This window comes from Novosphingobium resinovorum (genome assembly GCF_027922145.1).
GTDB lineage: Bacteria > Pseudomonadota > Alphaproteobacteria > Sphingomonadales > Sphingomonadaceae > Novosphingobium > Novosphingobium resinovorum.
Map to the genome: position 1 here is coordinate 227,428 of NZ_BSFC01000024.1, position 55,275 is coordinate 282,702.

At 65.5% G+C, this 55,275-nt stretch carries 56 protein-coding genes and 2 riboswitches (2 of these 58 cut by a window edge); of the genes, 27 read left to right on the forward strand and 29 right to left on the reverse strand.

The window, feature by feature from the left end; translation table 11 throughout:
* The 3 genes in view from PKE80_RS16005 to PKE80_RS16015 are tightly spaced (at most 8 nt apart) and all read left to right on the forward strand, a layout consistent with a single transcriptional unit that may run on beyond the window.
* Positions 1 to 175 carry the 3' portion of an MFS transporter gene (locus PKE80_RS16005; RefSeq protein WP_271183349.1) on the forward strand. 1,112 nt of this gene lie to the left of the window's left edge, so the window shows 175 of its 1,287 coding nt (coding positions 1,113-1,287); the start codon falls outside the window, past its left edge; its stop codon occupies positions 173 to 175.
* Entirely contained in the window at positions 172 to 1,089 is a 918-nt protein-coding gene (gene cysK / locus PKE80_RS16010) for a cysteine synthase A (protein ID WP_008832783.1), read from the forward strand. The genes PKE80_RS16005 and cysK overlap by 4 nt, the downstream gene beginning before the upstream one ends.
* Positions 1,090 to 1,097: 8 nt before the next feature.
* On the forward strand, positions 1,098 to 1,808 hold the full coding sequence (locus PKE80_RS16015) for a dienelactone hydrolase family protein (RefSeq protein WP_271183350.1): 711 nt from the start codon (positions 1,098 to 1,100) through the stop codon (positions 1,806 to 1,808).
* Between the two features lie 554 nt (positions 1,809 to 2,362).
* Here PKE80_RS16015 and hisI read toward each other — a convergent pair.
* Together hisI and PKE80_RS16025 are read right to left on the reverse strand one after the other, a co-directional pair.
* Entirely contained in the window at positions 2,363 to 2,755 is a 393-nt protein-coding gene (gene hisI / locus PKE80_RS16020; protein WP_271183351.1) for a phosphoribosyl-AMP cyclohydrolase, read from the reverse strand.
* 362 nt (positions 2,756 to 3,117) lie between these two features.
* Positions 3,118 to 3,858 carry a ComF family protein gene (locus PKE80_RS16025; protein WP_271183352.1) on the reverse strand — a complete coding sequence of 247 codons (741 nt, stop codon included), beginning with the start codon at positions 3,856 to 3,858 and terminating at the stop codon, positions 3,118 to 3,120.
* Positions 3,859 to 3,944: 86 nt separating this feature from the next.
* Here PKE80_RS16025 and PKE80_RS16030 point away from each other — a divergent pair, with 86 nt between their 5' ends.
* Positions 3,945 to 4,703, forward strand: coding sequence for a methyltransferase domain-containing protein (locus PKE80_RS16030; RefSeq protein ID WP_271183353.1), 759 nt, complete (start codon positions 3,945 to 3,947; stop codon positions 4,701 to 4,703).
* 110 nt (positions 4,704 to 4,813) lie between these two features.
* Here PKE80_RS16030 and ppdK read toward each other — a convergent pair whose 3' ends face one another.
* The 3 genes from ppdK to PKE80_RS16045 are packed head-to-tail and all read right to left on the reverse strand — an operon-like array spanning position 4,814 to position 10,729.
* Positions 4,814 to 7,477 (reverse strand): pyruvate, phosphate dikinase, encoded by a 2,664-nt coding sequence (gene ppdK, locus PKE80_RS16035; RefSeq protein WP_271183354.1) that lies wholly within the window; start codon positions 7,475 to 7,477, stop codon positions 4,814 to 4,816.
* Between the two features lie 55 nt (positions 7,478 to 7,532).
* Positions 7,533 to 9,830, reverse strand: coding sequence for a glycine--tRNA ligase subunit beta (glyS, locus tag PKE80_RS16040; RefSeq protein ID WP_271183355.1), 2,298 nt, complete (start codon positions 9,828 to 9,830; stop codon positions 7,533 to 7,535).
* Positions 9,827 to 10,729 (reverse strand): glycine--tRNA ligase subunit alpha, encoded by a 903-nt coding sequence (locus tag PKE80_RS16045; RefSeq protein WP_008831867.1) that lies wholly within the window; start codon positions 10,727 to 10,729, stop codon positions 9,827 to 9,829. Before PKE80_RS16045 ends, glyS begins: the two co-directional genes overlap by 4 nt.
* Positions 10,730 to 10,916: 187 nt before the next feature.
* On the opposite strand from PKE80_RS16045, the gene PKE80_RS16050 reads away from it, so the two are divergent.
* From PKE80_RS16050 to PKE80_RS16085, 8 genes are all read left to right on the forward strand, one after another.
* Complete coding sequence (locus PKE80_RS16050) at positions 10,917 to 11,189, forward strand: hypothetical protein (RefSeq protein WP_271183356.1); 273 nt, start codon at positions 10,917 to 10,919, stop codon at positions 11,187 to 11,189.
* A gap of 2 nt (positions 11,190 to 11,191) precedes the next feature.
* Positions 11,192 to 11,389, forward strand: coding sequence for a helix-turn-helix transcriptional regulator (locus tag PKE80_RS16055; RefSeq protein WP_271183357.1), 198 nt, complete (start codon positions 11,192 to 11,194; stop codon positions 11,387 to 11,389).
* Entirely contained in the window at positions 11,373 to 12,029 is a 657-nt protein-coding gene (locus PKE80_RS16060) for a hypothetical protein (protein ID WP_271183358.1), read from the forward strand. The genes PKE80_RS16055 and PKE80_RS16060 overlap by 17 nt, the downstream gene beginning before the upstream one ends.
* Before the next feature lie 43 nt (positions 12,030 to 12,072).
* Positions 12,073 to 12,981: a TraB/GumN family protein gene (locus PKE80_RS16065; protein ID WP_271183359.1), complete on the forward strand. Its 909-nt coding sequence runs from the start codon at positions 12,073 to 12,075 to the stop codon at positions 12,979 to 12,981.
* Positions 12,982 to 13,836, forward strand: coding sequence for a TraB/GumN family protein (locus PKE80_RS16070; RefSeq protein WP_271183360.1), 855 nt, complete (start codon positions 12,982 to 12,984; stop codon positions 13,834 to 13,836).
* A gap of 269 nt (positions 13,837 to 14,105) precedes the next feature.
* Complete coding sequence (locus tag PKE80_RS16075) at positions 14,106 to 14,714, forward strand: 50S ribosomal protein L25/general stress protein Ctc (protein ID WP_271183361.1); 609 nt, start codon at positions 14,106 to 14,108, stop codon at positions 14,712 to 14,714.
* Positions 14,715 to 14,812: 98 nt separating this feature from the next.
* A complete protein-coding gene (pth, locus tag PKE80_RS16080) occupies positions 14,813 to 15,388 on the forward strand; it encodes an aminoacyl-tRNA hydrolase (RefSeq protein WP_271183362.1) in 576 nt (191 codons plus the stop codon).
* 132 nt (positions 15,389 to 15,520) lie between these two features.
* Positions 15,521 to 15,910 (forward strand): PEP-CTERM sorting domain-containing protein, encoded by a 390-nt coding sequence (locus PKE80_RS16085; protein WP_271183363.1) that lies wholly within the window; start codon positions 15,521 to 15,523, stop codon positions 15,908 to 15,910.
* Positions 15,911 to 15,941: 31 nt separating this feature from the next.
* Here PKE80_RS16085 and PKE80_RS16090 read toward each other — a convergent pair whose 3' ends face one another.
* Positions 15,942 to 17,552, reverse strand: a complete 1,611-nt coding sequence (locus PKE80_RS16090; RefSeq protein WP_271183364.1) for a tetratricopeptide repeat protein — start codon at positions 17,550 to 17,552, stop codon at positions 15,942 to 15,944.
* 119 nt (positions 17,553 to 17,671) lie between these two features.
* On the opposite strand from PKE80_RS16090, the gene ychF reads away from it, so the two are divergent.
* Positions 17,672 to 18,772: a redox-regulated ATPase YchF gene (ychF, locus tag PKE80_RS16095; protein WP_036523078.1), complete on the forward strand. Its 1,101-nt coding sequence runs from the start codon at positions 17,672 to 17,674 to the stop codon at positions 18,770 to 18,772.
* Positions 18,773 to 18,973: 201 nt separating this feature from the next.
* Here the strand turns inward: ychF and PKE80_RS16100 are convergent, their stop codons facing one another.
* The gene (locus PKE80_RS16100; protein WP_271183365.1) at positions 18,974 to 19,387 is read right to left on the reverse strand and encodes a MerR family transcriptional regulator; all 414 of its coding nucleotides are present in this window, start codon (positions 19,385 to 19,387) and stop codon (positions 18,974 to 18,976) included.
* Between the two features lie 40 nt (positions 19,388 to 19,427).
* Here PKE80_RS16100 and PKE80_RS16105 point away from each other — a divergent pair, with 40 nt between their 5' ends.
* Positions 19,428 to 20,189 (forward strand): MauE/DoxX family redox-associated membrane protein, encoded by a 762-nt coding sequence (locus PKE80_RS16105; RefSeq protein ID WP_271183366.1) that lies wholly within the window; start codon positions 19,428 to 19,430, stop codon positions 20,187 to 20,189.
* A gap of 6 nt (positions 20,190 to 20,195) precedes the next feature.
* Here the strand turns inward: PKE80_RS16105 and PKE80_RS16110 are convergent, their stop codons facing one another.
* Positions 20,196 to 20,708 (reverse strand): hypothetical protein, encoded by a 513-nt coding sequence (locus PKE80_RS16110; protein WP_271183367.1) that lies wholly within the window; start codon positions 20,706 to 20,708, stop codon positions 20,196 to 20,198.
* Positions 20,709 to 21,197: 489 nt separating this feature from the next.
* Positions 21,198 to 22,538 (reverse strand): hypothetical protein, encoded by a 1,341-nt coding sequence (locus PKE80_RS16115; protein ID WP_271183368.1) that lies wholly within the window; start codon positions 22,536 to 22,538, stop codon positions 21,198 to 21,200.
* Positions 22,539 to 22,836: 298 nt separating this feature from the next.
* Between PKE80_RS16115 and gyrA the strand changes: the two genes are divergently transcribed.
* A complete protein-coding gene (gene gyrA / locus PKE80_RS16120; protein WP_271183369.1) occupies positions 22,837 to 25,572 on the forward strand; it encodes a DNA gyrase subunit A in 2,736 nt (911 codons plus the stop codon).
* Positions 25,569 to 25,910, forward strand: a complete 342-nt coding sequence (locus tag PKE80_RS16125) for a DUF952 domain-containing protein (RefSeq protein WP_271183370.1) — start codon at positions 25,569 to 25,571, stop codon at positions 25,908 to 25,910. The genes gyrA and PKE80_RS16125 overlap by 4 nt, the downstream gene beginning before the upstream one ends.
* A gap of 621 nt (positions 25,911 to 26,531) precedes the next feature.
* On the opposite strand, the gene PKE80_RS16130 is transcribed toward PKE80_RS16125, so the two are convergent.
* Positions 26,532 to 27,182: a hypothetical protein gene (locus PKE80_RS16130; RefSeq protein WP_271183371.1), complete on the reverse strand. Its 651-nt coding sequence runs from the start codon at positions 27,180 to 27,182 to the stop codon at positions 26,532 to 26,534.
* Between the two features lie 81 nt (positions 27,183 to 27,263).
* Between PKE80_RS16130 and trmFO the strand changes: the two genes are divergently transcribed.
* Positions 27,264 to 28,607: a methylenetetrahydrofolate--tRNA-(uracil(54)-C(5))-methyltransferase (FADH(2)-oxidizing) TrmFO gene (trmFO, locus tag PKE80_RS16135; protein ID WP_271183372.1), complete on the forward strand. Its 1,344-nt coding sequence runs from the start codon at positions 27,264 to 27,266 to the stop codon at positions 28,605 to 28,607.
* Positions 28,608 to 28,756: 149 nt separating this feature from the next.
* Here trmFO and PKE80_RS16140 read toward each other — a convergent pair whose 3' ends face one another.
* From PKE80_RS16140 to PKE80_RS16160, 5 genes are all read right to left on the reverse strand, one after another.
* Positions 28,757 to 29,215, reverse strand: a complete 459-nt coding sequence (locus PKE80_RS16140) for an EF-hand domain-containing protein (RefSeq protein WP_271183373.1) — start codon at positions 29,213 to 29,215, stop codon at positions 28,757 to 28,759.
* 68 nt (positions 29,216 to 29,283) lie between these two features.
* The gene (locus PKE80_RS16145; RefSeq protein WP_271183374.1) at positions 29,284 to 29,973 is read right to left on the reverse strand and encodes a hypothetical protein; all 690 of its coding nucleotides are present in this window, start codon (positions 29,971 to 29,973) and stop codon (positions 29,284 to 29,286) included.
* A gap of 111 nt (positions 29,974 to 30,084) precedes the next feature.
* Entirely contained in the window at positions 30,085 to 31,461 is a 1,377-nt protein-coding gene (locus PKE80_RS16150; RefSeq protein ID WP_271183375.1) for a pyruvate dehydrogenase complex E1 component subunit beta, read from the reverse strand.
* Position 31,462: 1 nt separating this feature from the next.
* Complete coding sequence (gene pdhA / locus PKE80_RS16155) at positions 31,463 to 32,530, reverse strand: pyruvate dehydrogenase (acetyl-transferring) E1 component subunit alpha (protein ID WP_271183376.1); 1,068 nt, start codon at positions 32,528 to 32,530, stop codon at positions 31,463 to 31,465.
* Positions 32,531 to 32,704: 174 nt separating this feature from the next.
* Complete coding sequence (locus tag PKE80_RS16160) at positions 32,705 to 33,016, reverse strand: FtsB family cell division protein (protein ID WP_271183377.1); 312 nt, start codon at positions 33,014 to 33,016, stop codon at positions 32,705 to 32,707.
* 393 nt (positions 33,017 to 33,409) lie between these two features.
* On the opposite strand from PKE80_RS16160, the gene PKE80_RS16165 reads away from it, so the two are divergent.
* A complete protein-coding gene (locus tag PKE80_RS16165) occupies positions 33,410 to 35,293 on the forward strand; it encodes an ABC-F family ATP-binding cassette domain-containing protein (RefSeq protein WP_271183378.1) in 1,884 nt (627 codons plus the stop codon).
* Positions 35,290 to 35,751, forward strand: coding sequence for a GreA/GreB family elongation factor (locus tag PKE80_RS16170; RefSeq protein WP_271183379.1), 462 nt, complete (start codon positions 35,290 to 35,292; stop codon positions 35,749 to 35,751). The genes PKE80_RS16165 and PKE80_RS16170 overlap by 4 nt, the downstream gene beginning before the upstream one ends.
* A gap of 101 nt (positions 35,752 to 35,852) precedes the next feature.
* Here PKE80_RS16170 and serB read toward each other — a convergent pair whose 3' ends face one another.
* Positions 35,853 to 36,665 carry a phosphoserine phosphatase SerB gene (gene serB / locus PKE80_RS16175; RefSeq protein ID WP_271183380.1) on the reverse strand — a complete coding sequence of 271 codons (813 nt, stop codon included), beginning with the start codon at positions 36,663 to 36,665 and terminating at the stop codon, positions 35,853 to 35,855.
* A gap of 61 nt (positions 36,666 to 36,726) precedes the next feature.
* On the opposite strand from serB, the gene miaA reads away from it, so the two are divergent.
* From miaA to ilvC, 4 genes are all read left to right on the forward strand, one after another.
* Positions 36,727 to 37,707 carry a tRNA (adenosine(37)-N6)-dimethylallyltransferase MiaA gene (gene miaA, locus PKE80_RS16180; RefSeq protein ID WP_271183381.1) on the forward strand — a complete coding sequence of 327 codons (981 nt, stop codon included), beginning with the start codon at positions 36,727 to 36,729 and terminating at the stop codon, positions 37,705 to 37,707.
* 171 nt (positions 37,708 to 37,878) lie between these two features.
* Positions 37,879 to 39,621 (forward strand): biosynthetic-type acetolactate synthase large subunit, encoded by a 1,743-nt coding sequence (gene ilvB / locus PKE80_RS16185; protein ID WP_271183382.1) that lies wholly within the window; start codon positions 37,879 to 37,881, stop codon positions 39,619 to 39,621.
* Between the two features lie 16 nt (positions 39,622 to 39,637).
* On the forward strand, positions 39,638 to 40,156 hold the full coding sequence (ilvN, locus tag PKE80_RS16190; protein ID WP_271183383.1) for an acetolactate synthase small subunit: 519 nt from the start codon (positions 39,638 to 39,640) through the stop codon (positions 40,154 to 40,156).
* Between the two features lie 81 nt (positions 40,157 to 40,237).
* Positions 40,238 to 41,257 (forward strand): ketol-acid reductoisomerase, encoded by a 1,020-nt coding sequence (gene ilvC / locus PKE80_RS16195; RefSeq protein WP_008833476.1) that lies wholly within the window; start codon positions 40,238 to 40,240, stop codon positions 41,255 to 41,257.
* 63 nt (positions 41,258 to 41,320) lie between these two features.
* Here the strand turns inward: ilvC and PKE80_RS16200 are convergent, their stop codons facing one another.
* The gene (locus PKE80_RS16200; RefSeq protein ID WP_271183384.1) at positions 41,321 to 41,599 is read right to left on the reverse strand and encodes an HNH endonuclease; all 279 of its coding nucleotides are present in this window, start codon (positions 41,597 to 41,599) and stop codon (positions 41,321 to 41,323) included.
* A gap of 113 nt (positions 41,600 to 41,712) precedes the next feature.
* Between PKE80_RS16200 and PKE80_RS16205 the strand changes: the two genes are divergently transcribed.
* Positions 41,713 to 43,221 carry a TadA family conjugal transfer-associated ATPase gene (locus PKE80_RS16205; RefSeq protein ID WP_271183385.1) on the forward strand — a complete coding sequence of 503 codons (1,509 nt, stop codon included), beginning with the start codon at positions 41,713 to 41,715 and terminating at the stop codon, positions 43,219 to 43,221.
* Between the two features lie 65 nt (positions 43,222 to 43,286).
* Here PKE80_RS16205 and PKE80_RS16210 read toward each other — a convergent pair whose 3' ends face one another.
* From PKE80_RS16210 to PKE80_RS16220, 3 genes are all read right to left on the reverse strand, one after another.
* On the reverse strand, positions 43,287 to 43,661 hold the full coding sequence (locus PKE80_RS16210) for a hypothetical protein (protein WP_271183386.1): 375 nt from the start codon (positions 43,659 to 43,661) through the stop codon (positions 43,287 to 43,289).
* Between the two features lie 198 nt (positions 43,662 to 43,859).
* Positions 43,860 to 44,468 carry a YceI family protein gene (locus PKE80_RS16215; RefSeq protein ID WP_008833472.1) on the reverse strand — a complete coding sequence of 203 codons (609 nt, stop codon included), beginning with the start codon at positions 44,466 to 44,468 and terminating at the stop codon, positions 43,860 to 43,862.
* 127 nt (positions 44,469 to 44,595) lie between these two features.
* Positions 44,596 to 44,802: a hypothetical protein gene (locus tag PKE80_RS16220; RefSeq protein ID WP_008833471.1), complete on the reverse strand. Its 207-nt coding sequence runs from the start codon at positions 44,800 to 44,802 to the stop codon at positions 44,596 to 44,598.
* An 83-nt stretch (positions 44,803 to 44,885) separates the two neighbouring features.
* Here PKE80_RS16220 and PKE80_RS16225 point away from each other — a divergent pair, with 83 nt between their 5' ends.
* The 3 genes from PKE80_RS16225 to PKE80_RS16235 all read left to right on the forward strand — a co-directional run bounded on the left by PKE80_RS16225 (position 44,886) and on the right by PKE80_RS16235 (position 46,251).
* Positions 44,886 to 45,797, forward strand: a complete 912-nt coding sequence (locus PKE80_RS16225) for a DMT family transporter (protein ID WP_271183526.1) — start codon at positions 44,886 to 44,888, stop codon at positions 45,795 to 45,797.
* A gap of 70 nt (positions 45,798 to 45,867) precedes the next feature.
* Entirely contained in the window at positions 45,868 to 45,999 is a 132-nt protein-coding gene (locus tag PKE80_RS16230; RefSeq protein ID WP_008833469.1) for an entericidin A/B family lipoprotein, read from the forward strand.
* 120 nt (positions 46,000 to 46,119) lie between these two features.
* Complete coding sequence (locus PKE80_RS16235) at positions 46,120 to 46,251, forward strand: entericidin A/B family lipoprotein (protein WP_271183387.1); 132 nt, start codon at positions 46,120 to 46,122, stop codon at positions 46,249 to 46,251.
* A gap of 5 nt (positions 46,252 to 46,256) precedes the next feature.
* Here PKE80_RS16235 and PKE80_RS16240 read toward each other — a convergent pair whose 3' ends face one another.
* From PKE80_RS16240 to PKE80_RS16280, 9 genes are all read right to left on the reverse strand, one after another.
* Positions 46,257 to 46,784, reverse strand: coding sequence for a CcdC protein domain-containing protein (locus PKE80_RS16240; protein WP_271183388.1), 528 nt, complete (start codon positions 46,782 to 46,784; stop codon positions 46,257 to 46,259).
* Between the two features lie 5 nt (positions 46,785 to 46,789).
* Complete coding sequence (gene gcvPB, locus PKE80_RS16245; protein ID WP_271183389.1) at positions 46,790 to 48,388, reverse strand: aminomethyl-transferring glycine dehydrogenase subunit GcvPB; 1,599 nt, start codon at positions 48,386 to 48,388, stop codon at positions 46,790 to 46,792.
* Positions 48,385 to 49,755, reverse strand: a complete 1,371-nt coding sequence (gene gcvPA, locus PKE80_RS16250; RefSeq protein WP_271183390.1) for an aminomethyl-transferring glycine dehydrogenase subunit GcvPA — start codon at positions 49,753 to 49,755, stop codon at positions 48,385 to 48,387. The genes gcvPB and gcvPA overlap by 4 nt, the downstream gene beginning before the upstream one ends.
* A 148-nt stretch (positions 49,756 to 49,903) precedes the next feature.
* The gene (gene gcvH / locus PKE80_RS16255) at positions 49,904 to 50,275 is read right to left on the reverse strand and encodes a glycine cleavage system protein GcvH (protein WP_271183391.1); all 372 of its coding nucleotides are present in this window, start codon (positions 50,273 to 50,275) and stop codon (positions 49,904 to 49,906) included.
* 11 nt (positions 50,276 to 50,286) lie between these two features.
* A complete protein-coding gene (gcvT, locus tag PKE80_RS16260) occupies positions 50,287 to 51,441 on the reverse strand; it encodes a glycine cleavage system aminomethyltransferase GcvT (RefSeq protein ID WP_271183392.1) in 1,155 nt (384 codons plus the stop codon).
* Between the two features lie 36 nt (positions 51,442 to 51,477).
* A riboswitch (glycine riboswitch) is annotated at positions 51,478 to 51,597 on the reverse strand.
* Between the two features lies 1 nt (position 51,598).
* Positions 51,599 to 51,699, reverse strand: a riboswitch (glycine riboswitch).
* The gene (locus PKE80_RS16265) at positions 51,658 to 52,470 is read right to left on the reverse strand and encodes an NAD(P)H-binding protein (protein WP_271183393.1); all 813 of its coding nucleotides are present in this window, start codon (positions 52,468 to 52,470) and stop codon (positions 51,658 to 51,660) included. (Overlaps the previous riboswitch by 42 nt.)
* Before the next feature lie 9 nt (positions 52,471 to 52,479).
* A complete protein-coding gene (locus PKE80_RS16270; RefSeq protein ID WP_271183394.1) occupies positions 52,480 to 53,640 on the reverse strand; it encodes a deoxyguanosinetriphosphate triphosphohydrolase in 1,161 nt (386 codons plus the stop codon).
* A gap of 46 nt (positions 53,641 to 53,686) precedes the next feature.
* The gene (locus PKE80_RS16275; protein ID WP_271183395.1) at positions 53,687 to 54,004 is read right to left on the reverse strand and encodes a hypothetical protein; all 318 of its coding nucleotides are present in this window, start codon (positions 54,002 to 54,004) and stop codon (positions 53,687 to 53,689) included.
* 380 nt (positions 54,005 to 54,384) lie between these two features.
* Positions 54,385 to 55,275 carry the 3' portion of an NAD(P)(+) transhydrogenase (Re/Si-specific) subunit beta gene (locus PKE80_RS16280; RefSeq protein ID WP_271183396.1) on the reverse strand. It continues 537 nt past the right edge of the window, so only the last 891 of its 1,428 coding nucleotides appear in the window; its start codon lies off the right edge, out of view; the stop codon is at positions 54,385 to 54,387.

Consider the following 55,275-nt stretch of genomic DNA (forward strand, 5'->3'; position numbering starts at 1 on the left):
CTCGAACGAGCTGGGCGAGTTCCAGTCGGGCTTCGCCGCAGCCCTTCTCGGCGCTACCGGAGCAGTTGTCTTCGGCGGCAGCGCTGCCATAGTCATCACCCTTGCCTGGGCCTGGTTCTTCCCGGAACTGCGCCGCGCCCGTACCTTCGAAACCCGTTGGGAGCAGAAATCATGAAGGCCGACAGCATCCTCGCCACCATCGGCGATACCCCGCACATCCGCCTCTCCCGCCTGTTTCCGGACCATGAGGTCTGGGTGAAGGCGGAGCGCGCCAACCCTGGCGGCTCGATCAAGGACCGCATCGGCCTCGCCATGATCGAGGCGGCGGAAGCCGACGGCAGCCTCAAGCCCGGCGGCACCATCATCGAGCCGACTTCGGGCAATACCGGCATCGGCCTCGCCATGGCGGCAGCGGTCAAGGGCTACACCCTTGTCCTCGTCATGCCCGAATCGATGTCGGTCGAGCGTCGCCGCCTGATGCTGGCCTACGGCGCCAAGTTCGACCTCACTCCGCGCGAAAAGGGCATGAAGGGCGCGATCGAGCGCGCCAAGGAACTGATCGAGGCGACGCCTGGCGCCTGGATGCCCCAGCAGTTCGACAACCCCGCCAACGTCGACGTCCACGTGAAGACGACCGCGCAGGAAATCCTCAAGGACTTCGCCGATGAACCCATCGACGTGCTCGTCACCGGCGTCGGCACCGGCGGCCACCTCACCGGATGCGCCGAGACGCTGAAGGCCAGCTGGCCTTCGATGAAGGCCTATGCGGTCGAGCCGACGCTCTCGCCGGTGATCTCCGGCGGCCAGCCCGGCCCGCACCCGATCCAGGGTATCGGCGCCGGTTTCATCCCCGGCAACCTGCACACCCAGTCGATCGACGGGGCCATTCAGGTCGACCCCGCCGACGCCAAGGACTGGGCGCGTCGCTGCGCAACCGAGGAAGGCATGCTCGTGGGCATCAGCTCGGGCGCGACGCTTGCCGCCATCGCCCAGAAGCTGAAGGACCTGCCCGCAGGCAGCCGCGTCCTCGGCTTCAACTACGACACCGGCGAGCGCTATCTCTCGGTGCCCGACTTCCTGCCGGAGTGATATCCATCGTGACGACTACCCCCACCCTCGAGCCCGTTTCCTACGAACACGCCGGTGTCGCCCTCACCGGCTGGCTCGCCCGCCCCGAAGGCGCGGCCCGCGCGGCCGTCGCCCTGTTCCCGACGATCGCCAACGTCATCCCGCTGATGGAGGAGCGCGCCCGCAAGCTCGCCGCAGAGGGCTATCTGGTGATGATCACCGACTTCTACGGCGAGCCGATCGAGAGCTTCGAGGCTTCGTTCCCCGTCGCCGAGAAGCTGCGCGCCGACAACGCCTACTACCGCGCCCGCGTCATCGCCGGGATCGAGGCGCTGCGTGGTCTTGCAGATGGGCTGAAGCTCTTCGCCATCGGCCACTGCATGGGCGGTCAGGCCGTGCTCGAAGCCGCCCGCGCAGGTGAGGATCTGGCCGGCGTGGTCAGCTTCCACGGCACCCTGCCGACCACTGCCCCGGCCCAGCCCGGCGGCATCAAGCCCCGCATCCTCGTCTGCCACGGCGATGCCGACCCGCTCGTGCCCCGCACGGATGTCGTGGCGTTCTGGGAGGAAATGGATGCGGCCGGAGCCGACTGGCACTTCCACAGCTACGGCAACGTGAAGCACGGCTTCACCGACCCGCACAGCCCGGACAAGGGCATGGCTTTCCTCGACTACAACGTCAGCGCCGATCGCCAGTCGTGGGCCTCGATGCTGTCGTTCTTCGACGAAATCCTGGGCTGACCACCAGTTCGTCATTGCGAGCGCAGCGAAGCAATCCAGGGCGGTTTACGCGGCCCTGGATTGCTTCGCTGCGCTCGCAATGACGAACTTGGGGTTTGCAGATACGACAATACCCGCTGGCGAGTGCGGGCCATTACGCCGGGGAAAGTCAACGCAACCGAGGTGAACATCGGGTCGGCGTCGGGAGCGTCCAAGCTGGGACGCGGGGTTTTGTTTTCCGTGACGCTCTAGCGAGCGGCCGGGTAACTCACGGTGCAGCCCGGCTCGACCTGTATTTCATCGGAAAGTCCCATGTAGCCGTCGTTAGGGCTCGCAGCGTTATCGGCCGATGGTTGTCCGGCGGGGACATCCGGTGTCCTGACGTATATCTCAGGAACGGGCGGATGACGCTTTCCGGGAACTCAGGGACAGTCCGGGTCTTCGAACGGACGCGTGAGTTGCGTAGCTACGGCTTGGAACCGCATCCCGGCCCACGACGCCGACCCGATACACCGAAGCGACGTGTACGGCGCCGCTCCGGATGTTGCGGCATATAACCTATTTGGCGATAAATGTCAAGAATGCGGCGGATGATCCCCGGTGCGCTCCAGCACTTCGCCATCAAGCCGCCGATAGAAGCAGCTGCGCGCACCGGTGTGGCAGGCCGGACCTTCCGGCGTCACGCGCAGTTCCAGCGCGTCCTGATCGCAATCGACGCGAATTTCCTCGACGCGCAGGAAATGGCCCGAGGTCTCGCCCTTCAGCCACAGCTTGCCGCGCGACCGCGAATGGAAGTGCGCCAGCCCCGTTTCACGCGTCTTCGCCAGCGCCTCGGCATCCATGTAAGCTACCATCAGGATCTCGCGCGAGCGCGAATCGACGGCGATGGCGATAAGCAATCCCTGGGCGTCGAAGCGCGGCAGGAACGCTGTTCCCAGTTCACGCTCGGCGGCTATCACGTCTGTCATCCTCGGACTAATCCCTGTTCCCGCTAACAGCGGCATAATTGTTGCACCACAGCCACAGCAAGGGACCAAAATCCACGTCAGTCAGCGAAGTCTCTTTCCAAAAAAGACGATTCGATGAATTCTGGCTTTGCAGCTGGGGGGCTGCTTCTGACCCACAGGTCGCTCGCAGGCAAGTGTTCGGCAAGGAACACCGGTCTGAAACGGAAAGCGGGCCACGGTTCAGGGAATGCTTTGATGAGGGATCGGACCAGGCGGTATCAGGGGCACCGCTGAACTGCGCAAGCAGGGTTCAAACAGTTTCGTCACGAGGACGCCCGGAACTCACAAGGTTCCGGGCGTTTTCGTATTCAGGGCGAATCGCCTCAGGCCGCATCGAGCGCTTCATCCAGCACGCGGGCGAAGCAGGCGATCACTACCCGCTCCGCCCCTGCCCGCTTCAGCGCCGATACGCAGGCATCGCTGGTGGCACCGCTGGTCAGCACGTCATCGACGAGCACAACCTTCGCACCCTTCAGCGCCGCCTTTCGCTTCGGATGGACGGCAATCGCACCCGACAAGGCCCGCTTGCGCGCCAGCTTGCCCATGCCGCCAAGCGAGCGAGTCGCCTTGCGCCGCACCAGCGCATCGACCGCGAGGCCCGCGCCGCTGCACCGCCCGATCTGGCGGGCCAGCTCGGCCGCCTGGTTGTAACCGCGTTTCCACAACCGCCAGCGATGCAGCGGCACCGGCACCAGCAGCCAGTCGGCATCGACGAAAGGCAGCTTGGGCACCATCAGCCCGGCCATCATCGGTGCCAGCGCGATGCGATTCCCGTGCTTGAACGCCAGCACCAGCTTGCGCGAAGGTTCGTTGTAGAGCGTCGCGGCCGCGATCCCGGCATGGCGCGGCGGATCGGCAAGGCACGGGCCGCACGTGCCGCCCTCCGGCATCGTATCGCCGAAAGGCCGCTGGCAGGCCGCGCAGGCCGGATCGCCCGGGATCACCAGCGTACTCCAGCAATCCGCACAGAGGCCCGCCGCCGAACCGATCGCCGCCCCGCACAGCGGACACCGCGGCGGAAACACGAGATCGACGAGCGGTGAAAGTACGTGTCCCAGGCCCATGGCGCGATCCTATGCACGCCGTGTTGCACGACAAGCACGCCACGAGGGCATTGCAAGGTTTTCATCGACGCGGCAGGGGAGCATCCATGGCAACCAAGGCTCCCCCCCGCATCTTCTCCCCCGCCCGCCGCGCCGCCCTGCGCCGCCGGATGCTGCGCCTCCAGCAACAGCCGGATGCACCGCGCTACCTGATCGACGACATGGTGGAGGACGTGCTCGAACGCCTCTCCTTCCTGCGCTTCGAGCCGAAGACGGCGCTGGTTGTCGGCGATTACTCGAGGGCGCTTCCCGCGGCGCTACGGGCACAGGGCGTGGAAGTGACCGAGGTGGACCCGGCCATCGGCTTCGTTGAGGAACAGCCCTGGCCGTTCGACGGCTTCGACCTCATCGCCAGCCTCGGCACGCTGGACACCGTCAACGACCTTCCCGGCGCCTTCGTCCACGCACGCAAGGCGCTGGCGCCAGGCGGACTGCTGATCGCCAGCTTCCTCGGCTCCGGCAGCCTGCCGGTCATGCGCGAGGTCATGCTGGCGGCGGACGGCGAGCGCCCTGCCCCGCGCCTTCACCCCTCGGTGGACGTGCGTGCGGGAGCGCAACTGCTCCAGCGCACGCTCTATGCCGACCCGGTGGCGGACCATCGCCATCTGGACGTGGGGTTCCGCAGCCTCGAACGCCTCGTCGGCGACTTGCGCGCGCAGGGTCTCGCCAATGTGCTCGCTGATCCCGGTCCGCAGCTGGGCAAGGCGGCGCGGGCGCGGGCGCACGATGCGTTTGCGGCCGCCGGTGAGGGCGGCCGCACGGTAGAGCGGTTCGAGATCATGACGCTGTCCGGGTGGAAGCGCTGAACCCGTAAATCTCATCGTCATTGCGAGGACCGAAGGTCGGAAGCAATCCAGAGCGGCCCAAACCGCCCTGGATTGCTTCGCTTCGCTCGCAATGACGAACGCTGGCTTGCTTACGCCAGCGCGGCCTGAGCCGCCGCCAGACGCGCGATCGGCACGCGGTAGGGCGAGGCCGAGACGTAATCCAGACCCACCTTCTCGCAGAACGCGATCGAGGCCGGGTCGCCGCCGTGCTCGCCGCAGATGCCGAGCTTGAGGTCGGCATAAGTCGCACGGCCGCGCTCGGCGCCGAGCTGGACCAGCTGGCCCACGCCCTCGATGTCGAGGCTGACGAACGGATCGCGCGGGTAGATGCCCTTCTCAACGTAGGGGCTGAGGAAGCGCGCGGCATCGTCGCGCGAGACGCCCAGCGTGGTCTGCGTCAGGTCATTGGTGCCGAACGAGAAGAACTTCGCTTCTTCCGCGATCTCGCCCGCCATCAGGGCTGCGCGCGGCAGCTCGATCATGGTGCCCACGAGATAGTCGAGCGTCTTGCCCTTCTCCTCGAACACCTTGGCCGCGGCCTGATCGACGACCTTCTTGAGGATCGCCAGCTCGCGCTTGGTGGCGACGAGCGGGATCATCACTTCCGGCACGATCGCCTCACCCGATGCCGAGGCGACGTCGCAGGCTGCCTCGAAGATGGCGCGGGCCTGCATCTCGTAGATCTCCGGGAAGGTGATGCCGAGACGGCAACCGCGATGGCCGAGCATCGGGTTGAACTCGTGCAGTTCGTCCGCGCGGCGCTTGAGCGTATCCACGCCGATGCCGATCGCGTCCGACAGCTCCGCGAATTCCGCGTCGCTGTGCGGCAGGAATTCGTGCAGCGGCGGGTCGAGCAGGCGGATGGTGACGGGCAGGCCCGCCATCACCTCGAAGATCGCCTGGAAGTCGGCGCGCTGTTCGGGGAGCAGCTTGGCCAGCGCCTCGCGGCGGCCCTTCTCGTCCTCGGCCAGGATCATCTGGCGCACGGCGGAGATGCGGCCTGCGTCGAAGAACATGTGCTCGGTGCGGCACAGGCCGATGCCCTCGGCACCGAACTGGCGGGCCATCTTGCAGTCGGCGGGCGTTTCGGCGTTGGTGCGCACCTTCATGCGGCGGTGCTTGTCGGCCCACTCCATGAGCGTGCCGAAATCGCCTGCCAGTTCCGGCTCGATGGTGGCGACTTCGCCCGCCATGATCTCGCCGTTGGCGCCGTCGAGGGTGATGAGGTCGCCCTCCTTCAGCTCGCGGTTGCCGATGCGCAGGGTGCGGGTCTTCATGTCGATCGACAGCCCCGATGCGCCCGAGACGCAGGGACGGCCCATGCCGCGCGCCACGACCGCCGCGTGGCTGGTCATGCCGCCGCGTGCGGTGAGGATGCCCTTCGCCGCGTGCATGCCGTGGATGTCCTCAGGCGAGGTTTCCACGCGGACGAGGACGACCGCCTCGCCCATTTCCGCGCGCTTCTCGGCGGTGTCGGCGTCGAGCACGATCGCGCCCGAAGCCGCGCCCGGCGATGCGGGCAGGCCCTTGCCGAGAATGTCGCGCGGCGCCTTGGGGTCGAGCGTGGGGTGAAGCAGTTGATCGAGCGCCATCGGATCGACGCGCTTGATCGCGGTGGCTTCGTCGATCAGGCCTTCCTCGACCATGTCGACGGCCATCTTGAGCGCAGCCTTGGCAGTACGCTTGCCCGAGCGGGTCTGCAGCATCCACAGCTTGTTCTGCTGCACCGTGAACTCGATGTCCTGCATGTCGCGGTAGTGCTTTTCGAGCAGGTCGAACACCGCGGCGAGTTCGGCGTATGCCTCGGGCATCGCCTCTTCCATCGACAGTGGCTTGGCCCCGGCGCGCTCGCGGGCGGCCCTGGTCAGGTACTGCGGGGTGCGGATGCCGGCGACGACGTCCTCGCCCTGCGCGTTGACCAGCCATTCGCCGTAGTAGGCGCGCTCGCCGGTCGCCGGATCGCGGGTGAACGCGACGCCCGTTGCCGAGGTGTCGCCCATGTTGCCGAAGACCATGGCCTGCACGTTGACGGCGGTGCCCCAGTCACCGGGGATGTCGTTGAGGCGGCGGTAGACCTTGGCGCGGTCGGCGTCCCAGCTGTCGAACACGGCCTGGATCGCGCCCCACAGCTGCTCCTGCGGGTCCTGCGGGAACGGCTTGCCAAGTTCGCGCTCGACGATCGCGGTATACTGCTTGACCAGCCCCCGCCAGTCGTTCGCGGTCAGTTCGACGTCGTTGTCGTACCCGTTGTCTTCCTTGGCGATCTCCAGCGCTTCCTCGAACAGATGATGTTCGACGCCGAGAACGACGTCCGAATACATCTGGATGAAGCGGCGGTAGCTGTCCCATGCAAAGCGGTCGTCACCCGAAGTAGCGGCGAGACCCTCCACGGTCACGTCGTTCAGGCCGAGGTTCAGCACGGTGTCCATCATGCCCGGCATCGAGACGCGCGCGCCCGAGCGGACCGAGACCAGCAGCGGATCAGTAGAATCACCGAAGGACTTGCCGACCGACTTTTCGATATGGGCCAGCGCCTCGGCCACTTCGGCCCGCAGTTCGTCCGAGAAGTTCGCGCCCTCCGCGAGATACTTCACGCATTCTTCGGTGGTGATGGTGAAGCCGGGAGGCACCGGCAGGCCGATTCCGGCCATCTCGGCAAGGTTCGAACCCTTGCCCCCGGTGATCACCTTGTCCTTCGCGCGCGGATCGTCGTGCTTTACGCCGCCGCCGAACGTGTAGACCTGCTTAGTCATTAGTCCCAAATCTCCGGGATTTTTGCGCAAGAATGCAGACCGTGGGGAAACCCTCCTACCCCTCGATCCGCGAGAAATCCGCTACGTTGTGCACCGCAGCACGGAAGCGATCAAGCAGTGCAAGACGAGATGTTCTTTTTATGGAGTCAGTATCGTTGACTGTCACCTGATCAAAGAACCCGTCAATAGGTGCGCGAAGCGATGCCAGCGCACTCATTGCACTTGCGAAATCTTCTGCAGCAACGGCTGTGGCTGCCCGAGGTTCCGCAGCATCGAGCGCGTCGATCAACGCCTGTTCCGCCGGTTCGGCCGCATAGCCGAGCCCCGAGCCTGCCGCAGCATAGATTTCCTGCATATCGGGATCGTCCACGTTTTCGAGCGGGTCCTCGTCGCCGGTGTGCGGGTGCGCGGGTGCAGCATCAGACGCCGACCAGTTCTCCTTGCGCAGGATATTGGCGGCGCGCTTGTAGCCCGCGAGGAGGTTGGCGCCGTCCTCGCTGCCGACGAACGCCTGCAGCGCATGAACCCGGGCGAGCAGGCGAACCAGATCGTCCTCGCCGCCGAGCGCGAACACCGCGTCGATCAGGTCGTGGCGAACACCCGCTTCCTTCTGCTGGACCTTGAGGCGGTCGGCGAAGAAGTCGAGAAGCGAAGCGGCTGCCTCACGCCCCGCAAACAACTGCTGTGCAAACTGATCCCTAATCGGTCCTTCGCTAGCGTCTCCTAACGAGAATGGATCAATTGATTTACCGAGCAATTGCGTCAACGCATCCTGCGCGGCCTGCCGCTTCGAGGTAACATTCTCGATAAGATCGATGACTACAAACGATGCATATGCATGAACATATGCATTGGTAAGCGGCATTCTAATGTTGCCTTCTACCAATGTTCTAATGATCGCTAGAACCGCTCGCCGAAGCGCGAAGGGGTCCTTCGAGCCAGTTGGTTTTTCTCCAATCGAGAAAAATCCGACAAGCGTATCCAACTTATCCGCCAGCGACACCGCCACGGTCACCGGAGCAGTCGGCACTTCGTCGCCCTGCCCAACCGGCTTGTAGTGGTCGCGGATGGCGTCGGCGACGGCGTCGGGCAGGCGCTCGGCGCGGGCGTAGTAGCCGCCCATGAGGCCCTGCAGTTCGGGGAACTCGCCGACCATCTCGGTGACGAGATCGGCCTTGCACAATTCCGCCGCCTGACGCGCCAGTACGGGATCGCAGTTCGGGACGATGCCCTCGGCCGCCAGCCACTCGGCCAGCTTGGCCACGCGCTCGACCTTGTCGGCGACGGTGCCCAGCTTCTCGTGGAAGGTGATGCGGGCCAGCTTCTTCGCCTGATCCGACAGCGAAACCTTGCGGTCCTGCTGCCAGAAGAAGCGCGCGTCGGACAGGCGCGCGGCGAGAACCTTGCGGTTGCCCGCGACGATGCCCACGCCGCCGTCGGTGGCGTCGATGTTGGCGGTGCAGACGAAGGCGTCTGCAAGGTTGCCGTCAGCGTCCTCGCAGACGAAATACTTCTGGTTGACGCGCGCGGTCAGCTGGATTGTCTCGGGCGGGACTTCGAGGAACGCCTCGTCGAAGCGGCCGAGCAGCGGCACCGGCCATTCGGTGAGGCCGGCGTTCTCGATCACCAGCCCCTCGTCTTCGACCAGCTTGAGACCGGCGGCGGCAGCGACGTTGCGCGCCTCGTCGCGGATCAGGTCCTGGCGTTCGACATGATCGACGATGACGTGGCAGGCGGACAGCTTGCGGGCATAGTCATGCGCGCCGCCGATGGTGATCTCGCCGGGCGCGTGGAAGCGGTGGCCCTTCGTGGCATAGCCCGAGCGGATGCCGCCGACTTCGCACTCGACGAGGTCCTCGCCCAGAATGGCGACGATGCCGGAGAGCGGGCGCACCCAGCGCAGCGAATCCGTGCCGATCGACGCGGCGCCCCAGCGCTGCGACTTGGGCCAGGGGAAAGCGCGCACGATGGCAGGGATCGCCTCGGCCAGCACGTCCTTCACGGCGCGGCCGGGCTTCTCGACGACGGCGAAGTAGGTGTCCTTGCCCTTGACGTCGCGGACTTCAAGCTGGTCCTTGGTCAGGCCGGTCTTGCGCAGGAAGCCTTCGAGCGCCTGCTCGGGCGCGCTGGTGGCGGGGCCTTTGGTCTCCTCGCTGACGGCCTCGGTCACGTCCGGCATGCCATTGGCGATGAGCGCGAGGCGGCGCGGCGTGGACCACACGGTGATCTGGCCGGGCGTGACGCCTGCGGCCGCGAGTTCCTTGCGGAACAGTTTTTCCAGATCGGCGCGCGCGCCCGCCTGCATGCGGGCGGGGATTTCTTCACTGCGCAGTTCGAGAAGGAAGTCGGTCATACGGTCCACCCGGGGAACTTGGCTTCCCACTTGTCCTTGTTCACGTCGATCCACGCCTGACACGATCCCTTGGCGAGATCGCGCACGCGGGCCATGTAGCTGGCGCGTTCCTGCACAGAGATCACGCCGCGCGCCTGTAGCAGATTGAACAGGTGCGACGCCTCGATCGCCTGATCGTAGGCCGCGAGCGGCACCTTGGCGTCGATGCAGCGCATGCACTCGGCCTCGGCGGCCTTGAAGCCGGCGAACAGCGCATCGGTGTCGGCGATCTCGAAGTTGTACTTCGACTGCTGCTGCTCGTTGGCGAGGAAGACGTCGCCGTAGCTCACGCCTTCGTTGTTGAAGCGAAGGTCGTAGACCGAGTCCACGCCCTGAATGTACATCGCCAGACGTTCGAGGCCGTACGTCAGTTCGCCCGCGACGGGCTTGCAGTCGAAGCCGCCCATCTGCTGGAAGTAGGTGAACTGCGTCACTTCCATGCCGTCGCACCACACCTCCCAGCCCAGACCCCAGGCGCCCAGCGTCGGGCTTTCCCAGTCGTCCTCGACGAAGCGGATGTCGTGCTCCAGCGGATCGACGCCGATCTCGGCGAGGCTCTGCAGGTACAGTTCCTGAAGGTTCTCCGGGTTCGGCTTCAGGATCACCTGATACTGATAATAGTGCTGCAGCCGGTTCGGATTCTCGCCATAACGCCCGTCGGTCGGGCGGCGCGAGGGCTGGACATAGGCGGCCTTCCACGGCTCAGGGCCGAGCGCGCGCAGCGTCGTGGCGGGGTGGAAGGTGCCTGCGCCCATGCGCATGTCGTAAGGCTGCAGGATGAGGCAGCCCTGCGCGCTCCAGAAGTTGTGGAGCGTCAGGATCATGTCCTGGAAGCTGAGCGGCTGTTTGGCGGCGGTCATTGCGGTTCCGTCGAATTCTTGAATGCGCGGCCTTTGGCGGATCGGGGCTGTCAAATCAACAACACAAAGCATTGCGGTTCAGCCTCCGCGATCGGGCAATGTCAGGTTTTGTTGACACAGTCAGAGAATCGCGACATAAAGTAAGGCATACCTGACATATAGTCAGGACTTCATGACGAGGTGCATCATGACCCGTTTCGCAAAGAGCGTCACCGTCCGCAGCGTTCTGGAAACCCTGTTCTTCGGCAAGCCCGGCGCCACCGCCGAGGAACGCCGCAACTACCTGTGCTGGGGTCACCCCGCGCCGCGCGCCGAGCACAAGGTGATCGTGCTGCTGGCGATGGCGCTGACCGCACTCGCCGTGGCGCTGATCGCTTTCGAGGCGGATGCCGCCCCCCGGTCGCAGACGCACAATGCCGAGCCGGTCTCGCGCATCGTGGTCCTCGCCCCGCTGGCCTGAATGTGAACAACCGGCTGAAAGTGCTGCGCGCGGAGCGCAACTGGAGCCAGGCCGAGCTTGCCGAGCGCCTCGACGTATCCCGCCAGGCGGTGAACGCGATCGAAACCGGCAAGCACGACCCCTCGCTCCCCCTCGCCTTCCGCATCGCGCGGCTGTTCGCCCTTTCCATCGAGGAGATATTCGATGACGGACATCGCTGAAACCAAGAAGCCGCTCGGCACCGTCGGCGTCGCCCTGAGGCTTGGCGGCGGGTTCTTCCTTGCGATCTTCGGAGCGGGGATCGCTGCGGGCGTGATCGCCGCATGGCGCGAGCATGGTGAGTTCCGCACCGGCGTCGTGATCGGCCTCGGGCTGGCCGCGCTGGCGCTCGTTGGCGGAGGATGGCTGATATTCTCGGCGCGAGGCACTCTCGCGTTACCGCGCAGTCCGCAGGTTCGACGTTCACGGATCGCGCTTTATGCTTCGCTCGGCATATCGACGGTTATCGGAGTGGCCGCCGGGTTTGCATGGCAGATGCAAGTCAGTCACGCCGATCCGGCGCATGGCATTGCGAACATGTTTTCAGCAACGCCCTTGAGCCTTCCGCTTACGCTGACAGTGCTGGCTGCGTGGATCGTCACGGTCGCCTTGTCGCTTTACTGGCACACCACCCTCGATGAAATCGAGCGCGCCGAATACGAATTCGGTGCGATGGCCGGGCTTTATGCCTTCGTCACGGTGGCGCCTGCGTGGTGGCTGGCGTGGCGCGGCGGGCTGCTGCCCGAACCGAACGGCGTCGCGATCTGCCTGATGGTCTGCATCGTCTGGTGCGTCGGGTGGGGCTGGCGCCGCTGGCGCTGATCCGTTCATTCATCCTTACAGTCTCCTGCCCGATAGGAATGCCATGACCCCCGCCCGCATCAAACTTCGCAACTGGCTTGGCTCCACCCTGCTCGCCTTCACTGCCCTGCCCTCGCCGCTGGCCTCGGCGCAGGAGGCCGCACAAAGCTCCACCGTTCGCCCCGCGCTCTGGAAAGTCGCGGACGAGGACACCACGATCTGGCTGTTCGGCACGATCCACGTCCTGCCCGAGCAGGTGGACTGGTACGCCGGTCCGGTCGCCAAGGCGCTCGACAGCGCGCAGGAACTGGTGACCGAGATACCCATAGACGACACCGAACAGGCGCAGGGCACGATCCTGCAGATGGCCGCGCGCAAGGATGGCAAGTCCCTGCGCGACATGCTCTCCGCCAAGGAGCGCACCGCCTACGAGGGCGCGCTGACATCCATCGGCATCCCGGCGCAGGCTTTCGATGCCAACGATGCCTGGTTCGCCGCTCTGATGCTGACGCTGATCCCGCTCAAGACCGCCGGCTACAACACCGAGACCGGCATCGACCAGCAGGTCGCGGCAAGGGCGCGGGCGCGGCATCTGGCCAACCATGCCTTCGAGACCGTCGACTACCAGATCGGCCTGTTCGACAACCTCTCCGAACCGACCCAGCGCGCCTATCTCGACGAAGTGGTCGAGGCCCTGCCCGACGTGAAAACCGATGTCGACAGGATGGTCGCCGCGTGGAAGGCGGGCGATGCCGACCACCTCGCCGAACTGATGAACGAAGACGAGAGCGATCCGGAAATCCGCAAGGTGCTGATCACCGACCGCAATGCCAACTGGGCGAAGTGGCTCAAGACGCGCCTCGACAAGCCGGGCACGGTGTTCGTCGCGGTGGGCGCCGGGCATCTCGCCGGGCCGGGCAGCGTGCAGGACCAGCTTGCCGCAGCGGGCGTTTCCTCGACCCGGGTGCAGTAGATGATCCGTCGTTTTGCGGTACTACTGGCGATCGCCGGGCTGGTCGCCTGTTCGAGCGAGCCCCAGCAGGCCAACCCCGCGTTGTGGCGGGTCGAGGACGGTCAGGGCCACGCCGGTTGGCTCTTCGGCACGATCCACAGCGCCGAGCGCCCCCTTGCGTGGCGCACGGCGAAAGTCAGTTCCGCACTGGACGAAGCCGGATCAATCATGGTCGAAGTCGGCAACCTCGCGAACGAGGCGGAAGTCGCCGCCACTTTCGAAAGCCTCGCGCGCAGCGAGAACGAACCGCCGCTTTCCGAACGCGTACCGCCGAAAGACCGCGCCGCCCTCACCGCCTTACTCAAGAAGAGCGGCCGGGGCGACGGCGACTTCGCGGCGATGGATACCTGGGCCGCAGCCCTGACGCTCGCCCGCGCTGGAGCCGACGAAGGCGATACCCGCAACGGTGTCGACCGCGCCGTGATCGCGGCGGCGGGGCAAAGGCCGGTGGTCGAACTCGAAGGCGCTGCCGCGCAGCTCGGCCTGTTCGACGCCCTGCCCGAGCGCGAGCAGCGCGACCTCCTCGCCGCCGTCGTCGCCGAGGCCGCCTATCCCGAACGCGATCTTTCGGCCAGCTGGCGCAAGGGCGACATGAACGCGATCGAGGCGGAGACCCGCTCGGGCCTGCTCGCCGACCCGGAACTGCGCGCAGTGCTGTTCACCGGCCGCAACCGGCGCTGGACCGGCCGGATCGCACGGGCGGTTCGCTCGGGCAGCAAGCCGTTCGTGGCTGTCGGCGCAGCGCACATGGCCGGGCCTGAGGGATTGCCCGCAATGCTGACGGCCGAGGGGTTCACGGTCACGCGGGTGGAGTGAGGCTTTGGGGGCTTCGACAAGCTCAGCCTGAGCGGAATTGGGAGATTTATTCCAACCCCGCTCACCCTGAGCTTGTCGAAGGGTCGCAACCGCCCCCTCAAACGCCGCGACATCCCGCCCACGGACGCACGAACGGCTTGCTTTTCCGCCCGTCTCCCAGTAAGGGCCGCGCCTTCCTGTCATGGTCATCCCTGGAGGCGTGGCAGGACGGTGCGCACCGATGAGCGGCGCGTCATCGCATTATTATCCAGTTTTGAAAGGCAAGATCCATGAGCGATACGCTTAACCTGCCGGCCGAGACGCGTGATCGGGCTGGCAAGGGAGCCTCCCGTGCACTGCGTCGTGAAGGTCGCGTCCCCGCCGTCATCTACGGTGGCAACGAAGAGCCCCTCGCGATCCACGTCCAGGAAAAGGAGTTGGCCCGCCAGCTCGGAACCGGCCACTTCTTCAACTCGATCATCGAAGTCGAAGTCGACGGCAAGAAGTTCCGCACCCAGCCCAAGGACGTTGCCTTCCACCCGGTCAGTGACCGTCCGCTCCACGCCGACTTCCTGCGTCTCGCCAACGGCGCGACCGTGCACGTCAACGTGCCCGTCGTGTTCAAGAACGAAGAGCTGTCGCCGGGCCTGAAGCGCGGCGGCGTGCTGAACATCGTTCGCCACGACCTCGAACTGGTCTGCGACGCCGAGAAGATCCCGCACGAGATCACCATCGACGTGACCGGCTTCGACGTGGGCGAATCGATCCACATCAGCCACGTCAAGCTGCCCAAGGGCGTCGAGAGCGCGATCACCGACCGTGACTACACGATCGCGACGATCGCTGCTCCCTCTGCCCTGCGCAGCGAAGAAGGCGAAGCAGCGGCCGAGGCCGAGTAAGCTTCTCCTGCTTTCGGGTAGAAAACGGCCTCTCCCACCCCGCGTGGGAGGGGCCTTTTCTTTTCATGCAACCGCAAGGACGCAGGCAAGGAATACGGATGGCCACGCAGCTTTGGGTCGGTCTGGGCAATCCCGGTCCGCAGTATGTCTTCAACCGCCACAACGTCGGCTTCATGGTTGCCGACGCGATCGCCGAGATTCACGGCTTCGGCCCGGTCCAGAAGAAGTTCCAGGGCTGGCTGCAGGAAGGCCGCATCGGCAGCGACAAAGTGCTGCTGCTCAAGCCCGCCACTTTCATGAACGAGAGCGGCCGCTCGGTGAGCGAGGCGATGCGCTTCTACAAGCTGGACTTGTCCGCCCTCACCGTCTTCCATGACGAACTCGACCTCGCGCCGTTCAAGGTGAAGGTGAAGCAGGGCGGCGGCCATGCCGGGCACAACGGGCTGCGCTCGATCGACCAGCACCTCGGGGCGGAGTTCCGCCGCGTGCGGCTCGGCATAGGCCATCCTGGGCACAAGGACCGCGTCCACGGCTATGTGCTGGGCAACTACGCCAAGGCCGAGATGGACCCGCTGGCCGACATGCTGGGCGCGGTGGCGGCGGAAGCGGATCGGCTTGCGAACGGCGACGACGCCCGCTTCATGAACGACGTGGCGCTGCGCCAGCAGGACTGAAGGGTGTCGAGTTAGCTTACATATGGATCGCTTCACCCCTGCCTGATTCAATGAAATTGGCGGAAATTGGCGATTGGCACGGTGGTTGCGTATTGGCGGTCAACCAACACGGGTAACTGGGGTAAGACTACGATGATCCGCAAGACTCTGATCGCACTTACGATCACCGCCGGCGCAACCGTCGCCATGGCCTCGCCCGCGCAGGCGACCTATTCGAAGGGCAAGCATACGCACTCCTGCGATTGCGGCGACAAGACCGGCAGGAAGATGTGCGGCGGCAGCACCTCCACCAGCAGCTCGACTTCGGGCGGCACCACGACGACTTCGGGCGGCACGACCAGCACCTCGGGTGGCACGACGACTTCGGGCGGTTCGACCTCCGGCGGCACCACCTCGACCTCGGGCGGTTCGAGCGGTGGTTCCTCGGGCGGCACCGCGGTTCCGGAGCCGGGCATGCTGGGCATGCTGGGTGCAGGCCTGATCGGCCTGGCCTACGCGCGCCGCCGCAAGGCCCGCGCCTGATATTTCGGCACTGGTGCCCACCCCGCTGCGACTAAGGCCTTTGGCCTAAGTCTCGCTCCCCTCCCGCAAGCGGGAGGGGGTGGTGGCGGGTTCTACCTAATCTGGCAAAAAGGCCGTCGCCGGATCGCCCGGCGGCGGCCTTCGCCTTTTTCAGCTCGCGCGCGATCGCACGGTTGGCGGGATCGAGATCGGCGGCTTTCTCAAGCAGTCGCTGCGCCTCGCCGAGATCGCGCCCCACCACGACGCGCACCAGTCCGGCGACATAGAGATAGTCCGGATTGTCGCTGCCCAGCGCAACCGCCTTGTCGGCGGCGCGGATGGCGGCATCCCCCTCACCCAGCCCGCTTCGCGCGAATGCGAGGCGCTTGAGCACCTCCGGGTCCTCACCGCGCATCAGCAGTCTCTCGTAGATTCCCGCCGCCGTGGCCCAGCGCTGCCCGGCGATGGCGGATTCGCCTTGGCCGACCAAGGCCATCGTCTCCTTGAGCCGCGCCGGATCGAGCCGCGCCTGCAGCGCCGCCGCCTCGGGTGCGTCGACCGCACGGGCAGCCTGTTCGGCAGCTTCCAGCACCTGCGGCCCGGCCAGCGTCGATGCCGCGAGCGGCTGCAGCGTTGCCCATGCCCCCTGACCGTCGCCGGTCGCCAGCTGCGACTCACCCAGCATCAGCCGGGCATAGGGATTGCCCGGAAGCGCCAGCACCGCCCGCCTGAAGATCACCCGCGCCTGCTCCGCATGGCCCAGCTGCAGCAATGCCTCGCCATAGCGCATGCTCAGCGTGGACCCTGCCGCCAGTTCGGATTCGCGCGTCTGGAGCGTGGTGCGGATCTTCTCCCACTGCCCTTGTTCGGACAGCAGCTGGATTCGCATTACCTTCACCTCCGGGTCGTCAGGCGCCACTTCGGCAGCCTGATCGACCAGCTTCGATGCTTCGTCCAGCTTGCCCAAACCGTCGTAATGCTCGGCCAGCGCCAGCATCGGCGCCGCACGGTCGGGGAAAGCATCGATAGCTGTGCGATAGGCGCGCGCGGCATCCTCTTCGCGGCCCTGCGCCGATGCCAGATCGCCTGCCATCACCAGTGCCTCATATGATCGTGGCGCGATGCGCTGCATCTCTCCAAGCAGCGAAGCCGCGCGCGCCAGGTCACCGTTCTCCAGCAGATAGCGGGCGTAGGATTGCGCCAGCCGGATATCGCCCCCCGCTTTCATTCCCTTTTCGAAGGCATCGCGGGCGGCCTCTTCGTCTCCCAGCGCCAGCTGCGCCTCGGCGCGCACGCGCCATCCGTCCACCGAGGTCTCGTTGCCAAGCGTCGCCAGTGCCGCCTTTGCGTCACCACGCAGCAGGGCGACTTCGGCCTTCATTCGGGCCGTATCCTTGCCCCCTGCCCGTTCGAGCCGTCCGATCGCCCCTTCGGCCCCGTCCGGGTCGTCAAGCCGCAGCTGCGTCTCGGCCAGCAGCGTCAGCATCGCGGCGTCCGTGGGCCTGTCTTTCAGCGCGGAGGCCACTTCCACGCGCGCCCGCTGGTAGTTCCCGGCGGCGAAGTCCTCTCGTGCCTTGGCGTAAAGGGTTTCAGGACTGTCTCCGCAAGCCGCCAGGGCGACGAGGGCGACGAGCGGAAGGGCTAGGCGCATGGTGCTCTTCATGACGGCGGGCTTACGTGGAAGACCTGAAATTTCCGTCAACCGCCTGCAACCGCTCTCGCTCTGGCCAAGCGCCCCGCACCCGGCTATGGGCGCGCCTTAAACAGTTTTCGGAGTTTTCGATGGGTTTCCGTTGCGGAATCGTGGGTCTGCCCAATGTCGGCAAGTCGACCTTGTTCAATGCGCTGACCGAAACGCAGGCGGCGCAGGCGGCCAACTATCCGTTCTGCACGATCGAGCCCAACGTCGGGCAGGTCGGCGTGCCCGACCCGCGCCTCGATGCGCTGGCGGAAATCGCGGGTTCGGCCAAGATCATCCCGACGCAGTTGTCGTTCGTGGACATCGCCGGCCTCGTGCGCGGCGCGTCCAAGGGTGAAGGCCTCGGCAACCAGTTCCTCGGCAACATCCGCGAAGTCGACGCGATCATCCACGTCCTGCGCTGCTTCGAGAACGACGATATCCAGCACGTCGACAACAAGGTCGATCCCATCGCCGACGCGGACACCGTCGAGACCGAACTGCTGCTCTCCGACCTCGAAAGCCTGGAGAAGCGTGTGCCCGCTGCCCAGAAGAAGGCGACGCAGGGCGACAAGGAGGCTAAGATCGTGGCGTCCGTGCTCGGCCAGGCACTCGACCTGCTGCGCGACGGCAAGCCCGCCCGCCTGACGCAGCCCAAGGACGAGGACGAAGCGCGCGTCTTCGCGCAGGCGCAGCTGATCACCGCCAAGCCGGTACTCTACGTCTGCAACGTCGAGGAAGAAGCCGCCGCCGAGGGCAATGCCTTCTCCGCGCGGGTATTCGAGAAGGCCAAGGCCGAAGGCGCGAGCGCCGTCATCGTCTCGGCCGCGATCGAGGCGGAACTGACCGGCATGGACATGGAGGACCGCATGGTCTTCCTCGAGGAAATGGGCCTTGCCGAAGCCGGTCTCGCGCGCATCATCCGCGCCGGTTACGAACTGCTCGAACTGCTGACGTTCTTCACCGTCGGCCCCAAGGAAGCGCGCGCCTGGACCGTGCACAAGGGCGCCAAGGCCCCCGAGGCTGCGGGCACCATCCACTCCGACATGCAGCGCGGCTTCATCCGCGCCGAAACCATCGCTTATCCCGACTTCATCGCCTGCAAGGGCGAGGCGGGTGCCAAGGAAGCCGGCAAGTTCCGCCAGGAAGGCAAGGAATACGTCGTCGCCGACGGCGACGTGATGCACTTCCGCTTCAACGTCTGAGTAAACGCAGCATAACCGTCGTCCCGGACTTGATCCGGGACCGCTGGCGGTCTTCAGGCGCGACTTGTCAAGGATGCGCCCTGCGGCGATCCTTCAATTCCATCGTCGTCATTCCCGCGAAAGCGGGAACCCATCTCCTGACGGTTCGTGTTGCACCGGCATCAGATGGGTCCCCGCCTTCGCGGGGATGACGGTTCTATTTTAACGGCAACACTCCCCCTCCTCGAACGCCGCGATGATCGGGCATGGTCCGGTGTCGCTTCCGGCGCATTCCCGAGCCAGCTTGTGCAAGGCGTCCCGCGCCCGTTCGAGGCGGGCGATCTCCTCATCCAGATGCGCGATCCGCGCCTGCGCCATGGCCCGCGCCCGCGCGCGGTCGTCGCTGGCGTCGAGGCCGAGCAGTTCGGCGATCTCGTCGAGGATGAACCCCGCATCCTTCGCTGCCCTCACGAAACGCAGGCGCCGCACGTCCTCCTCGCCGTAATGCCGCTGGCCTTTCGCACCCCCGGTGCTGGCCGGGCGCGGGTCGTGGAGGAGGCCCTTGCGCTGATAGAAGCGCACGGTCTCGACACCGACGCCCCCGGCATGGGCGAGTTGGGAAATCGTCAGGGCCACGCTTGACTCCGTACTAGGGTACGGAAGTTATAAGCATGGCATGAGCGATCACCAAGCCCCCGCCAGAACCGCCGTGCTGTATCGCATGGTCATGGAAAAACACGTCTGCCCCTACGGCCTCAAGGCCCGCCACTTGCTGAAAAGCCGGGGCTATCGCGTCAAAGACCACTGGCTGACCAACCGCGACGAAGTTGACGCCTTCAAGGCAGAGCACGGCGTCGCCACCACCCCGCAGATCTTCATCGATGGCGAACGCATCGGCGGCCATTCCGACCTCAAGCGCTTCCTCGGGCTCGATGATCAGGCCAAGCGCATGAGCTATGCGCCGGTGCTCTGGGTGTTCGGAACCGCCGCGGCCGTCGCGCTTGCCGCCAGTTGGGCTTCTCTCGGCTCCCCGCTGACGGTCCATGCGGCGGAGTGGTTCGTGGCTATCACCATGATGCTGCTGGCGATGCTCAAGCTGCAGGACATCGAGACGTTCTCCTCGATGTTCCTGGGCTATGACCTGCTGGCGCGGCGATATGTGCCTTACGCCTATGCCTATCCGTTCCTGGAATGGTTCGCGGGCGCCTTCATGGCGGCGGGCGTGCTGAACTGGCTGTCGATCCCGGTGGCGCTGGTCATCGGCGGCGTCGGCGGGGCCTCGGTATTCTACGCGGTCTACGTCCAGAAGCGCGAGTTGAAATGCGCCTGCGTCGGCGGATCGGGCAGCGTGCCGCTAGGCTTCGTGTCGCTGATGGAGAACGTGTTCATGGTCGCCATGGCGCTGTGGATGCTGCTGAAACCGATGGCCATGGGGTGACTGTCCTCAGGTCCGGCAGCGCATGACGCCGTCGGCGCGGTAAGCCACGCGCTCCTGCGAATCGTGGACGATCAGGCGCGCAGGCCAGGTCTTCTGGTCGCTGGCGTTACCTGAATCAGGCAGGCGTACGATGTCCACCCAACTGGACAGCCCAACATATGTCGTGCGCGCACCGCCCAGCAGATCGGCGCTCTCGTCTTTCGCGGCGAAGCGCTTGAGGTCGGCTCCCACGCGCATGAAACCTTCACCGCTGGTGGCGATGAAGATCGGGCCACGCTTTCCGGCGTCCTCTTCTTCGACCACGTCCTTCTCGAAATTGCACCCGGGCTTGTCGAGCCCATAGCGGTCCATGTCGAGTTCGGTGATCGGGATCGGCACGATGGGCTTGAAGGGTTCCTTGCTCATGCGTTCGACCATGGCGACATCATGCGCGTTCTCGGCCGCCTCCTCGGCAGGGGTTTCCTTGCCGCAGCCTGCCAAGAGAGCGAGCCCCCACAATACCATCGCGTGTTTTCGCATCATTCCCGCCCGAAAAATTTCTCTATGTCGTTCTGGGCAGGTTCGACCAAGCCAACGGCAGAACCACGAGCCGAAATGCCTGATTTCCAATACCCATCATGATGACAACGCGGATTGCAGGCAGAAGCTCCGAAGTAGCTGATTTGGCGAGCAAGAAGCGCAGTGCGTTCGAGGGGAACCCCAACGCCCTAACGGACATCGCCTTCGTAAATGACGAATTTTGCGGCAGGATTCCGCACGCAATACAAGTTGAAGTCTTCTGCAGGTAAACGTCGCTCTTCAATTGTCGCTCCGAACGGGAGACAGAAGCTCTCACCACATGGACCAACAGACATGCCTGAACAGGCGACAAGAGAGCGAAAGGGTATGACTTTCGACCAGACGATCGCAATACGGAGGAATTGCAGCTACTTGGACTGCCCTCACCTCGAACCAACAAAAAGGGTGCCGGTTTTCCGGCGCCCTTCTCGTTCAGGCAGAAGCGAAAGCTCAGTTCGCTGCAGGAGCCGTCGCCGCAGCAGGCGACGCCTTGCTCTTGGCATAGGCCGACCACAGCTTGGCGACAGGCGCGCGGGTGCCGGTAACCTTGGCGAAGTTCGCTTCCGCATCGGCGTACTTGCCCTGCAGAGCCTGCGACATGCCGAGACGCAGCGCGACCTTGCTGGCATCGACGCCCGGCATCGCCGCGGCCTTGGCGTAAAGCGGCTCGGCCTTGGCGGCCTGATCGTAGCTCAGGAACACGTCTGCGGCACCGACCACGGTAGCAGCAGTCGCGCCCGGCTTGTTGGCGTCACGCTCAGCGGCGGGCAGCGAGGCTTTGTCCGCTGCGACGCGACCATCGGTGTTGGCCTTGTCCGGCACGTCTCCGGCGGTCAGCTTGCCCTTCGCGATGCCGTCAGCCATGACCTTGCTTGCTTCGCCCGGGAACGCGCGCGGATCGGCGTTCTCGAGGTATTCGAAGTAGTCGCGCTTGTCGTTCATCGAACCGGTGAGGAACATCAGGCGCATCAGGTCGAGGTTCTGGTCGCGCGGCAGCGAGGCCAACTGGCGCACCACCGAGATCGCGGTGTTCCAGGTGCCCGGGTAATACTGGCCGAGCATCGCCGCATATTCGGTCGACGGCGCGAGCTGCTTGGCGGTGTAGGTCTGCTGGAGGACCGAGCGCAGCGCGGTTTCCGAAGGCGCCTGGCCCTTGGCCTGCGCGGCGGCGACATCGTCCTTGGCCATCTGCAGGGCGGCCTCGGGGTTGTTGTTGCGCTTATAGGCATCGGCGAGGACCGCATCGAGCTGGCCCGACGAATCAACGAAGCCGCCGTCCTTGGCCGCCTTCAGGTACGTCGCAGCGCTGGCGTAGTCCTTGAGCTGGTAGGCGGTAATGCCCGCGTCGTAGTTGGTCTTGCCGACTTCCTCGGCGGGCAGCTTGCCGCTGCCGAGGAGCATCTTGTTGCCTTCCTGCTTGAGAGCGAGGTCCTGCGAGATGATGCCGAAGTTGCGCATCATCGAGCCGAGCGCGTTCTTGTCGTCGGGCGTGGTGGCGGTCGGCACAGCGGCCTGGAACGCGGCCTTGCCGTCACCGCCGACGGCGCCGTCGAAGGCAGCCTTGGCCTTGGCCATCGCCTCGGGCGTCTGCTGGCCGCCGAGCGCGGCGATCGCGGCTTCCATGGCCTTCTGCAGCGGCTGTGCGGCCTTCACGAATTCGGGGGAGAACTTGCCGCCTGCGGCTTCCTTCTCCTTCTTCGCAGCCATCGCGGGGGTGGCGACCGTAATCGCCAGACCGCTCGACAGCGCCACAGCAAGAGCGACACGGGAAACAAGGAACTTGCGAGCCATCAAGGCTACTCCTCTCAAGACAAACGATATCCTGCCCAGGCAGGATGAAAAAGGCCGAGAAGGTTTGGCGGGGAAAAAGACCCTTGGCAACCTCTCGCCGCAAATAGGTTTGCGCCACTGAACGCGCATTGAATGCAATTCGTCGCAGCCGTTCAGGTTCCCCGCACGCGCGCGTTCCTTATATGTGGAAAACGGCGCACATCGCCCTGCCCGACCCCCGGTTCCGGTGGCTTTCCCCCCGAGCATGGCCTAGTGCGGTCCATCATTCTCTTTCCGTAGCAAAAGCGATCCAACCCGCGTGAGCGACGACACCAACGATATCCAGCCCGTAGGCCCCGAGGGCGAATTCACCCGCATCGACATCGTCGACGAGATGAAGACGAGTTACCTCGACTACGCGATGAGCGTGATCGTCAGCCGCGCGCTGCCCGACGTGCGCGACGGCCTGAAGCCGGTGCACCGCCGCATCCTCTACGCCTCGCAGGAAGGCGGCTTCGTCGCCGGGCGCCCCTACCGCAAGTCGGCCAAGATCGTCGGCGACGTGATGGGCAACTACCACCCGCACGGCGACAGCGCGATCTACGACGCCCTTGCGCGCATGACGCAGGACTGGTCGATGCGCGTGCCGCTGATCGACGGTCAGGGCAACTTCGGCTCGATGGACCCCGATCCGCCGGCCTCGATGCGCTACACCGAGGCGCGCCTCGCTCGCGTCGCCAACTCGCTGCTCGACGATCTCGACAAGGACACCGTCGACTTCGCGGACAACTACGACGGTTCGCGTCAGGAGCCGACGGTGCTTCCGGCGCGCTTCCCGAACATCCTGGTCAATGGCGCCGGCGGCATCGCGGTCGGCATGGCGACCAACATCCCGCCGCACAACCTTGGCGAAGTGATCGACGGCTGCTTCGCGATGATGGACAATCCGGGGATCACCTCGGAGGAACTGTTCCAGATCATTCCCGGCCCCGATTTCCCCACCGCCCCGCTGATCCTGGGCCAGCACGGCGCCCGGCTCGCCGCCACCACCGGGCGCGGCTCGATCATCCAGCGCTGCCGCAGCCACGTCGAGGAAGGGCGCGGCAGCCGCAAGGATTCGCGCTCGATCGTCCTCACCTCGATCCCTTACCAGGTCGGCAAGTCCAATTTGGTCGAGAAGATCGCCGAGGCCGCCAAGGACAAGCGGATCGAGGGCGTCTCCGACATCCGCGACGAATCCAACCGCGAAGGCGTGCGCGTGGTCATCGACCTCAAGCGCGACGCCTCGCCGGAAGTCGTGCTCAACCAGTTGTGGCGCAGCACCCCGGCACAGTCGAATTTCGCCGCGAACATGCTGGCGATCCGCGGCGGCCGCCCCGAGATCATGGCCCTGCGCGACATCCTGCAGGCGTTCATCCAGTTCCGCGAGCAGGTCATCACCCGCCGCACCAAGTTCGAACTGAACAAGGCGCGCGACCGGGCGCACATCTTGCTCGGCCTCGTCGTCGCCGTGTCCAACATGGACGAGGTGGTGAAGATCATCCGCGGCGCCTCCAATCCGGCCGACGCCCGCGCCAAGCTGCTCGCCAAGGAATGGCCGATCGGCGACATCGCGCAGTACATCCGTCTGGTCGAGGCGATCGAGCCCGAGGCCGAAGCTGCCGACGGCATCTACCGCCTGTCCGAAGTGCAGGTGAAGGCGATCCTCGACCTGCGCCTGCACCGCCTCACGGCACTGGGCCGCGACGAGATCGGCGACGAGCTGAAGCAGCTCGCGATCGCCATCGAGGAATTCCTCGCCATCCTCGCCGACCGCGTGAAGCTCTACGCCGTCATGCGCGAGGAACTGCAGGCCGTGCGCGACGCCTACGCCACCCCGCGCCTGTCCGAGATCACCGCCGCCTTCGACGGCATCGATGACGAGGACCTGATCGAGCGCGAGGACATGGTCGTCACCGTGACCATGGACGGCTACATCAAGCGCACCGCCCTCTCCGCCTTCCGCGCCCAGAACCGCGGCGGCAAGGGCCGCGCCGGCATGGCCACGAAGGACGAGGATGCGGTGACGACGATGTTCGTCACTTCCACCCACAACCCGGTGCTGTTCTTCTCGACGGCGGGCAAAGTCTACCGCCTCAAGGTCTACAAGCTGCCCGAAGGCGGCCCGACCACGCGCGGACGCCCGATCGTCAACCTGCTGCCGGCGCTCGACAAGGACGAGACGATCCAGACCGTGCTCGCCCTGCCCGAGGATGAGACGGAGTGGAGCGCGCTGTCGGTCGTGTTCGCCACCGCCAAGGGCAACGTGCGCCGCAACTCGATGGATTCCTTCGCGAACATCCCCAGCAACGGCAAGTTCGCGATGCGCTTCGACGAAGGCAGCGACGACCGCCTGATCGGCGTGGCATTGCTGGAGGCCAGCGACGACGTGCTGCTCGCCACCCGCCAGGGCAAAGCGATCCGCTTCCCCGGCGACGATGTGCGCGAATTCACGAGCCGCACGTCCACCGGCGTGCGCGGCATGACGCTGAAGGGCGACGACGAGGTCATCTCGCTCTCGATCCTCCACCGCGTCGGCACCGATGCCGAAGACCGCGAGCAGTATTTGCGCTTCGCCCCGTGGAAGGGCGACAAGGAGGGCGAGTCCACCTTGTCCGCAGAGCGCATGGCCGAACTGGAAGAGCGCGAACAGTTCATCCTGACGGTCTGCGCCAACGGCTATGGCAAGCTGTCCTCGGCCTATGAATACCGCCGCACCGGTCGCGGTGGTCAGGGCATCACCAATATCGACAACATCGGCCGCAACGGTCCGGTCGTCGCCAGCTTCCCGGCCACCCGCGCCCAGCAGCTGATGCTGGTGACCGACCAGGCCAAGCTGATCCGCCTGCCGCTCGATTCGCTGCGCGTCATCGGTCGCGGTTCGGCGGGCGTACGCCTGTTCACCGTCTCGGCAAACGAACACGTCGTCAGCGCGGTGCGCCTCGACGAGGAACCGGAAGTCGTAACCCCGGCGGCCGACGGGGCCGCGCCGGAGGTTCCGGAAGCCGAAGCGTGAGCGATACGATCGCGTATAAAATCCTGACGGGCGAGCAGCTTGCGCGGCTGCTCGCCGACGGGACTTTCACCGGGGCGCCGGTCGATCTGGCGGATGGTTACATCCACATGTCCACCGCCGATCAGGCGCAAGGCACGCTGGACAAGCACTTCGCCGGACAGGAAGACCTGCATGTCGCCGCCGTCGATCTGACCGCGCTGGGCGACACGGTGAAATGGGAAGTCTCGCGCGGCGGAGCGCTGTTCCCGCACATCTATGCCGACCTGCCGCTGTCGGCGGTGATCGCGCACGGCCCGGCCTTGCGCGACGCGGACGGAGCGCTGCAGCTTCCACGCTGATTGATCGATTGATCGTCATCCCGGCCTGCGCCGGGATGACGACGTTGCTTGAGCATCATCTTGACATTTATAACCACATAGGTTATATGCCCCAGCATCCGGAGCGGTGCAGATCACATCGTCCCGGTGTATCGGGTCGGCGTCGTGGGCCGGGATGCGGCTTCAGCCGCGATCGCGCAAACCACGCGTCCGTTCGAAGACCCGAAGTGCCCCCGAGCTACTGGAAAAGCCGTCCATACGTTCCTGCGACTTGACGCAGGACTTGGGACGACCATCCCGGATAGCCATCGGCTGATAACGCTGCGAGCCCTAACAGACGGCCACATGGGACACTTCGATGGAATGCAGGTCGAGCCGGGCTGACCACCGCTACCCGGCCGCTCGCCAGAGCAGGTGGAAAACAAACCCCCGCGTCCCTGCTTGGACGCTCCCGGCGCCGACCCGATGTTCACTCTCGGATGCGTTGATTTCCCCCGGCGTTAGGCCCGCACTCGCCAGCGGGCATTGTCGTATGACCTCGTCATTGCGAGCACAGCGCGCGCCGCAGGGGCTTCGACAAGCTCAGCCCGAGCGGGTTGAGAACAGGTCTTTAGTTCCGTCGAAGCGCCCTCCCCGCCGCCGTCAGAACTCCTCTCCGCGCATGCGCAGTTCTCCGGTCACCCCGGTCGCCAGCACCAGGTTGCCGATGTAGAACAACGGCCAGGCCACCATCGCCAGCAGTGCGCTGCCGCCAGAGGCCGCGATCTCCAGCACCACCCCCGCCACGATCGGCGCCGCGCCCAGACCCACGCGCGAGCGGGCGAACGTGCTGATCCACGCCGAAGCCGCCATGCCGCCCAAGGCCAGGCCAAGAAACAGCGGCACGCCTACGCCCGCACGGTCCGCCGCGAAGAAGCACAGCAGCGGCGTCCCCAGCGTCAGCGCCAGCGCCGCCACCTTGCGCCCGCCGTCCATCACCGCACGGCGGTGCATCAGGAACAGCGAAAGGCCGATCAGGAAGGCGATCAGCATTGCGTTCAGCCCGATCACCGGCACGTCGTACCACAGCGCCGAGCCGACCGCCTCCAGCGCCAGCATCCCCGCCAGCGAGCGCGTGTCGGTCCCCCGATGCCGCAGTACCGCATAGACCGCCAGCAAAGCCAGCGGCGCGCCCTTCAGCACGATCAGGTAAAGCCCAGGCAGGGTGCTCCCGCGCAGCCATACCCATGCCACGGCGAGGACGATGCTCGCCAGCAGCCAGGGACGGCGTTCGATCAGGGCGCGGTGCGGCATTCATCCTCCTGAGGTTGCCGCATTGCCATGACAGATGCCGCAGGGCTTTTCCATCGCTGCGATAGGGTCTAGGCGGCCAGCATGACCCATCAGATCCACATCATCGGCGGCGGCCTCGCCGGCAGCGAAGCCGCATGGCAGCTCGGCCGCCGGGGCTTCAAGGTGCGCCTCTCGGAAATGCGCGGGACCGGGGAACGCAGCCCGGCCCATCAGGGCGACGGCCTCGCCGAACTGGTCTGCTCGAACTCGTTCCGTTCCGACGATCACGAGAAGAACGCAGTGGGCCTGCTCCATCACGAAATGCGCCAGTGCGATTCGCTCATCATGGACGCCGCCGCCAAGGCCGAAGTGCCCGCAGGGTCAGCGCTGGCCGTGGACCGCGAGATCTTCTCCGCCGAAGTCGAGGCGCGCCTTGCCGCCCTGCCAAACGTCGAGATCGTGCGCGAACGCATCGACGCCCTGCCCGCCGATGCGCCGGTGATCGTCGCCACCGGCCCGCTGACCGCCGAAGCGCTGGCCGGCTCGATCGGCAAGGCGACCGGCGCCGACAGCCTCGCGTTCTTCGACGCCATCGCCCCCATCGTCTACCGCGACACCATCGACATGGACGTGTGCTGGATGGCCTCGCGCTGGGACAAGGGCGAGACGAAGGACTACATCAACTGCCCGATGACCAAGGACCAGTATCTGGCATTCCACGCCGGTCTGGTCGCCGGAGAGAAGACCGCATTCAAGGAGTGGGAGGAGAACACCCCCTACTTCGACGGCTGCATGCCGATCGAGGTGATGGCCGAACGCGGCATCGATACTCTGCGCTTCGGCCCGATGAAGCCGGTCGGCCTCGACAACCCGCACTGGGCTACGCCCGAGCACCCGAACGGCCGCTGGGCCTATGCGGTGGTCCAACTGCGGCAGGACAACAACCTCGGCACGATCTGGAACATGGTCGGCTTCCAGACCAAGCTCAAGCACGCCGAGCAGGTGCGCCTGTTCCGCACCATCCCCGGCCTCGAAAACGCCGAGTTCGCCCGGCTCGGCGGCCTGCATCGCAACACCTTCCTCAATTCGCCGGTGCTGCTGGACCGCACCCTGCGCCTGAAGACCGCGCCGAATGTGCGCTTTGCCGGGCAGATCACCGGCTGCGAAGGCTATGTAGAGAGCGCCGCGGTCGGCCTGATGGCGGGCCTGATGGCCTCGGCTGAGCTGGCGGGCCGCGAATGGCAGGCCCCGCCGCGCACAACTGCGATGGGCGCCCTGCTCTCGCACATCACCGGCGATGCCGAGGCCGAGACGTATCAGCCGATGAACGTCAACTTTGGCCTGTTCCCGCCGCTGCACGACGTGAAGAAGAAGCAGCGCAAGGAAGCCTACACCGAACGCGCCAAGGCCGAAATCGTGCCGTGGCTGGAAAGCATGGCGGTCTGACGCTAGCGTGGCCCACCCCTGCCCCCTCCCGCAAGCGGGAGGGGAATGAGAGGCCTGCGCTTACCCCCTCCCGTTTACGGGAGGGGCAGCGAGACTTGCGAGCGTAGCGAGTTAGTCCCAGCGGGGTGGGCACCACCCTACCGCAAAAATCAACACGAACATTTCGGCTTCGGCTTCGGCTTGGGCGGCGGCGCCGTCTTGCGGAATTCGGCGGGCGTGAGATAGCCGTCGCGGTCCCCGTCCGCCCCGTCGAACTTGTCGACGGTTGCCACGGCCCATTCCTCGAACGTCAGCAGATTGTTGCCGTCCTTGTCGAGCTTGCGGAAAATGTCAGAACGCGTCGATAGCATCTCGTTGCGGGAAATCCGTCCGTCACGGTCGCGATCGTAGCGTCCGAAGCGGCGCTGCTCACGGCTGAGTTCGGTCGCCTCGGGAAGTTCGGGGCCGACCATGTCGCCCACATCGGCGCTCGGCAGCGGGGCAGGCTCCGTCGCCATCGGCGCGGCAGCAGGCGCGGCAGCCTCGACTTCGGCGTGTCCCTGCCACCAGAACAGGCCGATGCCCAGGAGTACGAAAACGGCGAGGCCGCCGAGCAGAAAGCGATTCATTGCGCGGTATCCATGACCCCGCGATCCTAGAACCACCCGGCGCGCGAGCGGAAATTACAACGCTGCAATCAGAAGCCCAGCAGCCCGAGCCGCATCGCCTTGAGCATGGCAGCGGGCGAAGTCGCGCCGGATTCGTCACCCTTGGCGAGACGCCGCGCGGCTAGGCCATGCAGCACCATCAGCGGCCGCAACGCGCGGGAGACCCGAACGCCGCTGCTCGCCCGTGCAAGTTCGCGCGCGGTCTCACGCTCGCTGGCATGGCCGAGCCGCATCGCCAGATCGTTGAGTGCCCAGGCGCGGCCCAGCTTCAGCGCGGCCTCGCGCTCCTGGCTCCGGCCGAGAGCGTCGGCCAGCGCGGCGAACGCCTCGCCCCTGCCCTGCGCCATGGTCTCGAGCGCTTCGGCTGAAAGCGGCGCGGGCCCGGTCATGGCTTCCCAACCATCGACGAGCGCGGCGAGACCGCCGTGATGGCCGTTCCAGCTTTTCAGCAGCGCCAGCAGCGGCTCGCCATTGGGCCACTGCTCGACGGACTGGCCGAGCGATTCGCGCCACCATGCCAGACGCAGCTGCGCCATCATCGGCTCGCGCGAATGCCGCAGCAGATGGGCAAGGCGCGCATCGAGCGCCAGCAGCGCAAGCGTCTGCCCACGCGCGGACTTCGGCGCATAGACCAGCGCCAGGCGCGACACGGTGGGCAGCGACTGCAAGAGGATATCCTCGTTGGAGGCGGAAATCGTGGGAGTTGGGGAGTCGGTCACCCGGTTTCCCTAGTCGGTGCCGGAGCGCGGCGAAACCCCAAACGCGACACGGGCGACGGTGCCGAAACACCGCCGCCCCCGCATCATCCCAAGCCCCGAAGGGCCGCGAGATTACTTGTAGGTGACCTTCTTCACCGCCGCGACGATGCGGTCGGCGTCGATGATCGCCAGCTTTTCGAGGTTCGCGGCGTAAGGCAGCGGCACATCCTCGTTGCACACGCGCACGACCGGCGCGTCGAGGTTGTCGAAGCCGTCTTCCATGCAGATCGCGATGATTTCCGAGGCGATCGAGCAGACCGGGAAACCTTCCTCGGCCACGACCATGCGGTTGGTCTTGGCGAGGCTGGCGAGCACCGTTTCCTTGTCGAGCGGGCGCAGGGTGCGAAGATCGATGACTTCGGCGTCGATGCCTTCTTCGGCCAGACGCTCGGCCGCCTCGAGAGCGAGGCCGACGCCGATCGAGTAGGACACAATCGTCACATCCTTGCCTTCGCGCATGATCCGCGCCTTGCCGATCGGCAGGACGTGGTCGTCCAGCTCGGGCAGTTCGAAGGAACGGCCGTAGACCAGCTCATTCTCGAGGAACACGACCGGGTCTTCCGAACGGATCGCCGCCTTGAGCAGGCCCTTGGCGTCCGAGGCGTCGTAAGGCGCGATGACGACGAGGCCGGGGACGTTGGCGTACCACGGACCGTAGTTCTGCGAGTGCTGCGCACCCACGCGCGAGGCCGCGCCGTTGGGACCACGGAACACGATCGGGCAGCGCATCTGGCCGCCGGACATGTAGTTGGTCTTGGCGGCCGAGTTGATGATGTGGTCGATCGCCTGCATGGCGAAGTTGAACGTCATGAACTCAATGACCGGACGCAAACCGCCCATCGCCGCGCCGGTGCCGATGCCGGCGAAGCCGTATTCGGTGATCGGCGTGTCGATGACGCGGGTGGGACCGAACTCTTCGAGCAGGCCCTGAGTCACCTTGTAGGCGCCCTGGTACTCGGCGACCTCCTCGCCCATCACGAAGACGCGGCTGTCGCGGCGCATTTCCTCGGCCATCGCGTCGCGCAAGGCGTCGCGGACGGTCGAGGTCTTCATGTTGGTGCCGTGGGGCAGCTGCGGGTCGCGTGCGGTCTTGAGGTCGCTGGCGAGATTGGCGGTGCCGCTCTCGGCCGGCTTCTTCTCTTCCGACTTCGGAGCTTCCTCGGCCTTTTCGGCAGCCTTGGGCGCTTCGACGGCGGAGGCATCCTCGCCTTCACCGGCCAGCATCGCGATCACGGTGCCGACCTTCACGCCCTCGGTGCCTTCGGCGACGAGGATCTTGCCGACGGTGCCTTCGTCGATGGATTCGAATTCCATCGTCGCCTTGTCGGTCTCGATTTCAGCAAGGATGGTGCCCGAGGAAACCTCGTCGCCTTCCTTGACCAGCCACTTGGCCAGCTTGCCCTCTTCCATCGTCGGGGAGAGAGCGGGCATCTTCAGTTCGATCGCCATCTCAGTAGCTCTCCACCAGGACGTCGGTATACAGTTCGGGGGCGCTGGGCTCCGGCGAGTTCTCGGCGAAGTCGGCGGACTGGGCGACCTGCGCACGGATGCGCTTGTCGACTTCCTTGAGGCTTTCCTCGGTCACGCCCATGGCCAGCAGTTCGGTCTTGGCGTGGTCGATCGGGTCGCGCTTTTCGCGCACGCCCTGGACTTCCTCGCGACTGCGGTACTTCGCAGGGTCCGACATCGAGTGGCCGCGATAGCGGTACGTGTTCAGTTCCATGAGAACCGGACCGTTGCCTGCACGCACGTACTCCAGCGCGATCTCGGCCGACTTGCGGACTTCGAGAACGTCCATGCCGTCCACCGACATGCCGGGGATGCGGAACGCGGTGCCGCGGCGGTGGAAGTGCGTCTCGGCCGAGCCGCGCTTCACGGCGGTACCCATGGCGTAGCCGTTGTTCTCGATCACGAAGATGATCGGGAGCTTCCAGAGAGCCGCCATGTTGAAGCTCTCATAGACCTGGCCCTGGTTGGCCGCGCCGTCGCCGAAGTAGGCCATCGCGACGCCGCCGTCTTCACGGTACTTGTGCGCGAACGCCAGACCCGCGCCGAGCGAGACCTGCGCGCCGACGATGCCGTGGCCGCCGTAGAAGCGATGCTCCACGGAGAACATGTGCATCGAGCCGCCCTTGCCCTTCGAGATACCGGCTTCGCGGCCGGTCAGCTCGGCCATGATGACCTTGGGATCGATGCCGTAGGCGAGCATGTGGCCATGGTCGCGGTAACCGGTGATCACCGAGTCCTTGTCGTTGTCGAGCGCGGACTGCAGGCCCACGGCGACAGCTTCCTGGCCGATGTAGAGGTGGCAGAAGCCGCCGATCAGGCCGAGGCCATAAAGCTGGCCGGCCTTTTCCTCGAAGCGGCGGATGAGCAGCATCTGCTCATAGAAATGCAGGAGCTCTTCCTTGGAAGGCTTGTAGCGCTTGTCCGCGTCCAGGGCTTGCTGGAGGCTGTGGAGCGCGAAATCCTCTTCTACGGCAGCGGTTTCTACTGCCGGGGTCTTTGCTTTGGGCAACGGGTGCTCCCCATCGTTGGTGCGATCGTTTCAGTGAGGGCGGTATAGGAAGGACGCAGCCAAAGCGAAAGCGCGCAGGCTCGAAAACGGGCTCCGAACGTGGACTTTTTTGCAACGAGGTTTGCAAAAAACGGCATTGCGACATCTCTCCAACGAGAGGCAACGCGCGAGACCTCAGGGGAGTTGCATCACCATTTCGTCGGGACGCGCGACGTTCAGGTTGCTGCGGACCAGTTCGCCCGCGAGGTCGGGATCCATCTTCTTGGGATCGAGCAGTGCGACGCGGTTCTTGAGATGATCGCGATCGACCTTGAGATCGACCAGTTGCTTCTCGCGCTGATCGAGCAGGCGCTGGTTCTCACCCCAGGCAAGCAAGCCGCTGGGTCCGGCGACGCACCAGAGACCCATGAGCAACAGCAGCGCGAGGGCAAGGCCCTTCACGAGACGTTCTCTGGCTATGTTGGTGTCCTGTCGCACGGTCCGCATATGTCGCTTGAATCACATGTGATTCGGGGTTGCAAGCCCAAACTCTAAAGGATTCCTGCCGTTTGCGACAGGTGGAGGAGAAGTGCTGGAAACATGCGGGCAAAGTTTTCGTGTTGATAAGTTTCGCAAGGCGTCAAGTGTTAACTAGACGACGTTAAGAGCGCCTAACGGACGCAGGGGTTTACCACCCCTGCACCCCGTATACCGTCGAGGTCACGCGCGACGCATTCTTACGCCCGACGGTGAGATGGAAGACAAAATAGCCTTCGGCGCCATCTTGGCTGACAAGGCTGCACGCACAACGACGACCGTATGGGGTCTGGGACGATGGCCCCAGATTCCTTCTGTTGATCTTGTTCCGCTTTCCCGCCAAGCCTGCTAGGCGCTCGCGCCATGTTGAGCATTCGCGATATCACCGTGCGCCTTGGCGGCCGCACCATCATCGACGGCGCGTCGGCCACGCTGCCGCAGAACGGCAAGATCGGGCTGATCGGCCGTAACGGCGCCGGCAAGTCCACGCTGGTGAAGACCATCATTGGCGAACTCGATCCCGACGGCGGTTCGGTCGAGATGCCGCGCCGTGCGCGTCTCGGCTACATTGCGCAGGAGGCACCCAACGGCACCCGAACCCCATTCGAGGCAGTGGTAGAAGCCGACACCGAGCGCACCGCGCTTCTGGCCGAGGCCGAGACGTGCACCGATCCCAACCGCCTTGGCGACGTGCACGAGCGGTTGATCGCGATCGATGCCTACACCGCCCCTGCCCGCGCGGCGCGCATCCTCGTCGGTCTCGGCTTCGACGAGGAGATGCAGGCGCGCCCCCTCGACAGTTTCTCGGGCGGCTGGAAGATGCGCGTCGCGCTCGCCTCGCTGCTGTTCTCCGAGCCCGACGTGATGCTGCTCGACGAACCGTCGAACCACCTCGACCTTGAAGCGACGCTGTGGCTGGAGAACTTCCTCAAGAGCTACCCCAAGACGCTGCTGGTTATCAGCCACGAGCGCGACCTGCTCAACACCGTGGTCGACCACATCCTGCACCTGCAGCAGGGCAAGCTGACGCTCTATCCCGGCGACTACGACAGCTTCGAGCGCATCCGCGCCGAACGCGCTGCCCAGGCCGCCGCCGCGCGCGCCAACCAGGAAGCGCAGAAGAAGAAGCTGGCGGATTACGTCGCGCGCAATTCGGCGCGTGCCTCGACCGCCAAGCAGGCGCAGTCGCGCGCCAAGATGCTGGCCAAGATGCAGCCGATCGCCGCCATGGCCGAGGATGCGTCGCTTAGCTTCGACTTCCCCAGCCCCGACGAACTGCGCCCACCGCTCATCACGCTGGACCTCGCCGCCGTGGGCTACGTCGAGGACAAGCCGATCCTGCGCCGCCTCAACTTGCGCATCGATCCCGAGGACCGCATCGCGCTGCTGGGCCGCAACGGCAACGGCAAGACCACGCTGGCGCGCCTGCTTGCACGCCAACTGGAGCCGATGGAAGGCGGGATCACCTTCTCGCCCAAGATCCGCATCGGCTACTTCACGCAGTATCAGGTGGAGGAACTGCCGGGCGATTCCACCCCGCTGGAACTGATGACCCGCGCGATGGAGGGCAAGCCGCCGCTCGCGGTGCGTGGGCAACTCGGGCGCTTCGGCTTCTCCGGCAACCGCGCAACGGCGGTGACCGGTACGCTTTCGGGCGGTGAACGCGCACGTCTGGCACTGGCGCTGGTGACGCGCGACGCGCCGCACATGCTGATCCTCGACGAACCGACCAACCACCTCGACGTCGATGCACGCGAGGCGCTGGTGCAGGCGCTCAATTCGTTCGAGGGCGCGGTGATCCTCGTCAGCCACGATCGCCACATGGTCGAACTGGCGGCCGACCGGCTGGTGCTGGTCGAGGGCGGCACGGCCGAGAACTATGACGGGTCGATGGAGGACTACATCGACTTCGTGCTCGGCCGGAACCAGCCCAAGGTCGAGGCGGTCTCGGCGAAGGGCGGCGATGCGCCGGTCAAGAAGAGCGGCGCCATCGCGCGCGAGGAACTGAAGGCACTGCGCAAGAAGGTGACGGCGGCCGAGACGCGCATGAAGCGGGCACAGGCTCACGTCGACAGCCTGCTCGACGCGCTGGCCGATCCGGCCTCGGCGAAGGGGGATCTCAAGGGCCTCGCGGTCGGCGCGCTGGGCAAGCTGCACGGCACGGCGGCGGAAGCCCTCGAACTGGCCGAGACCGAATGGCTGGAGGTCCACGAGGAACTCGAAACCCTGATGGGCCGCGGGAAATGAGCGTCGCCTTCCGGCGCGACGGGGATGAGGAGCATCTGGAACCCAAGTTCGAGGTGCCGATCCCGCCCGGGCCCAACCTCGTCACCGCGCGAGGCCGTGAACTGATCGCAGAGAAGATCGCGGAGCTGGAGGCGCACGTTACCGCGCTGACCGAGGAGACCGCCCTCAACTCCGCCAAGCGGGATCTACGCTACTGGCAGGCGCGGCTCGACACGGCGCAGGTGCAGCCGGTGCCGGAGGGCGGCATCGTCCGCTTCGGAAGCCGCGTGCGCTTCATGCTGGGGGACAAGGCGCGCGAGATCGTCATTGTCGGCCATGACGAGGCCGATCCGGCACACGACCGGCTTGCATTCGTCGCCCCGCTCGCCAAGGCGTTGCTGGGCGCCGAGGTCGGCGATTTCGTGGACTTCAACGGCCGGGAAGAGGCGATCGAAGTGCTGGAAGTCAGCGCGGGATAACCCGCCAACTTCTCGTCATTGCGAGCGAAGCGAAGCAATCCAGGGCAGCACCACGACGCCCTGGATTGCTTCGCTTCGCTCGCAATGACGAGAGGATAGTTTTAGCGCACCCAGTCTTTCTCGGGAATACCAAGCAGGCGCAGCACGCTGGTCAGGTCGCCGCGATCGATCCAGCCGTTCGAGGCCGCGCGTGCCTTGGGCTTGGCGTGATAGGCGATGCCGTAAGTCGCCGTCTCCAACATCGGAATATCATTCGCACCGTCGCCGGTCGCGAGACTGGTGACACCCTCGCCCGCCGCTTCCAGTTCGGCCAGCAGCGTCGCCTTCTTCACCGACGAATCGACGATCCCGCCGACGAGGCCGCCGGTCAGCTTGCCGTCCGCAACTTCAAGCCGGTTGCCGACGACATGCTCGAAGCCCAGCATCTCCGCCACGGGGTCGGCGAAGTGGTGGAAGCCACCGGTCACCAGCACGGTATGGCAGCCCAGCTTCTTGAGCGTTTCGACCAGCACTTTCGCACCCGGCATCGGCCGGATTCGCGTGGCGAGGCATTCGTCGATGGCGCTGGTGGAGAGCCCCTTCAGCAGCCCGACACGCTCGCGCAGGGCCTGCTCGAAATCGAGTTCGCCCTGCATGGCGCGCTCTGTGATGTCGGCGATGCGCTCCTTCAACCCTGCGAAATCGCCGAGTTCGTCGATGCATTCCTGCCCGATCATGGTCGAATCCATGTCGGAGATGAACACCTTGGGCACCACCGGTTCATCGGCGGTGACGAGGCCGTCGGTCGTGCCGAAATGCGCGTCGAGCGCGGCGCGCAGGACTTCGGCATCATCATCAGGCGAGTCGATCTGCATCGTCTGCCCGCAGAAATCGAGCATCGTCGCATCCGCGATCCGCACGCCGCCTTCAGCCATTTGCGCTTTCGCGGCTTCGAGACTGGTCGAAAGATGATCCGGTTCTGCTATCAGCCGGGCAATGAGCACTGCGAATTCCCTTGATGCGCCATACGATATCTCAGCCGGAGACCGGCCGCCGCTGGCGCTCATCGCAGGGCCGACCGCCAGCGGCAAGAGCGATTGTGCGGTCGCCCTGGCACAGGAACTCGAACGTCGGGGCCGCCGCGCGGTGGTGGTCAACGCGGACAGCTCGCAAGTCTACGCCGACCTGACGGTCCTGAGCGCGCGCCCGACCGAAGACGACATGGGCGGCATCGAGCACCGCCTGTTCGGCGCCTGGGACGGCGCGCAAAGCTGCTCCGCGGCCGACTGGGCGCGCGCGGCTGCCGCGACCATCGCGCAGGTTCATGCCGAGGGCGCGGTGCCGATCCTCGTCGGCGGCACCGGGCTTTATATCCGCACCCTGCTAGACGGGATCGCGCCGATCCCTGGGATCGATCCGGACATCCGCGAGGCGGTGCGCGCCCTGCCCGTCGCCGAGGCCTACGCCGCGCTCCTCGTCGAAGACCCCGAGCGTGCCGCTCGCCTCTCCCCGGCAGATACCACGCGCGTCGCACGCGCGCTGGAGGTCGTGCGCTCCACCGGTCACGGCCTCACGCACTGGCAGGCACAGACCGAAGGCGGCATCGGCCACGCGGTCGCGCTTCACCCGGCGATTCTGCTGCCCGAGCGCCAGTGGCTTTATGCGCGCTGCGACCTGCGGTTCGAGCGCATGGTCGAACGCGGCGCCCTGGCGGAAGTGGAGGCGCTCCTCGCCCGCGATCTCGACCCCGCCCTCGCGGTGATGCGCGCCATCGGCGTTCCGGAACTCGCAGGCGTCATCAAGGGCGAATGGACGCTGCAAACCGCCATCGAACGCGGATCGCAGGCAACGCGCAACTACGCCAAGCGCCAATTTACGTGGCTGAGGCACCAGCCCCCTGCGGAATGGCATCGCCTGCAATGGGAAAATTACAACTCAAATGCCATAAATGATATTTTATTGCGCTTTCCGGGTTGACCTGACATATCCACATGCCTAGAGGCCGATCCTACCTCGCTGATGGAAGTTATGCGGGGAGGAGAGGAGACGACCCGGTACGCCCAAGCCGACGTGCCGGGTCGGATTCATTAGGGAGGCAGCCGGAATTGCCGGTGCTCCCGCCCGAACGAATTAATGAAGGAATGTATTGTGAGTGAAGAGCGCAGCGGCGCGAGCATCCTGGTCGAAAGCCTGGTCAAGCAGGGGGTCGAGTTCGTATTCGGCTATCCCGGCGGCGCCGTGCTACCGATCTACGACGCTCTCTTCGGTGACGAACGACTTCGCCACATCCTCGTCCGCCACGAGGCCGGTGCGGCGCACGCCGCCGAAGGTTATGCACGCTCGACCGGCAAGCCCGGCATTGTGCTCGTCACCTCGGGCCCGGGCGCGACCAACGCGATCACCGGCATCGCCGACGCCTACATGGATTCGATTCCGATGGTCGTCATCACCGGCCAGGTCCCGACCGGGCTGATCGGCTCGGATGCGTTCCAGGAAGCGGACACCGTCGGTATCTCGCGCCACTGCACCAAGCACAATTATCTGGTGAAGGACCCGGCCGACCTTGCCGCGATCGTCGACGAGGCGTTCCAGATCGCCACCACCGGCCGCCCCGGCCCGGTGCTGATCGACATTCCCAAGGACGTCCAGATCGCCATGGCGACGTGGAGCGACGGCCCGATCCAGCGCAAGCAGCGCTACAGCCCGCGCACCGAAGGCACCCCGGACGAGATCGCCCGCGCGGTCGCCATGCTGGCGAATGCCAAGGCGCCGGTGTTCTACACCGGCGGCGGCGTCATCAACTCGGGCCCGCGCGCAACCGCGCTGCTGCGTGAACTGCAGGCGAAGACCGGCGCGGCCGTCACCTCGACGCTGATGGGCCTCGGCGCCTTCCCGGCCGACCACGCCGACTGGCTGGGCATGCTGGGTATGCACGGCACGTTCGAGGCCAACATGGCGATGAACCAGGCGGACCTGATCGTCTGTGTCGGCGCCCGCTTCGACGACCGCGTGACCGGCCGCCTCGACGCCTTCGCGCCAAATTCGGAAAAGATCCACATCGACATCGACCGCGCCTCGATCAACAAGACGGTGCCGGTCGACCTGCCGATCATTGGTGACTGCGCCACCGTCCTCGACCAGATGCTGGCCGAGTGGGGCACCCGCAAGGGGCAGGATCTCACGGGCTGGAAGGCCCGCATCGACGGCTGGCGCGAGCGCAAGAGCCTCGCCTACCCCGCCAACGCGGAAGCGATCATGCCGCAGCTGGCGATCGAGCGCTTGTACGAGCTGACCAAGTCGAAGGCCCCGGTGATCTCCACCGAAGTCGGACAGCACCAGATGTGGGCGGCACAGTACTTCCCGTTCTTCAAGCCCAACAAGTGGCTGACGTCGGGCGGGCTGGGCACAATGGGCTACGGCCTGCCCGCAGCGATCGGCGCGCAGTGCGGCAACCCGGACAGCCTCGTCATCGACATCGCGGGCGACGCCTCGATCCAGATGAACATTCAGGAACTGGGCACCGCCACGCAGTACCGCCTGCCGGTCAAGGTCTTCATCCTCAACAACGAGTGGATGGGCATGGTCCGCCAGTGGCAGGAACTGACGTACGAGAGCCGCTATTCGAATTCCTACTCCGATAGCCTGCCCGACTTCGTGAAGCTTGCCGAAGCCTACGGCTGGAAGGGCATCCGCATCGAGAACGAGAGCGAGCTCGATGCGGGCATCCAGGCGATGATCGACCATCCCGGTCCGGTGATCGTCGACTGCCTGGTCCACAAGGAAACCAACTGCTTCCCGATGATCCCCTCGGGCGCCGCGCATACCGACATGATCCTCTACGGCGACAGCGTTGCCGGCACGATGGACGACGAAGCCAAAGCGCTGGTCTGAGGACAAGAGACGAACCATGATGCACATCCAGCATGAAGCCGAGGAACGGCACGTCCTGACCGTGACGGTCGACAACGAGGCGGGTATTCTCGCCAAGATCGCAGGGCTCTTCACCGCGCGCGGCTACAACATCGACAGCCTCACCGTGGCCGACATCACCGACAACCATTCGGTGAGCCGGATCACGATCGTGACGCACGGCCCGCGCAGCCAGATCGACCAGATCCACGCGCAGCTCGAGCGTCTGGTGCCGGTTCACAAGGTCGTCGATCTCACCGAAGTCGGCCCGCATGTGGCGCGCGAACTGGCGCTGGTGAAGGTCGCGGGCATCGGCGAGAAGCGTGTCGAGGCCCTGCGCATCGCCGACGTGTTCCGCGCAAGGCCCGTCGACACCACGACCGAGAGCTTCATCTTCGAGATGACCGGCGCGCCGGACAAGATCGACAGCTTCGTGGCGCTGATGCGCGATCTCGGCCTCGTCGAGGTCGGCCGCACCGGCATCGTCGCCATGGCCCGCGGGCCGGAAGAAGCCTGAATTTCAAAATTGCGTCGGCCCGGCCGGGCGGCGCTTGGACAATAACCGTCCCGGCCTGCCGGGATGACGGAAGGAAGAACGATGAAGGTCTATTACGACGCCGATTGCGACATCAACCTGATCGCCGAGAAGAACATCGCGATCCTGGGTTACGGCAGTCAGGGCCACGCCCATGCCCAGAACCTGCGCGATTCGGGCGTCAAGAACGTCGCCATCGCGCTGCGTGACGGTTCGGCCACCGCCAAGAAGGCCGAAGCTGCAGGCTTCAAGGTCATGTCGAACAAGGACGCCGCCGCATGGGCCGACGTCATCATGATCCTCGCCCCCGACGAGCATCAGGCCGCGATCTACGCCGCCGACATCCATGAGAACCTGAAGCCCGGCGCCGCGCTCGCCTTCGCCCACGGCCTTAACGTCCACTTCGGCCTGATCGAGCCGCGCACCGACATCGACGTGTTCCTGATCGCGCCGAAGGGCCCGGGCCACACCGTGCGCAGCGAATACCAGCGCGGCGGCGGCGTGCCCTGCCTCATCGCGATCCACCAGGACACCACCGGCAACGCGCAGGACATTGCCCTCGCCTATGCTTCGGGCGTCGGCGGCGGCCGTTCGGGCATCATCGAGACCAACTTCCGCGAGGAATGCGAAACCGACCTGTTCGGTGAGCAGGCCGTGCTCTGCGGCGGCGCCACCGCGCTGGTCCAGGCCGGCTTCGAGACGCTGGTGGAAGCCGGCTACGCTCCCGAGATGGCCTACTTCGAGTGCCTCCACGAGCTGAAGCTGATCGTCGACCTGATGTATGAAGGCGGCATCGCCAACATGCGCTACTCGATCTCGAACACCGCCGAATACGGCGACATCAAGACCGGTCCGCGCATCATCACCGAAGAGACCAAGAAGGAAATGAAGCGCGTTCTGGAAGACATCCAGTCGGGCCGCTTCGTGAAGGACTTCGTCCTCGACAACCGCGCCGGCCAGCCCGAGCTGAAGGCTTCGCGCCTTGCCGCCAAGCGTCACCCGATCGAGGAAACCGGCGCCAAGCTGCGCGCCATGATGCCCTGGATCGGCGCCAACGCCCTGGTCGACAAGACCAAGAACTAAGGTTCATCCGAATCCTTGCGGCGGGCGGGTGGTCGAAAGGCTGCCCGCCCGCTTTGCTTTGGCTCACCACTTCCGCCGCGTCGGCGCATGAAAATCCGGCGGCTTTCCCGCCACCCAGCGCACGAACCGCGCGATCTCTTCCACCTTCAGAAGCTCCGCGCTTTCCGGCTTCATCCGCGCCAGTTGCACATTGCCCAGCGCCGCGTGGATCGTCCGGTGACAGATCGGATGAAGCGGCACCGTCTCGCGCCCTCCCCGGCTCTTGGGCACCGGGTGATGCCATTCCACCTTGCGCCCCAGCGGCCGTCCGCACAGCCAGCAGGTGCGATCGTCATCGTCCACTTCGCCCTCCGGTGCAGCGCATTAGTAAGTTATCAAAGTTTCAACCTTAACAGTGCCTGGAATTAGGCATGGATCGCCCCCTTCCAAGGGCGGCGCTTGAGGTTGACGGTTTCATGACGGCATTCGGTCGGCGCAACGGCATCGGTGGTATGGGTCAGGGCGCGCGCCCTGCTTTCGGTGTGGCCAAGCCGCTCAAGAGCGGAGGCGATGCAACCACTGCCCTTCCGGGCTCCGCTCCCGTACCTGGCGACCAGTTTCCGTCCATGTCCGGCGATTCGCTCATCCCGTCGCGCGACGACGCCATGTCGCGTCTGGCCGATCGCGCCAACGCCGTCCACGCAGAGTCGGAGCAGAACGGCTTCGAGGCCTCGATCCACAAGATCAAGGAGCAGGTTCTGCCGCGCCTACTGGAGCGCGTCGATCCCGAAGCCGCCGCCACACTGACCAAGGATGAGCTGTCGGAGGAATTCCGTCCGATCATCATGGAGGTCCTCGCCGAGCTGAAGATCACCTTCAACCGCCGCGAACAGTTCGCGCTGGAAAAGGTGCTGATTGACGAACTGCTCGGCTTCGGGCCGCTGGAGGAACTGCTCAACGACCCGGATATCTCCGATATCATGGTCAACGGCCCGAACCAGACCTACATCGAAAAGAAGGGCAAGCTGCAGCTCGCGCCAACCAAGTTCCGCGACGAGCAGCACTTGTTCCAGATCGCCCAGCGCATCGTCAATCAGGTCGGCCGCCGCGTCGACCAGACCACGCCGCTGGCCGACGCCCGCCTCAAGGACGGCAGCCGCGTCAACGTGATCGTCCCGCCGCTGTCGCTGCGCGGAACTGCCATCTCCATTCGTAAATTCTCCGAGAAGCCGATCACCATCGACATGCTCCAGGGCTTCGGCTCGATGAGCGAGAAGATGGCCACCGCGCTCAAGATCGCCGGCGCCTGCCGCATGAACGTGGTGATCTCGGGCGGTACGGGTTCGGGCAAGACGACGATGCTCAACGCCCTGTCCAAGATGATCGACCCGGGCGAGCGCGTGCTGACGATCGAGGACGCGGCCGAACTTCGCTTGCAGCAGCCGCACTGGCTGCCGCTGGAAACCCGCCCGCCCAACCTCGAAGGCCAGGGCGCGATCACCATCGGCGATCTCGTCAAGAACGCCCTGCGTATGCGTCCTGACCGCATCATCCTCGGCGAAATCCGCGGCGCCGAGTGCTTCGATCTGCTCGCCGCCATGAACACCGGCCACGACGGGTCGATGTGCACGCTCCATGCCAACAGCCCGCGCGAATGCCTTGGCCGTATGGAGAACATGATCCTGATGGGCGACATCAAGATTCCCAAGGAAGCGATCAGCCGCCAGATCGCCGAATCGGTCGACCTCATCGTGCAGGTGAAGCGCCTGCGCGACGGTTCGCGCCGCACCACCAACATCACCGAGGTGATCGGCATGGAAGGCGACGTCATCGTCACCCAGGAACTGTTCAAGTTCGAGTATCTGGACGAGACCGACGACGGCAAGATCATCGGCGAATTCCGCCCCTCGGGCCTGCGCCCCTACACGCTGGAGAAGGCCCGCCAGTTCGGCTTCGACCAGGCCTATCTCGAAGCCTGTCTGTAACGAAGTGCACCCCCGGCGGATCACCCCGGGGTTTACACAAACGAGGCAGTGAAACACCTGTCACCTTAGGCGCCCGGGCCATCGCTGCCGCCTGCCCGATCAAGCTGCGCGAGGAACGACAAAAGCGCGCGATTATCGGGCTTTAGTTCGGTCGCGACATGGCGACCGCCGTACATCCGCACCTTCAGCAGACCAAACCGAGCCCGCACCGCGCGCTCCTCGGGTGTGACCTTTCGCTTTACCGGCGGCTTGCCTGTCACCTTGTCCCAGGCGGCGGCAAAGCTGCCCGCGCCGGGCTTCGTGCGCAGGCGATAAGCACTCTCGCGCGAAAGCCCCACGCGGCGCGCCGCCGCCTCGACGGAGCGGCCCTGTGCTAGCGCGCCAAGAAAGGCCGCCTGCCGCGCGGGCGTCCACCCGTCCTTGCGCGGACGGACGGGCACGGGTGGAAAGGCGGGGACACGGATGTGGCGGGGGCGGTGTGGAGGATGGCTCATCGACCACGTTAAACGCGATCGCGCGGATGTAGGAAAGGGCGTGGGCACACCTCAAGCCTGCACCCAAACCTCGTCATTGCGAGCGCAGCGAAGCAATGACGAACGGAAGGGTGAGGCGCCAAAGAACGCCTCCCCCTATCTCTCTTACTGCTTCTCGAACGCCGCGGTGATGGCGATCTGGGTCTCGTCGCTAACCAGCGGCGCGTACTTGGTGACGCCGAACTCGGTGCGCTTGATCGTGCCCACCGCGTTGAAGCCGAGCGTATAGACCTTCTTCATCGGATTGACGTTGGCCGCCTTGAAGCTCGCCTTGAGCGTCACCGGCTTGGTCACGCCGTGCAGGGTCAGGTTGCCGGTGACGTCGGCGGTGCTGGCGCCGGTCTTCACCACTTTGGTCGAAACGAAGCGCATCGTCGGGTACTGGGCGGCGTCGAACCATTCGGCACCGACCAGTTCCTCATCGAGCGTCTTGTTGGTGGTCGAGACGGAAGCCACCGGAACCGAAACATCCAGCTTCGCCGAGGCGAGGTTCTTCGGATCAAGCGACAGCGTACCCGACGCGCCCGGCAGGGTACCGAAGAACTCGCTGATGCCGAAGTGATCGACGGTGAAGCGCACCAGCGTGTGCGCACTGTCGAGCGCATAGTTGCCCGCCTGCACGGCAGCGGCATTGGTATCGGCCTGCTGCGCCACGATCGGGGCGGCAACGACGAGAGACGCAGCGGCCAGAGCCGATGCAAGATAGCGGTTCATTCGAATTCTCCGAAAGGAAAGGCGGGAAAGGTCAATGCTTGCGCGTTGATCCCATTGCCGATCCCTTACGGCCAGCCCGATAAAATCGATCCACTTGTTCAGGTTTGTCGAACAAGTCGACCTAATATCAACCGCCCAGCCACTCCCGCGCCGACAGGCCCAGCAGCAGCACCGCCACCATCAGCGAGAAGAAGAAGATGGGCGTCCACGGCATGAAACCCACCCGCTCGATGTTCTTGCGGCGATGCCGCCGGTGATCGCCCAGCCAGGCAATCACCGCGACCAGCGCGGCGAGGCTGCCGCAAATGGTCATCCAATGCAGAGAATCGTCCATGCCCCGCCTTGCCCTCGCGCGCGGCGGAGTTAAAGCGCCCTTTCGTGACCGCACCTTCCATCATCATTCGCAAAGACCGCCCGATGCTGGCCATCGCCCTGCGCCTTGCCGCGATGGTAATGCTTTCGACGATGTTCATGCTGGTGAAGCTGGCAGGAGAAGCAGGGGTCTCGCTGCCCGAACTGGTGTTCTGGCGACAGGCGATGGCGGTGCCGATCATCCTCGGCTGGCTGGCGGCGACCGGCAATCTCGGCCTCCTGCGCACCCGCCGCATGAGCAGCCACGCCATGCGCGCGACGAGCGGCACCGCCGGTCTGTGCTGCAACATCGGCGCCGCTACGCTGCTGCCCTTGCCGGTCGGCACGACGCTCGGGTTCACGACGCCGCTGTTCGCCGTGATCATAACCGCGCTGGTCCTTCGCGAAAAGGTCGGCCCGTGGCGCTGGACGGCGGTGGTGCTGGGCTTCGTCGGCGTTCTGGTCATCGCACAGCCCGGCGGTGCGCCCGTCCCCGCGCTCGGACTGGCGGCGGGGCTTGGCGCGGGATTGATCGTCGCCGTGGTCAGCTTCCAGATCCGCGACCTCTCGCGCACCGAGCCGCCGATCGCCTGCGTCTTCTGGTTCGCCTTCTACGGCTCACTGTTCGCGGCGATCCTGCTGCCACTCTATGGCACGGCGCACGGGACTTACGAATGGCTACTGCTCGTTGCAATCGGGCTTGCCGGGACACTGGCGCAGTTCCTCATCACCTCGGCCCTGCGCCTGGGGCAGGTCGCGACAGTGGTGGTGATGGACTACACCGCGCTGATCTGGGCTACACTCTACGGCTGGACGATCTGGGGACATGTGCCCTCGGCGGCGATGTGGCTGGGCGCGCCGATCATCGTCGCGGCTGGCCTGATCATCACCTCGCGCGAGCATTTCCTCGCACGGCGTGTCTCGCCCACCTCGGCGATCGATGAAAGCGCTGCGGAAGAAGGCGCTCAGGGAACCTGACCTGCCTATGTGTGTTCACCCCGATGCGCGGCGTGGCAGCACCCGTCGCACCGGAAAAAGGAACACCGAAATGGTCAAGAAGCTCGTACTCGCCCTCGTCGCGGGCGGCATCGTTTTCTCCGCCGCCGCTTGCAACACCGTCAAGGGTGCAGGCCGCGACGTGGAGTCGGTCGGCAAGGCCGGCGAAGACGCCATCAAGTAACGTGCTCTGCAGGCAGGTTCCAAGCCACCGACCGGAGCCTGCCTGCATCCGTCTCACGAACGCTTTTCCTGACACGTTTCCTGCGCTAATCGCCGCAGACAACGAAGGAACATGCGTTCGATGACCAGCAAGATTCTCGCCGCCATCATCCTTGGCGGCGTACTTTTCACCGCCACCGCCTGCAACACCGTCAAGGGCCTCGGCCGCGACATCGAGTCGGTCGGTCAGGCGGGATCGAACGCGATAAACTGAGCGCCTCAGGCGTCGAAGACGTGGTTCGCCACCATGTCTCGCGCCCGCAGCCAGAGCACGAGCCGCAGCGCCACGATCATCCCGAGCGCGAAGCCCAGCGTCGCGTCCATCATCAGGAGCGCGTTGCCGACCGGGTGTCCCGCCTGAACGCCGCCCTGAAACCCGCTCGGCAGCAGCAACCTTCGCGCCAGGAACACCGCGACGATCAGCAGGATCGCCAGCGGCGACTGGCGCATCATCACGCGCGCCTTGTCACCCTCGCCGTCGATATGCAGGTGCATCAACCGCGCCCGCTGCGCGCCGATTGCACCGCCGACGATCACGCCGGTCGCCAAGCATAGCCATCCCAACCCGCTCGGCGGCATGCCCGCAAGCGCCAGCGACACCGCCAGCACCACGATCACCGGCATGATCCACAAAAGGGGAAGGCGCAGCGGCCGGGCCTTCTTCATCCGCATCATGCGCAGCGCCATGATGCCAACGAAAATCGCCAGCGGCAGATACGTGACGAGGCCGCGTCCACCTTCCCCCATATGCGTCAGCTTCCCCCGATTTCGCTCAGCGAGGGTGTGCCCGGAATACCGGGTTCACCCTGCCATACGAGCACAGGCTTGCGCGCGGCGAGCGTTTCGTCAAGCCGCCTGCGCGGCGCGAAGTGCGGCGCGGAGTGCAGGCTCTCGTCGCCCGCCTTAGCCCGCTCGGCAAGGCTGCGCAGCGAGGCGATGAAGCGGTCGAGGCCCGCCTTGCTCTCGGTCTCGGTCGGCTCGACCAGCATCGCGCCCTTGACCACCAGCGGGAAGTAGACCGTCATCGGGTGGAAGCCCTCGTCGATCAGGCCCTTGGCGATGTCGAGCGTCGAGAAGCCCTCGGCAAGCCCGGCATCGCTGAACAGCGCTTCGTGCATGCACGGGCCGCTGTCGGCGAACGGAGCGGGCAGCAGGTCCTCGCAGCTACGCAGCACGTAGTTGGCGTTGAGCACCGCGTCCTCGGCCACCGTGCGCAGACCGTCCGCGCCGTGGCTGAGGATGTAGGTCAGCGCGCGGGTGAACATGCCCATCTGGCCGTGGAAGGCGACCATGCGGCCGAATGCCTGTGCATGGCCCTCGGCGGCGTTCTCCTCCTCGACGAGGTGGATCGAGCCATCAGCCCCGCGCGTCACGAAGGGCAGCGGCGCGAAAGGCGCCAGCGCTTCGGACAGCACCACCGGACCGGCACCCGGACCACCGCCGCCATGCGGGGTGGAGAAGGTCTTGTGCAGGTTGATGTGCATGGCATCGACGCCAAGGTCGCCCGGGCGCACCTTTCCGACGATGGCGTTGAAGTTCGCGCCGTCGCAATAGACGTAGCCGCCCGCCGCGTGGACCGCATCGGCGATCTCGCGCATGTCGGGCTCGAACAGGCCGCAGGTGTTCGGGTTGGTAATCATCACGCCCGCGACGTTGGGGCCGAGCTTGGCCTTGAGCGCCGCCACGTCCACGCGGCCCGCCGGGGTCGCGGGGATCGATTCCACCTTGAAGCCCGCGAAGGCGGCGGTGGCGGGGTTGGTGCCATGGGCGCTCTCGGGCACCAGCACGACGTCGCGCGTCTCGCCGCGCGCGTCCAGAGCGGCGCGGATGCAGAGCAGCCCGCACAGCTCGCCATGCGCACCCGCCTTGGGGCTCATCGCCACCGAGGCCATGCCGGTCAGCGTGATGAGCCAGTCGGCCAGCTGCTCGATGACTTCCAGCGCGCCCTGCACCGTCGTCTGCGGCTGCATCGGGTGAACGTCAGCGAAGCCCGGCAAGCGCGCCATCTTCTCGTTCAGGCGCGGGTTGTGCTTCATCGTGCAGGAGCCGAGCGGGAACGGCCCGAGGTCGATCGCGTAGTTCTGGCGCGACAGGCGAGTGTAGTGGCGCACCGTCTCCGGCTCGGTCAGCCCCGGGAGCGCGGGCGTGGACTTGCGCAGGAACTTGCTCAGGCCCGCAGCGGGGGCACGGCTCGGCTCGTCGATATCGACGCCACACTTGTCGGCGCTGCCCAGCTCGAAGCTCAGCGCCTCTTCGAGCATCAGGCCGTAATCGCCTGAAGAGGTTGCGAACTTTGCTTCTCCAGCCTCACCCATGGAGGGGCGCCAGCCGGATGCGTTGGGGGCGTTCATGCGCTCGCTCCTGCAAGAACGGCTTCCAGCGCGGTGGCGAAAGCCTCGATGTCTTCGTCGGTGGTGGTTTCGGTCGCGGCGACCAGGAGCCCGTTGTGCAGGCCATCGGCCACCGGGAACAGGCGGCCCAGCGACACGCCGCCGAGCACCTGACGGTCGGCCAGTTCGCGCACCACTTCGCGCGCGTCGCGCGGCAGGATCACCGTCGCCTCGTTGAAGTAAGCAGTGTTGAGGATCGTGACGCCCGGAACCTTGGCCAGACGCTCGAAGGTCTGCTGCGCGCGGGCATGGTTCACGGCGGCGAGACGAGCCAGGCCCTCACCACCCAGCAGGGTCAGGTGAATGCTGAAGGCCAGTGCGCAAAGCCCTGAATTGGTGCAGATATTGCTCGTCGCCTTCTCGCGGCGGATGTGCTGCTCGCGGGTCGAGAGGGTGAGCACGAAGCCGCGCTTGCCCTCGGCATCGACGGTCTGGCCGCAAAGGCGTCCCGGCATCTGGCGCACGAACTTCTCGCGGCAGCCGAACAGGCCGAGGTAGGGACCGCCGAACTGCAGGCCGACGCCCAGCGACTGCCCCTCACCCACGACGATGTCGGCACCCAGCATACCCGGTGCTTCGATCAGGCCGAGCGCCACCGGCTCGGTGATGACGGCGATGACCAGTGCGCCCACGGCATGCGCGGCCTCGGAAATCGCCGCGAGATCGGGGATGCGCCCCATGACGTCGGGGTACTGGACGACGACGCACGAGGTCGTCGCATCGATCGCCGCGATCACGGCGGCGTCATCGGGATCGGCGGTCAGTTCGGGCGCGAGGCTGACGATGTCATCCTTGGTGAACTTCGCCATCGTCCGCACGACTTCGCCGTAGTGCGGGTGCAGGCCGCCCGACAGCACGCTGCGGCCCTTGCGGGTGATGCGCGCAGCCATCAGGATCGCTTCCCAGCACGCGGTCGAGCCGTCGTACATCGAGGCATTGGCGATATCGGTGCCGAACAGGCGCGCCACCTGCGTCTGGAACTCGAACAGCACCTGCAGCGTGCCTTGCGCGATTTCCGGCTGGTAGGGCGTATAGGCGGTCAGGAACTCGCCGCGCTGGATCAGGTGATCGACCGAGGCCGGCACATGATGGCGATAGGCACCGGCACCGAGGAAGAACGGCGCGGCCCCCGCGCTCAGGTTCTTCGCGGCGAGCGCGGACATGTGGCGCTCGACGGCCATTTCGCTGGCGTGGGCGGGCAGGCCCTCGATAGGACCGGCAAGCCGGGCCTCGGCGGGCACGTCGATGAACAGGTCATCGACCGTAGCGGCGCCGATGGTCTCCAACATGGAGGCGCGGTCGGCCGGGGTCAGGGGAAGGTAGCGCATGAGGCGGGTTCCTGGGTCTTTCTAATTCCTCCCCGAGCTTGCTCGGGGAGGTGGCGCCGACGCAGTCGGTGACGGAGGGGCTATTCCCCTCCACCACCCGCTTCGCGGGCGGTCCCCCTCCCCGAGGCAAGCTCGGGGAGGAATGGGCTCAGAGGCTGTCGACGTAGCTCTTGTACGCGGCCTCATCCATCAGCGTGCCGAGTTCGGCGGCGTCGGAGAGGGTCACGCGGAACAGCCAGCCGCCGGTTTCGGCTTCGGTGTTCACCAGTTCCGGCTGATCGGCCAGCGCTTCGTTGACGGCGGCGATCGTGCCGGAAACCGGGGTGTAGACGTCAGACGCGGCCTTCACCGAATCGACCACCGACACGGAATCGCCCTTGCTGACGCTGGCGCCTTCGGCGGGAACTTCGACGAAGGTGATGTCGCCAAGCTGGCCCTGCGCGTAGTCGGTGATGCCGACGGTGCCGAGGTCACCTTCGACTTCGATCCACTCATGGTCTTCGGAGAAATAGCGGGTCATGGGAAAGCTCCTCAGCGGTGATAGCGGTGGGGGACGAAGGGCATCGACACGACCTTGCCGTCGAGCTTCTTGCCCCGCATCTCGATGGTAAGCGCGGTGCCCTCTGCGGTGAGGGCGATATCGACGTAAGCCATGGCGATCGGCTGCTGCAGCGAGGGTGAGAAACCACCCGAAGTCACCACACCAACTTCCTGATTGCCGGAGAAAACCTTGGCGCCCTCACGCGCGGCCATGCGGCCTTCGACGATAAGACCGATGCGCTTGCGCGCGGTGCCCTCGGCGAAGTCCTTCAGCACGCGGTCCGAACCGGGGAAACCGCCTTCGGTGCGGCGGCGCTTGTTGACCGCGAACTTGAGGTCCGCGTCGATGACGCTGGTTTCGGGCGAAAGGTCATGGCCGTAGAGCGGCAGTCCCGCCTCCAGACGCAGGCTGTCGCGCGCGCCGAGACCGATGGGCTTCACTTCCGGCTCGCCGCAAAGCAGGTCGGCGACCATCGCCGCGGATTCGCCCGGAATGGCGATCTCGAAACCGTCCTCGCCGGTGTAGCCCGAACGGCTGATCCAGGCATCGACGCCGCCCAGCTTGAACGCAGCCCCCTTCATGAACTTTAGTTCGGAAAGCGGCGTGTCGCCTTCGACATGACGCTCCAGTGCAGCGAAAGCCTTAGGCCCCTGCAGCGCCAGCAGCGCACTTTCGTCGAGATGGTTGAGCGTCACATCGTCCGGCAGCAGTTCGCGCAGAGTACCGATATCGTCCCACTTGGTCGCGCCATTGACTACGAGATAGAAACCGGTCGCCCAGCGCGTCACCATCAGGTCGTCGAGAATGCCGCCGTCCTCGTCCAGAAGCAGCGAATAGCGCGGCGCGCCGAGCTTCAACGTGCCAAGATCGATGGGAAGTGCGGCTTCCACCGCGGCTTCCACCTCAGCGGTCACACCATGTTCACTGGAGATGTAGACCTGGCCCATATGGCTGACGTCGAACAGGCCCGCACTCTCGCGGGTCCAGAGGTGCTCGGCCATGATGCCCTCGTACTGGACAGGCATCCAGTAGCCGGCGAACTCAACCATACGACTGCCCTTCTCGCGATGCCATGCATCGAGCGGGAGGGTCAGCGTGACGATCTCTTCGACAAGATCGTCATCGGAAACAGGATATTCGCTCAAGACACGACTCCGCGAGCAGACATGGTACACCAATAAGGTGCCCCCTCTGTCACGGAAACCTGAGAGCTTCCCCCGCGTCATCCCCAATGGGATGGGCCGGGTTACACCGTCGGCGGCCACGACCAGATGGGCGGGGCACTTTCCAGAGGCTCGCTGTCGACGCTGCGCGGTCCTTTTGCCTGAGAGATTCCGGGGCGGTTGCTCCTTCGGCGCCTCTTACCCGACGAATCGGTCCGAGGTCTCTCCCGCGCGTGTCAGCGAGTGAGCCGAGCCTTGGGTGAGAGGCCGGTGTAAGTCAACGCAAGGTTTGGTCAATTCGGGAACTATTCCCCGGCGAGGCCATGTTTTTCCGGAAGCTCGGCCCGCCGCCACTTTCAGCGCATCGTGCTCATGAACATGGCGCCCCTCGGCCTGTTCCCGCACGAAGCCGAGAATCGCCCGCGCCACATCGCGTCCGCGGATGGACCGAAACCGGCGCCACGAACCGTGCAGCACCAGCACATCGACGACCGGCGCGACCATCTGCCAGCCCGCTTCCATCGGCCGGCGCTCGGCACGTTCGCCGCGCAGCAGGCTGGGGCGCAGCACATCGAGCCGCCGGAAGCCGACGCGGCCCAGCGCCTCCTCCGTCTCCCCCTTTACCGAGAGATAGAAATTGCGGCTCTCCCGATCCGCCTCGACGGAGGAGACCACGACCATGTGTTCGATTCCGGCCGATCGCGCGGCCTCCGCGGTGAAGCGGACGAGGTCATGGTCTATCGCGCGGAACTGCTCCCGGCTGCCGGCCGCGGCGATGGTCGTTCCCAGCGCACAGACCAGCACGTCGGCCTGCGCCGCGCGGATTAGTTCCGGCCAGTCGATCGGCTCACCGACCAGCATCTCCATGCGCGCGCCGGGTGGCAACGCCGCCTCGCGTCGCCCGACCCCGATGATGCGAACATCCTCGCGCCCCACCGCCTCCGCCATCAAGGCGGAGCCGACCAGCCCGGTCGCCCCGACCAGGCAGATCCGTGTCACCCCCTGCGTCACTTTCAGGCCTTACACATTGCTCAGGCCTTCCGGCGTGCGGCCGTAGATCTCGGCGTGGCGCGCGATGGCGAAGCGATCCGTCATGCCCGCGATGTAGTCGGCGATGTGGCGGCTGCGTGCGGGCTCGTAGCGCGGCATGGTATCGATCCAGCTTTCCTCCATCAGCACCGTCTCCTGCGAATAGGCAGAATAGAGTTCTGCCAGCAGCGCCCGCGCGCGCTTCGCCGTATCGAGCTGTTCGGGGTGATAGTAGAGCTTGTCGTACATGAATCGCTTGAAGGCCCGCTCCCCCTCGGCCATCTCGGGCGAGAAGGCCACCAGCGCCCTGCCCGCGTCGCGGACTTCATCGATGCTGCCGATGCCGACGAGATTCTTCTGCGTCTGCCCGACGAGGTCGTTGACCATGACGCCGATCTGGCTGCGGATCAGTTCGGCAAGCTGGCGGTCGAGCGGTACGCCCGGATAGCGGCGCTCCACCTCGTTCCAGTGATCGACGACGAACGGATGCGCGAGCAGTTCGTCGAGATCGAGGAACCCTGCCCGCAGGCCGTCATCGATGTCGTGGTTGTCGTAGGCGATGTCGTCGGACAGCGCGGCGACCTGCGCCTCCAGCGACGCATGCGTACCAAGGTCGAGATTATACGCCGCGTCGAGTTCGGCCAGCGCCCATGTCGGCGAAGCCACCGGACCATTGTGCTTCGCCAGGCCCTCCAGCGTCTCCCAAGTCAGGTTGAGGCCGTCGTGCTCGCAGTACGGACTGTCGAGCCGCATCAGCGTGCGCAGGGTATGGGCGTTATGGTCGAACCCTCCGGCCTTGTGAAGCGCAGCGTCGAGCGCGTCCTCGCCCGCATGGCCGAACGGCGGATGGCCGATGTCATGCGCCAGCGCCAGTGCCTCCGTTAAATCCTCGTCGAGACCGAGGATACGGGCGATGACGCGCGCGATCTGGGCCACTTCGAGGCTGTGGGTCAGGCGTACGCGATAGTGATCGCCGTCGGGCGCGACGAACACCTGCGTCTTGTAGCGCAGGCGACGGAACGCGATCGAATGGATGATCCGGTCGCGGTCGCGCTGGTAAGGGCTGCGTGCCCCCCGGGCGATGCCGTTCTCGATCGAGAATTCGCGCCCGCGCGAACGGGACGGGTCGGAGGCGTAAGGAGCAAGTGTCAAACGGAACTCCGCGAGGAAGGCGACGACAGGACTGTCGCCGCGTGCCCTAGCGGGAGAGGCCGGTGCTGCACAAGAGCAGCGAAGTAGCCGTCACCTTGACCACACGCGGATCGTCGATCCGACGCGCGGCCTCGACCATCCCCTCCGGCGTGTGCGCCGCATCCTGCAGCGCGGTGAGCTTCTGGATTTGCCGAAGCGAGAGCTTGCGCACGAGGCGCTGCCCCATGCACGCGGCCGCCCGGTCGCTCAGGCCCGCCTCGGCGAAGGCAGTATGCACGCGGTACTCGGCGTACCAATGGGCACCGAACCACGTGGCAAGGCACAGGACAGCGATGAAAGCGGCGGTCTTGATGAGGCGGATCATGGGACGGGCATTACACCGGGGACGGCCGTAGAGAAACACTCACCATGCAAGGAAGAAGCAGGCAGGGCTTTACCACCCCTCACCCCGTATACTGTCGAGGATGTGCCTGCAGGGAAAATATCCTGCACCTGACATGCAGCAGATGAGGTCAGAGATGGGTGGGAAGAGGACGTTGCGCATTGCCCAGCCGTAGCCTATCGGTCCTCCCGCAAGCGGGAGGGCGAACACCGCTTTCCCCGCCCGCTTACGGGAGGGGCAGCGAGACTTACTGAGCCAAAGGCAAAGTTAGTCGCAGCGGGGTGGGCAAAGAGCAACGTACGCCATGGAGCGCTTGCCGCCATTTCCCCGCTCCATCGAATACCCCACCAGCGATCCAGATCTTACTCCGCCAGCGCCTTGTTGATGTCCTCGACCATCTTCTTGGCGTCCGCGAGGAGCATCATGGTCTGGTCCATGTAGAACACGTCGTTGTCGACGCCAGCGTAGCCCTGCCCGCCCATCGAGCGCTTGATGAAGAAGATCGTCTTGGCCTTGTCTACGTCGAACACCGGCATGCCGTAGATTGGCGAGGTCTTGTCGGTCTTTGCCGCCGGGTTCACCACATCGTTGGCGCCGATGATGAAGGCGACGTCGCACTGCGCGAACTCGCCGTTTATGTCCTCAAGCTCGAAGACTTCGTCGTAGGGAACGTTCGCCTCGGCCAGCAGGACGTTCATGTGCCCGGGCATGCGACCGGCGACCGGGTGGATCGCGTACTTCACGCCGACACCATGCTTCTTGAGCTGGTCCGCCATCTCGCGCAGCACGTGCTGGGCCTGCGCCACCGCCATGCCGTAACCGGGGATGATGATGACATTCTCGGCCTCTTTCATGAGGAACGCCGCATCCTCGGCCGAGCCGCGCTTCCATGGGCGTTGCTCCTGCGTCTCACCGCCGCCCGCGCCTGCTTCCGCGCCGAAGCCTCCGGCGATGACCGACAGGAAACTGCGGTTCATCGCCTTGCACATGATGTACGACAGGATCGCGCCCGATGAACCCACCAGAGCGCCGGTCACGATCATCGCGGTGTTGTGCAAGGTGAAGCCCATCGCCGCCGCTGCCCAGCCCGAGTAGCTGTTGAGCATCGAGACGACGACCGGCATGTCGGCGCCGCCGATCGGGATGATGAGCAGGAAGCCGATCGCGAAGGCCAGTCCAACGATGATCCAGAACAGAGGGTTCTCCCCCGGTCCCGCCGCACCGGAGTGCGCGAAAAGCGCCGTCAGCACGAG

Excerpts from the sequence above, each read along its gene's own strand:
- ilvC (WP_008833476.1), top strand. The coding sequence starts at position 40,238 with ATGAAGGTCTATTACGACGCCGATTGCGACATCAACCTGATCGCCGAG.
- PKE80_RS16105 (WP_271183366.1), top strand. The coding sequence starts at position 19,428 with ATGAGCGATCACCAAGCCCCCGCCAGAACCGCCGTGCTGTATCGCATG.
- PKE80_RS16160 (WP_271183377.1), bottom strand. The coding sequence starts at position 33,016 with ATGCGGACCGTGCGACAGGACACCAACATAGCCAGAGAACGTCTCGTG.
- PKE80_RS16235 (WP_271183387.1), top strand. The coding sequence starts at position 46,120 with ATGACCAGCAAGATTCTCGCCGCCATCATCCTTGGCGGCGTACTTTTC.
- gcvPA (WP_271183390.1), bottom strand. The coding sequence starts at position 49,755 with ATGCGCTACCTTCCCCTGACCCCGGCCGACCGCGCCTCCATGTTGGAG.
- PKE80_RS16215 (WP_008833472.1), bottom strand. The coding sequence starts at position 44,468 with ATGAACCGCTATCTTGCATCGGCTCTGGCCGCTGCGTCTCTCGTCGTT.
- cysK (WP_008832783.1), top strand. The coding sequence starts at position 172 with ATGAAGGCCGACAGCATCCTCGCCACCATCGGCGATACCCCGCACATC.
- PKE80_RS16065 (WP_271183359.1), top strand. The coding sequence starts at position 12,073 with ATGACCCCCGCCCGCATCAAACTTCGCAACTGGCTTGGCTCCACCCTG.
- PKE80_RS16130 (WP_271183371.1), bottom strand. The coding sequence starts at position 27,182 with ATGCCGCACCGCGCCCTGATCGAACGCCGTCCCTGGCTGCTGGCGAGC.
- ppdK (WP_271183354.1), bottom strand. The coding sequence starts at position 7,477 with ATGACTAAGCAGGTCTACACGTTCGGCGGCGGCGTAAAGCACGACGAT.
- PKE80_RS16070 (WP_271183360.1), top strand. The coding sequence starts at position 12,982 with ATGATCCGTCGTTTTGCGGTACTACTGGCGATCGCCGGGCTGGTCGCC.
- PKE80_RS16060 (WP_271183358.1), top strand. The coding sequence starts at position 11,373 with ATGACGGACATCGCTGAAACCAAGAAGCCGCTCGGCACCGTCGGCGTC.
- PKE80_RS16225 (WP_271183526.1), top strand. The coding sequence starts at position 44,886 with ATGCTGGCCATCGCCCTGCGCCTTGCCGCGATGGTAATGCTTTCGACG.
- serB (WP_271183380.1), bottom strand. The coding sequence starts at position 36,665 with ATGGCTGAAGGCGGCGTGCGGATCGCGGATGCGACGATGCTCGATTTC.
- PKE80_RS16240 (WP_271183388.1), bottom strand. The coding sequence starts at position 46,784 with ATGGGGGAAGGTGGACGCGGCCTCGTCACGTATCTGCCGCTGGCGATT.
- glyS (WP_271183355.1), bottom strand. The coding sequence starts at position 9,830 with ATGACCGACTTCCTTCTCGAACTGCGCAGTGAAGAAATCCCCGCCCGC.
- PKE80_RS16025 (WP_271183352.1), bottom strand. The coding sequence starts at position 3,858 with ATGGGCCTGGGACACGTACTTTCACCGCTCGTCGATCTCGTGTTTCCG.
- PKE80_RS16230 (WP_008833469.1), top strand. The coding sequence starts at position 45,868 with ATGGTCAAGAAGCTCGTACTCGCCCTCGTCGCGGGCGGCATCGTTTTC.
- PKE80_RS16085 (WP_271183363.1), top strand. The coding sequence starts at position 15,521 with ATGATCCGCAAGACTCTGATCGCACTTACGATCACCGCCGGCGCAACC.
- PKE80_RS16205 (WP_271183385.1), top strand. The coding sequence starts at position 41,713 with ATGACGGCATTCGGTCGGCGCAACGGCATCGGTGGTATGGGTCAGGGC.
- PKE80_RS16170 (WP_271183379.1), top strand. The coding sequence starts at position 35,290 with ATGAGCGTCGCCTTCCGGCGCGACGGGGATGAGGAGCATCTGGAACCC.
- ilvN (WP_271183383.1), top strand. The coding sequence starts at position 39,638 with ATGATGCACATCCAGCATGAAGCCGAGGAACGGCACGTCCTGACCGTG.
- hisI (WP_271183351.1), bottom strand. The coding sequence starts at position 2,755 with ATGACAGACGTGATAGCCGCCGAGCGTGAACTGGGAACAGCGTTCCTG.
- PKE80_RS16220 (WP_008833471.1), bottom strand. The coding sequence starts at position 44,802 with ATGGACGATTCTCTGCATTGGATGACCATTTGCGGCAGCCTCGCCGCG.
- pth (WP_271183362.1), top strand. The coding sequence starts at position 14,813 with ATGGCCACGCAGCTTTGGGTCGGTCTGGGCAATCCCGGTCCGCAGTAT.
- PKE80_RS16110 (WP_271183367.1), bottom strand. The coding sequence starts at position 20,708 with ATGCGAAAACACGCGATGGTATTGTGGGGGCTCGCTCTCTTGGCAGGC.
- PKE80_RS16275 (WP_271183395.1), bottom strand. The coding sequence starts at position 54,004 with ATGATCCGCCTCATCAAGACCGCCGCTTTCATCGCTGTCCTGTGCCTT.
- PKE80_RS16115 (WP_271183368.1), bottom strand. The coding sequence starts at position 22,538 with ATGGCTCGCAAGTTCCTTGTTTCCCGTGTCGCTCTTGCTGTGGCGCTG.
- PKE80_RS16150 (WP_271183375.1), bottom strand. The coding sequence starts at position 31,461 with ATGGCGATCGAACTGAAGATGCCCGCTCTCTCCCCGACGATGGAAGAG.
- ychF (WP_036523078.1), top strand. The coding sequence starts at position 17,672 with ATGGGTTTCCGTTGCGGAATCGTGGGTCTGCCCAATGTCGGCAAGTCG.
- PKE80_RS16075 (WP_271183361.1), top strand. The coding sequence starts at position 14,106 with ATGAGCGATACGCTTAACCTGCCGGCCGAGACGCGTGATCGGGCTGGC.
- PKE80_RS16090 (WP_271183364.1), bottom strand. The coding sequence starts at position 17,552 with ATGAAGAGCACCATGCGCCTAGCCCTTCCGCTCGTCGCCCTCGTCGCC.
- PKE80_RS16140 (WP_271183373.1), bottom strand. The coding sequence starts at position 29,215 with ATGAATCGCTTTCTGCTCGGCGGCCTCGCCGTTTTCGTACTCCTGGGC.
- PKE80_RS16045 (WP_008831867.1), bottom strand. The coding sequence starts at position 10,729 with ATGACCGCCGCCAAACAGCCGCTCAGCTTCCAGGACATGATCCTGACG.
- gcvH (WP_271183391.1), bottom strand. The coding sequence starts at position 50,275 with ATGACCCGCTATTTCTCCGAAGACCATGAGTGGATCGAAGTCGAAGGT.
- PKE80_RS16050 (WP_271183356.1), top strand. The coding sequence starts at position 10,917 with ATGACCCGTTTCGCAAAGAGCGTCACCGTCCGCAGCGTTCTGGAAACC.
- PKE80_RS16030 (WP_271183353.1), top strand. The coding sequence starts at position 3,945 with ATGGCAACCAAGGCTCCCCCCCGCATCTTCTCCCCCGCCCGCCGCGCC.
- PKE80_RS16165 (WP_271183378.1), top strand. The coding sequence starts at position 33,410 with ATGTTGAGCATTCGCGATATCACCGTGCGCCTTGGCGGCCGCACCATC.
- trmFO (WP_271183372.1), top strand. The coding sequence starts at position 27,264 with ATGACCCATCAGATCCACATCATCGGCGGCGGCCTCGCCGGCAGCGAA.
- gcvPB (WP_271183389.1), bottom strand. The coding sequence starts at position 48,388 with ATGAACGCCCCCAACGCATCCGGCTGGCGCCCCTCCATGGGTGAGGCT.
- miaA (WP_271183381.1), top strand. The coding sequence starts at position 36,727 with ATGAGCACTGCGAATTCCCTTGATGCGCCATACGATATCTCAGCCGGA.